The organism is Georgenia deserti (genome assembly GCF_042680605.1).
GTDB classification, from domain to species: domain Bacteria; phylum Actinomycetota; class Actinomycetes; order Actinomycetales; family Actinomycetaceae; genus Allobogoriella; species Allobogoriella deserti.
In genome coordinates this window covers 211822-269492 of the sequence record NZ_JBHUEE010000003.1, presented here as the reverse complement: position 1 = coordinate 269492, position 57671 = coordinate 211822, and the positions used below count along the sequence as shown (strand labels likewise).

The 57671-nt window shown below is 70.5% G+C and carries 46 protein-coding genes (2 of these 46 only partly in view); 28 read left to right on the top strand and 18 right to left on the bottom strand.

What is annotated here, in order from left to right:
- The 3 genes in view from ACFSE6_RS08015 to ACFSE6_RS08005 are tightly spaced (at most 35 nt apart) and all read right to left on the bottom strand, a layout consistent with a single transcriptional unit that may run on beyond the window.
- Nucleotides 1-692 carry the 5' portion of an ABC transporter permease gene (locus ACFSE6_RS08015; RefSeq protein ID WP_388004735.1) on the bottom strand. 22 nt of this gene lie to the left of the window's left edge, so the window shows 692 of its 714 coding nt (coding positions 1-692); the start codon lies at nt 690-692; the stop codon falls past the left edge of the window.
- Nucleotides 689-1411: an ABC transporter ATP-binding protein gene (locus tag ACFSE6_RS08010; protein ID WP_465254132.1), complete on the bottom strand. Its 723-nt coding sequence runs from the start codon at nt 1409-1411 to the stop codon at nt 689-691. Before ACFSE6_RS08010 ends, ACFSE6_RS08015 begins: the two co-directional genes overlap by 4 nt.
- A 35-nt stretch (nt 1412-1446) precedes the next feature.
- Nucleotides 1447-2052, bottom strand: a complete 606-nt coding sequence (locus ACFSE6_RS08005) for a TetR/AcrR family transcriptional regulator (protein WP_388004729.1) — start codon at nt 2050-2052, stop codon at nt 1447-1449.
- A 134-nt stretch (nt 2053-2186) separates the two neighbouring features.
- Here ACFSE6_RS08005 and map point away from each other — a divergent pair, with 134 nt between their 5' ends.
- Nucleotides 2187-2954, top strand: coding sequence for a type I methionyl aminopeptidase (gene map, locus ACFSE6_RS08000; RefSeq protein WP_388004726.1), 768 nt, complete (start codon nt 2187-2189; stop codon nt 2952-2954).
- Nucleotides 2955-3002: 48 nt separating this feature from the next.
- Here map and ACFSE6_RS07995 read toward each other — a convergent pair whose 3' ends face one another.
- The 5 genes from ACFSE6_RS07995 to ACFSE6_RS07975 all read right to left on the bottom strand — a co-directional run bounded on the left by ACFSE6_RS07995 (nt 3003) and on the right by ACFSE6_RS07975 (nt 6470).
- On the bottom strand, nt 3003-3404 hold the full coding sequence (locus ACFSE6_RS07995) for a four-helix bundle copper-binding protein (RefSeq protein ID WP_388004723.1): 402 nt from the start codon (nt 3402-3404) through the stop codon (nt 3003-3005).
- Between the two features lie 132 nt (nt 3405-3536).
- The gene (locus tag ACFSE6_RS07990) at nt 3537-4832 is read right to left on the bottom strand and encodes an MFS transporter (protein WP_388004720.1); all 1296 of its coding nucleotides are present in this window, start codon (nt 4830-4832) and stop codon (nt 3537-3539) included.
- A gap of 20 nt (nt 4833-4852) precedes the next feature.
- Nucleotides 4853-5212: a DUF202 domain-containing protein gene (locus tag ACFSE6_RS07985; RefSeq protein WP_388004717.1), complete on the bottom strand. Its 360-nt coding sequence runs from the start codon at nt 5210-5212 to the stop codon at nt 4853-4855.
- On the bottom strand, nt 5209-5577 hold the full coding sequence (locus tag ACFSE6_RS07980; protein ID WP_388004714.1) for a YidH family protein: 369 nt from the start codon (nt 5575-5577) through the stop codon (nt 5209-5211). The genes ACFSE6_RS07985 and ACFSE6_RS07980 overlap by 4 nt, the downstream gene beginning before the upstream one ends.
- Nucleotides 5574-6470, bottom strand: a complete 897-nt coding sequence (locus ACFSE6_RS07975; RefSeq protein WP_465254131.1) for a formylglycine-generating enzyme family protein — start codon at nt 6468-6470, stop codon at nt 5574-5576. The genes ACFSE6_RS07980 and ACFSE6_RS07975 overlap by 4 nt, the downstream gene beginning before the upstream one ends.
- 217 nt (nt 6471-6687) lie before the next feature.
- On the opposite strand from ACFSE6_RS07975, the gene ACFSE6_RS07970 reads away from it, so the two are divergent.
- From ACFSE6_RS07970 to ACFSE6_RS07955, 4 genes are all read left to right on the top strand, one after another.
- Entirely contained in the window at nt 6688-6957 is a 270-nt protein-coding gene (locus ACFSE6_RS07970) for a hypothetical protein (protein WP_388004708.1), read from the top strand.
- 104 nt (nt 6958-7061) lie between these two features.
- Nucleotides 7062-8159 carry a VIT1/CCC1 transporter family protein gene (locus tag ACFSE6_RS07965; RefSeq protein WP_388004705.1) on the top strand — a complete coding sequence of 366 codons (1098 nt, stop codon included), beginning with the start codon at nt 7062-7064 and terminating at the stop codon, nt 8157-8159.
- 79 nt (nt 8160-8238) lie between these two features.
- A complete protein-coding gene (locus ACFSE6_RS07960) occupies nt 8239-8814 on the top strand; it encodes a hypothetical protein (protein ID WP_388004702.1) in 576 nt (191 codons plus the stop codon).
- A gap of 10 nt (nt 8815-8824) precedes the next feature.
- Entirely contained in the window at nt 8825-9502 is a 678-nt protein-coding gene (locus tag ACFSE6_RS07955) for a PspA/IM30 family protein (protein WP_388004699.1), read from the top strand.
- Between the two features lie 9 nt (nt 9503-9511).
- Here ACFSE6_RS07955 and ACFSE6_RS07950 read toward each other — a convergent pair whose 3' ends face one another.
- The 3 genes from ACFSE6_RS07950 to ACFSE6_RS07940 form a co-directional block, all read right to left on the bottom strand.
- The gene (locus ACFSE6_RS07950; protein WP_388004696.1) at nt 9512-10222 is read right to left on the bottom strand and encodes an alpha/beta fold hydrolase; all 711 of its coding nucleotides are present in this window, start codon (nt 10220-10222) and stop codon (nt 9512-9514) included.
- Between the two features lie 95 nt (nt 10223-10317).
- Nucleotides 10318-11376, bottom strand: a complete 1059-nt coding sequence (locus ACFSE6_RS07945) for a glycerophosphodiester phosphodiesterase family protein (protein ID WP_388004693.1) — start codon at nt 11374-11376, stop codon at nt 10318-10320.
- Nucleotides 11377-11399: 23 nt separating this feature from the next.
- On the bottom strand, nt 11400-12335 hold the full coding sequence (locus ACFSE6_RS07940) for a PQQ-binding-like beta-propeller repeat protein (protein WP_388004690.1): 936 nt from the start codon (nt 12333-12335) through the stop codon (nt 11400-11402).
- Nucleotides 12336-12628: 293 nt separating this feature from the next.
- Between ACFSE6_RS07940 and ACFSE6_RS07935 the strand changes: the two genes are divergently transcribed.
- From ACFSE6_RS07935 to ACFSE6_RS07920, 4 genes are all read left to right on the top strand, one after another.
- A complete protein-coding gene (locus ACFSE6_RS07935; protein WP_388004687.1) occupies nt 12629-13987 on the top strand; it encodes an MFS transporter in 1359 nt (452 codons plus the stop codon).
- Between the two features lie 30 nt (nt 13988-14017).
- Nucleotides 14018-15631 (top strand): arylsulfatase, encoded by a 1614-nt coding sequence (locus ACFSE6_RS07930; RefSeq protein ID WP_388004684.1) that lies wholly within the window; start codon nt 14018-14020, stop codon nt 15629-15631.
- Between the two features lie 56 nt (nt 15632-15687).
- Nucleotides 15688-16464, top strand: coding sequence for an IclR family transcriptional regulator (locus ACFSE6_RS07925; RefSeq protein ID WP_388004681.1), 777 nt, complete (start codon nt 15688-15690; stop codon nt 16462-16464).
- Between the two features lie 126 nt (nt 16465-16590).
- A complete protein-coding gene (locus ACFSE6_RS07920; RefSeq protein ID WP_388004678.1) occupies nt 16591-17097 on the top strand; it encodes an OsmC family protein in 507 nt (168 codons plus the stop codon).
- Between the two features lie 7 nt (nt 17098-17104).
- Here ACFSE6_RS07920 and ACFSE6_RS07915 read toward each other — a convergent pair whose 3' ends face one another.
- Together ACFSE6_RS07915 and ACFSE6_RS07910 are read right to left on the bottom strand one after the other, a co-directional pair.
- Nucleotides 17105-19147 carry a glycosyl hydrolase gene (locus ACFSE6_RS07915; RefSeq protein ID WP_388004675.1) on the bottom strand — a complete coding sequence of 681 codons (2043 nt, stop codon included), beginning with the start codon at nt 19145-19147 and terminating at the stop codon, nt 17105-17107.
- An 85-nt stretch (nt 19148-19232) separates the two neighbouring features.
- Nucleotides 19233-20234: a LacI family DNA-binding transcriptional regulator gene (locus tag ACFSE6_RS07910; protein ID WP_388004672.1), complete on the bottom strand. Its 1002-nt coding sequence runs from the start codon at nt 20232-20234 to the stop codon at nt 19233-19235.
- Nucleotides 20235-20461: 227 nt separating this feature from the next.
- Here ACFSE6_RS07910 and ACFSE6_RS07905 point away from each other — a divergent pair, with 227 nt between their 5' ends.
- The 6 genes from ACFSE6_RS07905 to ACFSE6_RS07880 all read left to right on the top strand — a co-directional run bounded on the left by ACFSE6_RS07905 (nt 20462) and on the right by ACFSE6_RS07880 (nt 29213).
- Nucleotides 20462-22846 (top strand): beta-xylosidase/alpha-l-arabinosidase, encoded by a 2385-nt coding sequence (locus ACFSE6_RS07905; protein ID WP_388004669.1) that lies wholly within the window; start codon nt 20462-20464, stop codon nt 22844-22846.
- A gap of 285 nt (nt 22847-23131) precedes the next feature.
- On the top strand, nt 23132-24160 hold the full coding sequence (locus ACFSE6_RS07900; protein ID WP_388004666.1) for an ABC transporter permease: 1029 nt from the start codon (nt 23132-23134) through the stop codon (nt 24158-24160).
- Nucleotides 24161-24189: 29 nt separating this feature from the next.
- Nucleotides 24190-25110 (top strand): carbohydrate ABC transporter permease, encoded by a 921-nt coding sequence (locus ACFSE6_RS07895; RefSeq protein ID WP_465254130.1) that lies wholly within the window; start codon nt 24190-24192, stop codon nt 25108-25110.
- Between the two features lie 45 nt (nt 25111-25155).
- On the top strand, nt 25156-26838 hold the full coding sequence (locus tag ACFSE6_RS07890) for an ABC transporter substrate-binding protein (RefSeq protein WP_388004663.1): 1683 nt from the start codon (nt 25156-25158) through the stop codon (nt 26836-26838).
- 108 nt (nt 26839-26946) lie between these two features.
- Nucleotides 26947-28515, top strand: a complete 1569-nt coding sequence (locus ACFSE6_RS07885; protein WP_388004660.1) for a GH39 family glycosyl hydrolase — start codon at nt 26947-26949, stop codon at nt 28513-28515.
- The gene (locus ACFSE6_RS07880; protein WP_388004657.1) at nt 28512-29213 is read left to right on the top strand and encodes a glycosyltransferase; all 702 of its coding nucleotides are present in this window, start codon (nt 28512-28514) and stop codon (nt 29211-29213) included. Before ACFSE6_RS07885 ends, ACFSE6_RS07880 begins: the two co-directional genes overlap by 4 nt.
- Here the strand turns inward: ACFSE6_RS07880 and ACFSE6_RS07875 are convergent.
- Nucleotides 29203-30141: a LysR family transcriptional regulator gene (locus ACFSE6_RS07875; protein WP_388004654.1), complete on the bottom strand. Its 939-nt coding sequence runs from the start codon at nt 30139-30141 to the stop codon at nt 29203-29205. The genes ACFSE6_RS07880 and ACFSE6_RS07875 overlap by 11 nt on opposite strands.
- Nucleotides 30142-30262: 121 nt before the next feature.
- Here ACFSE6_RS07875 and ACFSE6_RS07870 point away from each other — a divergent pair, with 121 nt between their 5' ends.
- On the top strand, nt 30263-31102 hold the full coding sequence (locus tag ACFSE6_RS07870) for an SDR family NAD(P)-dependent oxidoreductase (RefSeq protein ID WP_388004651.1): 840 nt from the start codon (nt 30263-30265) through the stop codon (nt 31100-31102).
- 87 nt (nt 31103-31189) lie between these two features.
- Here the strand turns inward: ACFSE6_RS07870 and ACFSE6_RS07865 are convergent, their stop codons facing one another.
- Both ACFSE6_RS07865 and ACFSE6_RS07860 read right to left on the bottom strand, forming a co-directional pair.
- Nucleotides 31190-31666 (bottom strand): hypothetical protein, encoded by a 477-nt coding sequence (locus tag ACFSE6_RS07865; RefSeq protein WP_388004648.1) that lies wholly within the window; start codon nt 31664-31666, stop codon nt 31190-31192.
- Nucleotides 31667-31942: 276 nt separating this feature from the next.
- Nucleotides 31943-33973 carry an alpha-glucuronidase gene (locus ACFSE6_RS07860; protein WP_388004645.1) on the bottom strand — a complete coding sequence of 677 codons (2031 nt, stop codon included), beginning with the start codon at nt 33971-33973 and terminating at the stop codon, nt 31943-31945.
- 105 nt (nt 33974-34078) lie between these two features.
- Between ACFSE6_RS07860 and ACFSE6_RS07855 the strand changes: the two genes are divergently transcribed.
- Nucleotides 34079-35125, top strand: coding sequence for an FAD-dependent monooxygenase (locus ACFSE6_RS07855; protein WP_388004642.1), 1047 nt, complete (start codon nt 34079-34081; stop codon nt 35123-35125).
- Here ACFSE6_RS07855 and ACFSE6_RS07850 read toward each other — a convergent pair whose 3' ends face one another.
- Nucleotides 35126-36220: a LacI family DNA-binding transcriptional regulator gene (locus ACFSE6_RS07850; RefSeq protein WP_388004638.1), complete on the bottom strand. Its 1095-nt coding sequence runs from the start codon at nt 36218-36220 to the stop codon at nt 35126-35128.
- A 423-nt stretch (nt 36221-36643) separates the two neighbouring features.
- On the opposite strand from ACFSE6_RS07850, the gene ACFSE6_RS07845 reads away from it, so the two are divergent.
- The 7 genes from ACFSE6_RS07845 (at nt 36644) to recD (ending at nt 51063) form a co-directional block, all read left to right on the top strand.
- Nucleotides 36644-38707: an alpha/beta hydrolase-fold protein gene (locus tag ACFSE6_RS07845; RefSeq protein ID WP_388004635.1), complete on the top strand. Its 2064-nt coding sequence runs from the start codon at nt 36644-36646 to the stop codon at nt 38705-38707.
- A gap of 166 nt (nt 38708-38873) precedes the next feature.
- Nucleotides 38874-39773 (top strand): carbohydrate ABC transporter permease, encoded by a 900-nt coding sequence (locus ACFSE6_RS07840; RefSeq protein WP_388004632.1) that lies wholly within the window; start codon nt 38874-38876, stop codon nt 39771-39773.
- On the top strand, nt 39770-40633 hold the full coding sequence (locus tag ACFSE6_RS07835; RefSeq protein ID WP_388004629.1) for a carbohydrate ABC transporter permease: 864 nt from the start codon (nt 39770-39772) through the stop codon (nt 40631-40633). The genes ACFSE6_RS07840 and ACFSE6_RS07835 overlap by 4 nt, the downstream gene beginning before the upstream one ends.
- A gap of 30 nt (nt 40634-40663) precedes the next feature.
- The gene (locus tag ACFSE6_RS07830; RefSeq protein ID WP_388004626.1) at nt 40664-41992 is read left to right on the top strand and encodes an ABC transporter substrate-binding protein; all 1329 of its coding nucleotides are present in this window, start codon (nt 40664-40666) and stop codon (nt 41990-41992) included.
- A 112-nt stretch (nt 41993-42104) separates the two neighbouring features.
- Complete coding sequence (gene recC / locus ACFSE6_RS07825) at nt 42105-45566, top strand: exodeoxyribonuclease V subunit gamma (RefSeq protein ID WP_388004623.1); 3462 nt, start codon at nt 42105-42107, stop codon at nt 45564-45566.
- Entirely contained in the window at nt 45563-48997 is a 3435-nt protein-coding gene (locus ACFSE6_RS07820) for a UvrD-helicase domain-containing protein (RefSeq protein ID WP_388004620.1), read from the top strand. Before recC ends, ACFSE6_RS07820 begins: the two co-directional genes overlap by 4 nt.
- A complete protein-coding gene (gene recD / locus ACFSE6_RS07815) occupies nt 48994-51063 on the top strand; it encodes an exodeoxyribonuclease V subunit alpha (RefSeq protein WP_388004617.1) in 2070 nt (689 codons plus the stop codon). The genes ACFSE6_RS07820 and recD overlap by 4 nt, the downstream gene beginning before the upstream one ends.
- Nucleotides 51064-51132: 69 nt before the next feature.
- On the opposite strand, the gene ACFSE6_RS07810 is transcribed toward recD, so the two are convergent.
- Nucleotides 51133-52215 carry a LacI family DNA-binding transcriptional regulator gene (locus ACFSE6_RS07810; protein WP_388004614.1) on the bottom strand — a complete coding sequence of 361 codons (1083 nt, stop codon included), beginning with the start codon at nt 52213-52215 and terminating at the stop codon, nt 51133-51135.
- Nucleotides 52216-52436: 221 nt separating this feature from the next.
- On the opposite strand from ACFSE6_RS07810, the gene ACFSE6_RS07805 reads away from it, so the two are divergent.
- The 4 genes from ACFSE6_RS07805 to ACFSE6_RS07790 all read left to right on the top strand — a co-directional run.
- Nucleotides 52437-53750, top strand: coding sequence for an extracellular solute-binding protein (locus ACFSE6_RS07805; RefSeq protein WP_388004610.1), 1314 nt, complete (start codon nt 52437-52439; stop codon nt 53748-53750).
- A gap of 1 nt (nt 53751) precedes the next feature.
- On the top strand, nt 53752-54714 hold the full coding sequence (locus ACFSE6_RS07800) for a carbohydrate ABC transporter permease (protein WP_388004607.1): 963 nt from the start codon (nt 53752-53754) through the stop codon (nt 54712-54714).
- On the top strand, nt 54714-55535 hold the full coding sequence (locus ACFSE6_RS07795) for a carbohydrate ABC transporter permease (protein WP_388004604.1): 822 nt from the start codon (nt 54714-54716) through the stop codon (nt 55533-55535). Before ACFSE6_RS07800 ends, ACFSE6_RS07795 begins: the two co-directional genes overlap by 1 nt.
- Before the next feature lie 85 nt (nt 55536-55620).
- Nucleotides 55621-57671, top strand: partial view of a beta-xylosidase/alpha-l-arabinosidase gene (locus tag ACFSE6_RS07790; RefSeq protein ID WP_388004601.1) — the 5' portion only. Its footprint extends 283 nt past the window's final position; the window shows 2051 of its 2334 coding nt (coding positions 1-2051); the start codon lies at nt 55621-55623; its stop codon lies beyond the right edge, outside the window.

The following is a 57671-nucleotide window of genomic DNA, read 5'->3' as shown; positions in this document are numbered from 1 at the left end:
GTGGCCGCGCCGAGCAGGAGCAGGCCGATGACGAAGCCGCCGAGCACGGTGACCTCGAGCGTCAGGTCGGGGGTGGACTCGCTCGCGATCGCGCTCATCGCATCCGCGGCGTAGGACAGCGGCAGCACGTCCGAGAGGTACTCGAGCAGCCGCGGGAGCTCGTCACGGGGAACCAGCAGCCCGCACAGCAGGAGCTGCGGCAGGATCAGGGCGGGCATGAACTGCACCGCCTGGAACTCCGTCCGGGCGAACGCCGAGACGAACAACCCCAGGGCGACCGCGAGTAGCCCGTCGAGGACGGCGACGAGGATCAGCAACGCCGCCGACCCCTCGGTCTCCAGCCCGAGCGGGCCCAGCATCAGCACGGAGGCGAGCACGGCCTGCACCACGGCGACCGTACCGAAGGCCAATGCGTAGCCGAGCAGGAGCTGCACCTTGCTCAGGGGCAGCGTCATCAGCCGTTCCAGCGTGCCTGACCGGCGTTCGCGCAGCGTGGTGATCGAGGTGACCAGGAACATGATCATCACGGGGAAGATGGCCAACAAGGTGGGCCCGATCTGCGCGAAGACGGGGGAGTCCTCGTAGATCCACCACAGCAACGACAGCAGGAGCAACGGCACGAGCAGGATCATCGCGATCGTGCGCGGATCGTGACGCAGTTGGGTCAAGACGCGGGCAGCGGTGGCGATCATGCGCGGTCTCCGATCAGCGAGAGAAAGGCGGACTCCGCATCCTCGGTCGCGGTGCGCTCGAGCAACTCGTCCGGCGTGGCGCGCGCCAGCACCCGACCCTGGCGCAGCAGGACGAGCAGATCGCAGCGGGACGCCTCGTCCATGACGTGCGAGGAGACGATCACTGTGGTGCCCTGCTCGGCGATGCCGCGGAACGTCTGCCACAACGACGCGCGGAGCACCGGATCGAGGCCGACCGTGGGTTCGTCGAGGACGAGCAGTTCCGGCGAGCCGAGGAGCGCTGTGGCGAGCGAGACGCGGGAGAGCTGACCGCCGGACAGAGTGCGCGCGAGCTGGCTCCCCGCCTCGGTCAGCCCGACGGTCGCGAGCACGCGCTCGACGCCGGCGCCGGAGGTGTCCCCGCGGCTGCGCAATAGCCGGGCGAAGTACCGCAGGTTCTCCGCGACCGTGAGGTCCTCGTACACGCTCGGGCTCTGGGTGACGTAGCCGACCCGACGGCGCAGCTCCGGACTGCCCGCCGGCCTGCCGAGGACCTCGACCTCGCCGGAGTCGACGATCTGCACGCCGACGATCGCGCGCAGCAAGGACGTCTTGCCGGACCCGGACGGGCCGAGAAGGCCGGTCACCTGACCGGCGGGGATGTCGAGGTCGACGTCATCGACCGCTCTCGTGCGGCCCCGCACCACGCGGAGCGAGCGGATCCGGACCCCAGAATTCATCATGCAATGAATTCTGGGGCGGTCCCGTCCTCCCGTCAACCGTTGCGGCGCAGATGCTGCTGGATCACGGGCGCGAGTTCACCCGCCAGTTCCTCGCGCGAGGCGGACGCGAGCGGCTCGACACGGACGACGTGCCGCAGGAACATCGCGCCGAGCAGCTGGGCGACGGCCAGCTGGATCGTGGTGTCGGCGCGTGCCGGTTCGTCGGTCGGTCCCAGGATCGGCCGGAGCGCCGGCAGCATCACGGCCTCCAGAGCCTGTCGAATGTTCGCGGCGGCCTCAGCGTCGGAGGTCGCCGAGCGCAGGAGCGCCACGAACGGCGCGCGGGACGCGGCGTCCTCCCAGACGTCGAGGACGACGGTCACCAGGACCTTCCCGACGTCATCCGGGTCGGCCTGCCGGAGAGGGCCGAGCAGCACCTCAGGCTCGAGCGGTAGATCGAGTGCCGCCATGAAGAGGTCGCGTTTGGTCCCGAAGTAGTGGTGGATCAGGGCCGGATCCACACCCGCCCGCGACGCCACCGACCGGACCGTGGTGGCAGCGAACGAACGCTCGGCGAACTCCTGCCGGGCGGCGTCGAGGATCTGGTGGCGGGTGTCGGGGCCGCCGGGCCGGCGACCACGGGCGCGAGTCCGGGACATGAGGGGCACCCTAACGACGGCGACGGCCGCCGGTTCGGCCGTGGAAGCCCGACCGGGCGTTGTTGCGCCAGGCCCGAGCGTGGTTGCGAAGGGCGGGGCGGCGCGCACCGGTCCGGCGCGCTTAACCTTGTCCGGTGATCGAGCTGAAGACCCGCACCGAGATCGAAGCCATGCGCCCGGCGGGCGCGTTCGTCGCCGAGGTGCTCACCGCGCTGCAGGACTACGCCGCGGTCGGCGTCAACCTGCTTGAACTCGACGAGTTCGCGCACGAGCGCATCCGGCGGCGGGGCGCGACCTCGTGCTACATCGACTACCACCCGTCCTTCGGTGCCATGCCGTTCGGTCACGTGCTGTGCACCTCGGTCAACGACGGCGTGCTGCACGGCCTGCCTCATGACTACACCCTGCGCGACGGCGATCTGCTCTCCGTCGACTTCGCGGTGAGCGTCGACGGCTGGGTCGCCGACTCGGCGATCAGCTTCGTCGTCGGCACCCCGCGCGAGGACGATCTGCGTCTCATCCGGGCCACCGAGGAAGCACTCGCCGCCGCCATCGACACGGCCACCGTCGGCAACCGGATCGGCGACATCTCCGCGGCCATCGGCGCGGTCGCCCGCGAGCACGGCTACCGCGTCAACACCCAGTTCGGCGGGCACGGCGTGGGCCGCGAGATGCACGGCGACCCGCACATCGCCAACGACGGCCGGCCCGGCCGCGGCCTGCCACTGCGTGAGGGACTGGTCATCGCCATCGAGCCCTGGTTCATGGCCGGGACCGACGAGATCTACACCGACGACGACGGCTGGACCCTGCGCAGCAAGGACGGCTCCCGCGGCGCTCACTCCGAGCACACGATCGCGATCACGGGTGACGGCCCGCTCGTCCTCACCAGCCGGGCATAGCGGCCGTACCGCCCGGACGTGCCGGGCAGCACGCGCTGCCACGGACCATCAGGCGAGCGTCGCCAGCAACGCGGAACAGGCCTCCTCGCAGGACCGGCACTGCTGCGCGCAGACCCGGCAGTGCTCGTGGTGGTCGGCGTGCCGCTCGCACTCCTCGGCGCAACTGCGGCACGCCTGGACGCAGGCCTGCAGCAGGGCGCGCACCGTCGTCGGGTCTCCTGCGGTGTGCCGCGAGAACACTCGTGCGGTCGCCCCGCAGATGTCTGCGCAATCGAGGTTGAGACGGATACACGCACGCAGGTCGGCCGGCTGCTGCTCAGCGAGGCACGCGTCCGCGCAGGCGGTGCAGGTCTGGGCACAGGCGATCAGCGCGTCGAGCGCGGACGACAGGCGCTGGTGGTCGGCCTCGACCTCGCCCGGATAGGTCTCGATCATGGCGGCGCTCGTCATGGCACTCCTTCCGTCGTGACGCCGGAGGCGTGGTGCCGGCGCCGTGGTCGGCCGGACGGTGTGACCGTACCGAGGGTGGGGGGCCGGCGCATGCCGGACGAGCGAGGCCGCGGCCGGTGGACGCGGCAGTACTCACGCGGCGCGCGCGCCGACCTCCGGGAGCCGGACCGCGCACACGGCCCCGGTCAGGCCGAGCACCGCCAGCAACGCCAGCGATGCCTCCGGCCCGGCCAGGGCCAACAGGCCGGTGATCGCACCGGCACCGAGCAGCAGCACCCCCATCGCCGAGTTCGCGACCGCGACGTACTCGGTGCGCCGGTCACCCTCGGCCATGTCCACCACGTACGTCTTCCGGCCCACGCGGGCTCCGGTGTGGGCGAGGGCCAGCAACAGGTAGCAGGCCGGGTACACCCAGGTCCACGGCCCGCCCCCCTGCGAGGCGAGGCCGAGGAGCGCGAGGATCACCGTCGAGGCGCCGGCCGCCATGGCGGCCATGAGTGTCCGACTGGACCGGTCGGCCCACCGCCCGAACACCCGTCCTCCGATGAGGGCGGCGAGGCCCGAGGCGATGACGAACGCGCCGAGGCCGCTGATGTCCTGCCCGTTCCGGGCCGCGAGGGTCACCACGAACGGTGGGCTCAACGCCGAGACCAGCAGCAGGGCACGAACGGTGACGAATCGTCGCAGCGCCTGGTCCGCGCGCAGCAGGTCGGCCATGTGCCGTAGCCGGCCCGGTCCCTGTGGTGCCGGCTCGGGGTCCGCATCCGGTTCGCGGATCCGTGCGTAGACGACCGCAGCCGCCACCCACGCCAGTGTGGCCGCGGCGAGCAGCCCGGCCAGCAGGGGCGCCTCCTCGCCGCCGATCAGGCGCACCCCGACGCCCACGGTGATGGCGGCCAGTCCGGCGAGCACCGTCGCGACCCCGTTGATCTGACCACGCTGACCGGCCGGGATCGTCCGGCCGAGCACATCCTTCCCCGCGAGTGAGGTCAGTGAGCGCGAGAGCGCGAAGGCCACCAGGGCGAGCAGGACCACGACGCCCGCCGCCGTCCCGGACGTCGTGGCCGCCGCCGCTGCGATGGCCGCCGTGGCCAGCCCTTGGCCGGCTGCGCCGGTGACCCACACCCAGCGGCGCCGTCGCCTGGCCTGGACCCAGGGGAGCAGCGCCGCCTGCGGCACCAGCGAGCCGGCCTCCCGGATCGGCACCAGCAGCCCGACCAGTCCGCCCGGCACACCGAGGGCGGAGAACAGCCACGGGAGCACCGTCCTGGGGTTGACCACCTGGTCACCGGTCGCCTGCAGCGCTTCGGCAGCGATCTGCCGCAGCCCGTTGCCGGGTACGTGGCGGGCCGCGGTGGGCGCGAGCCCGGCCGACCCGTTCTCGCCCGGTCGGACGAGCCTGGCGTAGAGCGCTGCTGCGGCGGACATGGCCGGTCCCGGTCGCCTGCTCAGGCGCGCCCGAGGGCGGTGAGCACGATGAAGGCCAGGGAGACGAGAGCGATGAGCACGGTCATGACGGTGAGCGCGAAGAGCATCGAGCCGCCGGGCATCACGGGCTCGTCCGGGCTGACGCCTTCACCGGCGGCGCGCAGGTCGTCGTTCAGGCCCCGGAAGCGCACGGTTCCCGCGTACAGCAGGGCGAACCCGCCGACCAGGGCCAGGAGCGGCAGGGCGAGGCTGAGCACCGGGTCGCTGGCTCCGAGATAGCGTGCGGCGACGGCGGTACCGGCGGTGACGGCCAGGACGGTGCGCCGCCAGGACAGCTCGGTGCGTTCCGGTTGCAGCCCCGCGTCCCAGGGCCGGGTCACGACGGCCCCAGGACCAGCGCGATCGCGACCAGGACCGCCACGACGCCGACGCCGATCGCGGCCGGCAGCGCGGACAGCGGTGAGGGCAGTGGTTCGTGCCGGCGCAGCGCGCGTTCGGTGCGCATCCACCCGAACCAGGCCTGGAAGACCAGCGACAGGCCGGTCGCGACGAGGATGAGGGACGCGATCAGCCGTAGCGTCGGGTCGAGCGGGGTCGCCAGGGCCTCCAGCGCGACGGCGCCGGCGATGAAGGCCAGCGAGGTCCGGATCCAGGCGAGGAACGTGCGCTCGTTGGCGAGGGAGAACCGCACGTCCGGCTCCTGGCCGGTGCCGTAGACGCTGCGCGGCAGCCGGGTCCCGCTCACGCCGTCTCGCTCCTGTCGAGATCGGCTACGACCCGGAACCCGGTGTTGCCCGAGGAGGAGTCCCCGGTGTTACGGGTGCGGGCGGCGACCCGGTAGCGGTTGCAGTACGAGGCGTGGCACAGGTACGACCCGCCGCGCACTACCCACGTGTCGTAGGAGCTGACCTCGTCGTCCCAGGGAGAGGAGGTCCACTCCCACACGTTGCCCGCCACGTTGTAGAGGCCGTAACCGTTCGGCTCGAACGACGTCACCGGCGCCGTCCCGACGAAACCGTCCTCGGCCGTGTTGACCTGGGGGAAGAGGCCCTGCCAGATGTTGCACATGTGCTTCCCGCCCGGGGTCAGCTCATCACCCCAGGCGTACCGCTTGGACTCCAGGCCGCCGCGGGCGGCGTACTCCCACTCCGTCTCGGTGGGCAGCCGGGTCCCCGACCAGGCGCAGTACGCCTCGGCGTCCGCGTGCGAGACGTGCACCACCGGGTGGTCACGCCGGTTCCACAACGACGAACGCGGCCCGTCCGGGTGCCGCCAGTCGGCACCGTCGACGGCGATCCACCATGGCGTGCCGTCGGCGCTGCCGCGGATCTTGGACTGCTCGACCTCGCGGGCGAAGAGGTGGAAGACGTAGGACCAGCCGAACTCCTCGGCCTGGGTCCGGTAGCCCGTCGCCTTGACGAACCGGTCGAACTCCGCGTTGGTCACCGCCGTCGTGGCCACTCGGAAACCGGCCACCTCCACCGGACGGACCGGACCCTCGCCGTCGCCCGGATTGACGTCCTCATCCTCACTGCCCATCGCGAACACCCCGCCCGGCAGCTCGACCATCCGCGCCCGCACCCGCCTGGCCGCCTGCGCACTGCGCTCGGGGAGCCGGCGCGCCGACGGCGAGGACAACCGGAGCGGGGTGCTGCTCGCCGCGGCGTGGTCGGACGTCTCGCTCTGGTCGGTCACGCTGGTCCTGTCCCCGTCCTGTCGGTCTCGTCGGTGCCGCGGTCGCCGTCGTGGCCGCCGCCGGATGCGGTGGGCCGATTCCACGATAGCCGCCGTCGCAGGCAGGATCGGCCAGACGTCGTTACGCTCACCACACGCACCCGAACGCACGGAGGATCGCATGGGCAAGCTGTCATTCATCGTCGGCGCAGGCGTCGGATACGTCCTCGGCGCACGCGCGGGCCGGGAGCGGTACGAGGCGATCAAGCGCGGAAGCAACAAGCTCTGGCAGAGCCCGACCGTGAAGAAGGGCGTCCACAAGGTCGAGGGCAAGGTCTCCGACGTCGCCCGGGAACGCGGCAGCGTGGTCACCGACAAGGTCGCCTCCGCCGTCAAGGCCAAGCTGGGCGAGAACCAGACGCCTCCGCCGACCCCGCCGCAGCCCCGCTGACGGGCCCGTCTCCGCGCGACCAGGGGTCTCGTGCGCCGCACGCCTGTGCTGCGTCCGTCACAGCCCCCTGCCGCGGCACGGTCGCGTGCTGACATCATGACGGCGTGATCGCGACCGCCCGCCGCCGAGACGAGCACACCGGACCGAACCGCGAGCAGGTCCGCCGCTGGCGCCGCTACCTGGCCGACGAACGCGCCGAGGGCGCGGTCTACCGGCACTTGGCGGCGCGCCGAACCGGTGAGGAGCGCGAGATCCTTCTCGGGCTCGCCGAGGCCGAACGGCGTCACGAGCAGCACTGGCGTGACCTGCTAGGCGCCCGCGCGGCCGACCCGGGCCGGGGTGCCCTGCGCACCCGGATCCTCGGGTGGCTCGCGCGCACCTTCGGTGGCGTCTTCGTGCTCGCCCTGGCACAGCACGCCGAGAGCCGCGCCACCTACGAGAGCGACGTCGACGCCACGGACGCGATGGCGGCCGACGAACGCATCCATGGCGAGGTGGTCCGCGCGCTCGCGGCACGGGGACGGGCCCGCATGTCGGGGACGTTCCGGGCCGCCGTGTTCGGCGCCAACGACGGCCTCGTCTCCAACCTCGCGCTGGTCCTCGGCGTCGGTGCGACCGGCGTGGGGGCCGGCACCGTCCTGGTCACCGGTGTGGCCGGGCTGCTCGCCGGTGCACTGTCGATGGGGGCCGGCGAGTACGTCTCGGTGCGCTCCCAGCGCGAACTGCTCGAGGCGTCCACCCCCGACCCGGAGGCACGCAAGCACCTCCCGGCCCTCGACGTCGACGCCAACGAACTCGCCCTCGTCTACCGCGCCCGCGGGATGTCCCACGAGGAGGCTGAGGCGCATGCCGCCGAGGTCATCGCCCGGGTCACGGCCGGCGAACCGCACCCGGCACCGGAGCACGCCCGCTCCTACGAGGAGGTCGGCAGCGCCTGGGGTGCCGCCCTGTCCAGCTTCTGCTTCTTCGCCTCCGGCGCGGTGATCCCCATCGTGCCGTGGATCGTCGGACTCGACGGGAGCGCCGCCGTCGTCCTCGCGGCCGGGCTCGTCGGCGTCGCGCTGCTCATCACCGGCGCGATCGTCGGTGTCCTGTCCGGGGCACCGGCGGTGCGTCGCGCCCTGCGCCAGCTCGCGATCGGCTACGGCGCCGCCGCCGTCACGTACGCGCTGGGGCTGCTGTTCGGCACCACGGTGGTCTGAGACCGGACGGGTCCGACGGCGCCCCGTTCCGCCTCGTTTCGTCGTACCGTGGGACCACCGCGAGGTGGAGGAGGCCGCGATGGACACGTTCGCCGATGTGCTCGGCACGATCCTGCTGGCCGGACTCGGCGTCGTCGCGGTCGGCACCCTCCTCGCGCTCGGAGTGACCTGGTACGTCGTGCGGCGGATCCGCCGCTCGCGCCAGCTCGCCCGCACCCTCAGCCGCTCTCGCCTCACGGTGCGCACCGTGGCCGCGGACGATGTCGGACGGCGCCTGGCCCGGCTGCGGCTGCGGGTCGCGCGTTCCTCGGAGGCCACCGAGAGCGCCCTCGCCGCGGCCGAGGCCCGCGGTGCCCCGGTCGGGCCGGTGACACCTGTGGTCACCGGGCTGCGCCGGACCGGGGAGCACCTGGACCAGGAGCTCCGGCACGCCGAGATCGAGCCCGACCGGGAACTTCGCGGCGTCTGGGCCGACCTCCTCGCCGACAAAGTCGCCGAGCACGAGCAGCTGTGCGCCGACCTGCGCCGCAGTCTCGTCGACGCCGCGGCGTCGGTGGCGCCGGCGCAGCTCGCCCGGACCGCGGACCAGGTCCTGCTCGAGATCGAGGCCCTCAACACCTGGAGCCGCACGTACCGTACGCGCGGCGCCGCCTGAGGACGCCGCCGTGTCGACAGTGGACCGGATCCGCCGGATCCTTCGGGCCCGGCGCTCGGCCAAGACCCGGTCCGCGGACCCCGTGACGGAACTCGAGCGGGCGCACGCCGCGCGGGCCGAGCGGCTCGACGGAGCCCGCCGTGCCGTCGCCGACCTGGCGGCCGGCCGGCGCCGGGTCGAGGTGCTCGCTGAGCGGACCCGTCGCGCGATCGAGCACCACGACACCCAGGCACAGGCCGCCGTGGCCGCCGGGGACGAGCGGGCTGCCCGCGAGTACCTGCGGCGCTCCGTCGAGACCGGCCGCCGGCTGGACGAGCTGACCGAGCAGCACCGGCGTCTCGACGACCAGCTCCAGGGACTCGAGCGCCGGCTGACCAGTCTCGAGGACGAGACCGAGGACTCGTTCGTCCGCTTTCAGTCCCTGCGCACCGACCACGACGCCGCCCGCGCCGCGCTCGGCCGTCGGGAGGACGCCGTCGCCCAAGGACAGGCCGATGCGCTCGGCGTCGAGCGGGAGGCCGAGCGGGAGATCCGGCAGCTGCGCGCCCGCACCGAGGCCTACGAGGAGATCGCCGGCACCGACCCGGGCTCCGACCCGGTCCGCGAGGCGTTCGACGAGCTCGGCACGGATGACGACGTCGGCCGGCGCCTGGACGAGATGCGCCGCCGGATCGACCCACCCGCGTGAGGATTCGCCCTAGCGGCGCGCGGCCAGCGCGATGGCGTGCGCCAGATCCTCACCCCGGCTGAACATCGGCCAGTGCCCGGTCGGCATGTCCAGAAGCATGAGATCCCGCCCGGCGAGCTCCTCGGTGAACGGTGCCCCGGCCGTGATCGCGTCCTGCACGGTGGCCGCCGGCATCGACGTGCAGACCATGGTCACCGGGATGTCCTTCCGGCGCGGGTTGCGCAGCCGCGCCGTCGACGTGAGCACGCCGGCCGGTTCGGCGGCCGCGAGGTCGCGGACGACCTCCCGTGTGTGCGCGTCCAGGCCGGTGGGACTCAGTCCCATCTGGGCCAGTTCGCTCCACGGCGGCAACGGCAGGCCCGGTGCGCGGCGCGGCACATCGACGGCGAACGTGCCGCCGTCGGGGAGTGGGGCGTCGTCGACGAACACCATTCCGGCGACCCGCTCGGGCTCGGTGTCGGCGTAGCCGTTGACGACAGTGACCCCGCCGGAGTGACCGACGAGCAGCACCTTCCCACCGGTGCCCGCGACGACCTCACGCACCGTGGCGATCTGGTGCTCCAGAGTCACCCGCGGAGTCGGGCCGTGCGGCTCCCGGCCGGGCAGCGTCACCGGGTGCGGCCGCAGGCGAAGCTGTTCGAGGAACGGCACTACCCCGTCCCACGCCCATCCACCGAGCCAGAAGCCGGGCACAAGGACGACGTCCACCGGTTCACTCATGCCAGGACTTTCCCACGGTCGGCGCCGTCGCCGCTATTCGGCTCGCACGGCGGAACCGTTGCGGGGCCCGGAGCCCTGGCCCCGGGCCCCGGTCGTCACAGGACGGAGCCGTGCGGTGCCCGGAGCGGCCGCGGCAGCCTCAGGTCGTACTCGGCCATCACCTCGCGCAGCCGGTCCGGCCGATCGGTGATGAGCCCGTCGATCCCGGTCTCGATGAGCGCCCGCATGGTGTCCGGGTCGTCCACCGTCCACGGGATCACCTCCAGGCCGGCCTGATGCGCGTCGGCGACCATCTGCTCGGTCACGTACGGCTCGTAGTCGGCGTCGGCGACCACACCGTCCTGCGGGAACCCGTGCACCGGCGAGATCGCGTCGACGCCGAGATGGTCGGCCATCGCCACGAGGTCGCCGTCGAAGTCGTCGGCGTCGAGCCCGCCGAGCCACGGGGAGGCGCCGGGCTGGCCGACCTCGAGGAAGTCGTGATTCGTCAACGCGATCCGGGGCAGGCGCGGGTTGAGCTCCTCGGCGAGGGTCAGGGCACCCCAGTCGAAGCTCTGGATCGTCACCTGGCGCTCCATCCGGTGCGCGGCGATCTCCTCCAGGACCGCCCGGACGAACTCCTCCCGTGGCGCCGTCTCCTCGGGCGCGCCTGCCTCCACCTTGGTCTCGATGTTCAGCATCACCTGGTTGGCGCGGTAGTGCCGGACGAGGTGGAAGACGTCACCGAGCTCGAGCATCGGGCCGGGGGCGGTCTGCTGGTCGGGATGCTGCGGGAGCGGCCGGTAGCCGCACTCGACCGTCTGGACCTGGGCGAGGGTGAGGTCGGTGATGTACTTCCCGACGTAGGGGTACTCGGGGTCGCCGGCGTGGGCGGGCGCGGTGTCGCGGCACTTGTCCGCACTGATCTGGCGGTCGTGCGTGACGACGACGGCGCCGTCCTCGGTGACCTGGGTGTCCAGCTCGAGGGTGGTCACGCCGAGCTCGAGTGCGTTCGCGAACGCCTCGCGGGTGCTCTCGGTGTACAGGCCGGTGCCTCCGCGATGGGCCTGGAGGTCGAACCGGTCCGCCGGTCGCTCGGCGGGCGCCGGCGCCGCCAGGGCGGCGGCGACGACGGCGGACAGCGCGGCGGTGAGCGCCACGGTTCGCTGCTTCATCGCTGTTCTCCTCTCGTCGGTGGTCATCGCACGAAGTCCTCGGGGCCGACCACGTCCCACCGCGGCTCGGGCGGGGCGGCGATCTGCTCGACCGGCACGGAGTACTCGCGGACCTCGTCGTTGTCCCGGCTGATCCCGAACATGGTGGGCTCGCCGGTCTCGGACCGGTCCCACGCGATGCCCTGGCCCTCGATGCCCTCGAGCGCGACCGTCCCGAGCCAGCTCAGCTCCGAGCCGGCCTCCGGCAGCGCCAGCACGTATGCCTCGGGCAGGTCGTGCCCGGTGATGTAGAGATTTCCGTCCGGGCCCCACGACCCGCCGGAGTTGGACATGTCCTCGAACCGGTCGAGGATCTCCTTCGGGATGGTCCACGACTGGAGTTCGCGGAACTCGTCGTCGAGCTGGACGACCTGCGTGTTGTAGGTCTCGCCGTAGGGCTCGTTGCGGGCGTCGTCGCGGCGCCGATCGTAGTTGGCGAACGTCGCCCACCAGAAGCCGTCGTTGCGGTCGATCCATGTCAGCGAGCCGCGGTGGATGCCGAAGCTGTGGGTGTCCACGTGCTCCATCGTCTCCGTGTCGAACACCTCGATCGAGCTCTCCATCGGCCATTCGGGATAGTTGGAGTGGGCGGCGTACAGCCGCGAGTCCACCACGACTCCGCTGTCCAGGTGTTCGACCGGGCCGTCCTCGTCGCCGACGAACTGCAGCTCCGGCTCGCCGGTCGCCCGGTCGATCCGAGTGATCTCGCTGTTGTCCACGGCGTAGATGTGCTCGCCGTCGACGGCGATGCCCTGGTCGGCGTCCCAGACGTCGTCGTAGACCCGCTCGACCGTCGCGGTGTGTTCGGCCGGTTCGGGCGTCGCACCGGTGTCGGCCGAGGCGGTGGCGCCGGTGAGGACGACGGCGGTGGCGAGCCCGGCTCCGGTGACGGCTACGGCGCTCCTGCGGTGGTGAGTCATCGATACCCCTGTCCGGTTCGGACCCGGACGGTCCGGGTCCGCCGTCCGAAGAGGCTGCCGGTCGGCAGTGACCACCATCGGACGATGGCATGACGAGGGGGCCAAACCCGGGTGAACTCTGCCGGAGATGGTCCCCGACATCCGACCGGGCCCTCCCGGGCCCTTCCACTGAGGCCCATCGCGCGGCCGAGGGCCCGAACGCGTGTTGACGCCCTCTCAGGGACGCTCTAAAGTCCACGACCAACACCGATGGGACAATGTCCCGTTTGACGGGACACACAAGGAGTTCGACGATGCACTCGACCAACGACTCGACAGACCCGGAACCGGGCGAGACCCGCGCTCACAACCGGAACACGATCCTCGCGAGCACATTCGGCTCGGTGGTCGAGTGGTACGACTTCTTCCTCTACGGGACGATGGCCGCACTCGTCTTCAACTCCCAGTTCTTCCCGGAGTTCGACCCGCTCATCGGCACCCTCGTCGCGTTCGGCACCTTCGCGGCGGGCTTCGTCACCCGCCCGATCGGCGGCGTGATCTTCGGCCACTTCGGGGACCGGATCGGTCGCAAGAAGATCCTCGTCATCACCATGCTGATCATGGGCGGCTCGACCTTCCTCATGGGCACGCTGCCGACCTACGAGTCGATCGGGATCGCAGCGCCGATCCTGCTGCTGCTGCTCCGCATGCTCCAGGGGATCGGCCTCGGCGGCGAGTGGGGCGGTGCGGCCATCCTCACCTTCGAGCACGCCCCGCACGGCAAGCGAGGCCTGTTCTCGTCCTGGCCGCAGACGGGCGTCCCGATCGGCCTGCTGTTGTCGACCGCGGCGGTGAACCTGGTGAGCCTGCCCGGCGACGAGGCCCTGCAGGAGTGGACGTGGCGCCTTCCCTTCCTGGCGAGCATCGTTCTCGTCATCGTGGGTCTCGTCGTCCGTCTGAGCGTCCGCGAGCCCCAGCAGTTTCGCGACATGGTCGAGACCGACAGCCGGGCCAAAGTGCCCATGGTGGAAGTCATCCGGGACTACCCGAAGCAGATCCTCCGTGGCATCGGCGCACGCTTCAGCGAGAGCATCACCTTCAACGTCTACAACGCGTTCGTCGTCACGTACACGACGACCGTGCTCGGTCTCGAGGCGAGCTACGCGCTCAACGCGCTCCTCATCGCGAGCGTCATCGGCTTCTTCGTCATCCCGACCGCGGGCCGGCTCTCCGACCGGTTCGGCCGGCGGCCGGTGTTCGGCCTGGGCGCCCTCGTCGCGCTGGTGACGGCGTTCCCGTGCTTCATGCTCATCGACAGCGGCGCGCAACAGATGATCTGGGTCGCCGTTGTGGTGGGCTGGTCGCTCGGCGCATGCACGATGTTCGGCGCCGAGGCGGCGACGTTCGCCGAGCTCTTCCCCGCCCGCGTCCGCTACAGCGGGATGTCGATCGTCTACCAGTTGGGCGTGCTCCCGTCCGGGGCCGTCGCTCCGGCGCTGTCCGTTTGGCTCGTCTCGGTCACTGACGGCTCGTGGGCGGTTGCGGTCTACCTCATGGGCGCCGCGGCCATCGCCCTCGTGTCGCTTTACCTCATGCGGGAGACGGCGCACGACGAGATCGATGCCGACCTCCGGGCGCAGGCCGCGAGCCTCGGCCACGACGCGAACCGCTGACATCCCCCTCACGAACGGACCAGAGAACACATGACACAAGCCCGTCGCCCCAACGTCGTCCTCATCCTCGCCGACGACATGGGCTTCTCCGACATCGGGTGCTTCGGGGGAGAGATCCACACCCCGAACATCGACTCACTCGCGGCCGGCGGCGTCTCGCTGACCCAGTTCTACAACACCGCCAGGTGCAGCCCGTCCCGTGCCTCGCTGTTGACGGGACTGCATCCCCACCAGACCGGGATCGGGATCCTGAACTACGACGATTCGCCAGAGGGTTACCCGGGCGACCTGAACACCAACTGCCTCACGATTGCCGAGGCCCTGAAACCGGCCGGCTACCGCAGTTACATCTCCGGCAAGTGGCACGTCGCCAGCAGCATCCACGAACCGTCCGACTCGTGGCCGACGCGCCGCGGGTTCGACGACTTCTACGGGACCCTCGAAGGGGCGGGAAGCTTCTTCATGCCCCGCACCCTCACGCGCGGGGAGACGAATGTCGAACACGAGGCCGCCGAGGACCCGGACTTCTACTACACCGACGCGATCAGCGAGAACGCCGCGGCCTTCGTCCGACAGCACCGCGGCGAGCACGCGGCGGACCCGTTCTTTCTCTATGTCGGCTACACGGCACCGCACTGGCCGCTGCATGCGCTCGAGGAAGACGTGCGGAAGTATCTTGGCCGCTTCGACGCGGGCTGGGACACGCTGCGCGCCGAGCGGCTCGAGCGGCTCATCGAGTCGGGGATCATCTCCGAGAACTGGCCGTTGACCGACCGTGACGCGCGGGTACCGGAGTGGGAGAGCGTCTCCGACAAGGAGTGGGAAGCGATTCGGATGGCCGTGTACGCGGCCATGATCGACCGGATGGACCAGGGCATCGGGCGCATCGTCGCCGAGCTCAAGTCACAGGGGATCTACGACGACACCCTCGTCATGTTCCTCTCCGACAACGGCGGTTGCGCGGAGGAGATGCCGCTCGAGACGGCCCGCGAGTTTGTCACCACGTACGTGACGTTCGATTCGACCACGCGCGATGGCCGCGACGTCCGTCCCGGCAACGACCCGAGCATCGTCCCCGGCGGGGAGGACACCTACACCACATATGGACGGGCATGGGCGAACGTGTCCAACGCCCCGTTCCGGGAGTACAAACACTGGATTCACGAAGGCGGTATCGCCACTCCGTTCATCGCGAGCTGGCCGCGCGTCCTCCCGGTCGACGTCAAGCGCGAGCAGCCCCACCAGCTCGTGGACGTCATGGCCACGCTGCTCGACATCGCGGGTGCCGAGTACCCGTCCTCCTACCCCGGGCGTACGCCACTGCCCCTGGAGGGCGTCAGTATGGTGCCGACCCTGCGCGACGGCACGAGTGACGATCAGCGCCTCCTGTACTGGGAGCACGAGGGCAACTGCGGAGTCCGCCGCGGGACGTGGAAGCTGGTGCGCAAGCACGCGCAGGACTGGGAGCTCTACGACATGGTCCGCGACCGGACCGAGCTCCACGACCTCGCGGCGGAGCATCCCGGCGTGGTGGCGGAGCTGTCGGCGGCGTACGAGGCGTGGGCGGCACGCTGTGGGGTTATCCCGCGGGAGAAGGTGCTGGAACTGTACGCCGCCCGGGGTGGCGGCTTGCCGTCCGAGTAGTGCCGCGCCGGTACCGGCGTGCGGCGGCACCGCTCTCTGTCGATAATCTGACGGCTATGGAGGCAGGCCCGGACAACGCACTTACCAAGGCAGTGCGGGTCCTTACCGCCCTGCGTACCCTCTCGCACGGTGGTAGTGCCCGCGAGCTCGCGACCACCACCGGAGTCTCGCGCAGCACGGTCCAGCGCATCCTGACGACTCTCGAGGCCACCGGCATGGTGATCCAGGACGGCCTGACCCAGCGCTACCGCGTCGGACCGCAGGCGCTGCTCATCGGCCTGGGGTACAACGGAGCTGCCAACCTGTTGAACGAGGCGCGGCCGCACATGGTCGCCCTGCGCGACCAGACTGGGGAGACGGTCGGACTCTCGGTGGCTGCCGGGAATGCCCGCGTCTTCATCGACGAGGTCCAGAGTCCGCACCCGCTCCGATTCGCCTCCGAGCTGGGGCAGATGTACCCGCTGTGGTCGGGGGCGAACGGACGGATTCTCCTCAGCGCGATGAATGACGAGGAGATCGAGCACGTGCTCGCAAGCCACGAGCACGACCAGGCCGTCCATCGTCCGCTATCGGCGGAGGAGACCCGCCGCCGGATCCGCGAGATTCGGCGAGCCGGCCACGCCATGGCTGCGGATGAGGCGATCGATGGGGTGAGCTCACTGGCGGTGCCGATCCATGACGGCGCGCACCGCGTGATCGCCGCCCTATCCGTGTCCGGACCGTCGGAGCGCCTTACTCGAGACCGGATGGAGGCCACCCTCTCACCGCTGCGCACGGCAGGGCGTGCGATCTCGGCTCGGCTCGGTGCGAGCGACATACCCGCGGAGGGCTGATGTCCGCGTGAGACTCCGGTTGCGCGACGCCAGGGTGTGGCACCACGGGGACCCTCATGGCCCCAGCGCCGTCGTCTTCGGCGGTAGGCCGGCCGGCCGCGACCTCAGCGATGCGAGACTGGCCGGGTGGACGCGACAGAACTCAGGGCCGCCCAGGCCCCGCTGAAGGAGAAGTACCGCACTGAGCCCGACTCGGCGCTCGTGCCCGTCCGGGCGAGCGCGAGCTTCGCCGACGGCGGACTGACCGCCACCGTCGAGGGGTTCGCCGGGCCGGTACGCGCTGGTCTGCACCCCGCGGCCGGCGGCTCGGAGGAGGATGCCTGCTCCGGTGACCTGCTGCTCGAGGCGCTCCTGGGGTGCGCCGGCGTCACCCTGCGGACCGTGGCCACCGCCATGGGGGTCGAGATCCGATCGGCCCACCTCGAGGCCACCGGCACGTTCGACATCCGCGGCACTCTCGGCGTCGACCGCACCGTGCCGGTCGGTGTCACCGGGATCGAGGTCACGGCCGAGGTCGACACGGACGCCGACGAAGCCACGCTGGAGAAGCTGGCTCGCTCCACCGAGCGCTACTGCGTGGTGGCGCAGTCGCTGGCCGAGAAGCCGACGTTCGTGATCCGGCGCGCCGGCTGAGCCGGACTCATCGGGCACGCACGTCGTCCAGGTGGATCGTTCCGTTCGCGGGCTGCTGGTCGCCGCCACGGAAGACGAAGATCGTCATCGCCGTGACGGTGCCCAGGCGATCCGCGTCGAGCGCGGCGTCGGCGTGCTCAGACTCGCCCGGCGCCGGGCTGAACCCGGCGAAGGGCAGCACGACGTCGGAGCCGGTGGTGTCCGCGAGTGAGAATTCCTGCTCGAAGGCGACGCCGCCCGCGATGAGCTGCACGGTCCCGGTGTTCTGCGAGCCGTCCCCCGCCAGCCACATGCACAGCTCCGAGAATCCGCGCCAGTCCGCGTCCAGCCGGCGGGACACCCCGGTGAACGACAACGCGTCGAACCGGTAGGTGTAAGCCAGGCCGAATTCACCGCCCGAGCGCCGGTCGGTACTCAGTGCCAGCGTGTTCGGGTCGCCCTGGTGACCGAAGGCCTCGGCGAGCATGCCGTCGTCGCCCGCATAGGACTCGAAGTCGTCCACCGTCCCGGGTGCCGGCGGCTCGGCGTCGGCGACCAGGACGTGGGCGGTGTCGGTGAGCTCCGAGCCGCCGACCTCGGCCGTGATCGTGAGCGTCACGAGCCGGTCGGCTCGCAGCTCGTCCTCGATCTCCCAGGTGCCGGTCCACAGCCCGTTCTCGGCACGGCTGAGCGGCTGCGGCGGTCCGTCGTCGACGCGGTAGACGACCGCGGACGCCTCGCGGGCGCTCACCCGGACGGTGGTCTCGGCCGTGCTCACGCGTGCCCGATCGGTCGGGGTGACGAGGTGGACCACTGGTTCGTGCGGGGCCGCGCGGGTCCGGGCGTCGGCGGCGCCTGTCAGCTCGGCGGCGAAGACCGAGCGCGGGTCGTCGTGGAAGGCGCGGAAGTCTGCGAGAAGGGGGTGCGCGGCGCGTGAGTCGACCGCCGGGTGGGGGACGTAGACGCGGCCGGCGCCGCCGAAGTTCGCCCAGGTGAGCATGTACGTGGTGCGCCGGGCGAGCGGGTCGGAGTCGATGGCGGACAGTAGCCGGGTGAACCACGCCGGGTCGGCCAGGTCGTCGACCGCCGGGCCGAACTCGGTCAGGGCCGGGATCTTGCCGCGCTCGTCGGCGAGTTCGGCGACCATGGCCAGGTCCTGGACCACCGTCCGGCGCCACTCGCCGGACGCGGCCCCGTCGTCGTAGGCGTCGTAGCCGAGGACGTCGACGAACTCATCGCCCGGGTAGGTCGCCAGGTAGGCCTCCCGATCACCGCCGACGGTGTTCGGCGAGTAGGCGTACAGCAGGTTGTGCACGTCACGGACATCCCGCAGGTACTCCACGGTGAACCGGAAGATCTCGACGAACTCACCGGCCGAGGTATGCCCTGCGCCCCACCAGAACCAGCCTCCGTTGTTCTCGTGGAACGGGCGGAAGACCACCGGGATCGCGGTGCCGTCCGCGCGTGTGGCCCCGCCGACGGCGTCCGCGACGCGGTCGAGGATCGCGGTGTACTCGGCATGACGGTCGCCACCCGGCAGGATCCGGCGGACCACGTCACCGGAGGTGTCGTAGAAGTCGCCGCCGGTGACGATGTTGGGCAGGTGCGCGGACAGGGTGTTGAGGCCGCCGCGGGCGTCGGCCTGCTCGATCGCCCAGGTCAGTGCCTCGACGTTCTGCTGGGGCGAGTTCTCCGGAGATCCGGGCCGCTCCTGCCCGTCGAGGATGAGGGTGTCCCAGCCGAAGACCGCCGGGTAATCCCCGACTGCGGCGAGGGTGTCGGAGTTCGTTCCGGTCACCTCGGTGAAGGTGAAGCCGTGGGTGAGGTCGTGCTGGTGGCCGAAGAGGACGCCCCGGCCTTGCTGGCGCTCGAGACGGTGGAACAGGGCACGGGTCGCGGCCGTCGCGTCGGCGTCGACGAGGTCGACCACCGGAGCGTCCGGCGTGGCCGTGGTCCGGCCGGGGCTCTGCGAGGGTGCGGTGGTGAGCAGCGCCATCGTCGTCGCGACGACGGTGAGGCTGAGGAACCCGATCACCAGGGCGGTACGGCGGGAGAGGGTCCGTGCGGGCATCCGGGCCTCCGGGGTCAGGCCGCGAGCGGTGCCTCGAATCTAGCCCAGCCCGGGCCACCGCGTTCCATCATCGCGTCGTGACTCCTCAGCGGGGAATGGGTGCGGTCGACTCCCGCACGACGAGTTCGGTGGCCAGGTCGATCCTCGGCATGGTCAGGTCCTTGCCGGCGGCGAGCTGGACCACCATCGACGTCGCCGTGTGCGCCATGTCCACCAGCGGCTGGCGCACCGTGGTCAGCCGCGGCGTGGTCCACGTCGCGACCTGCAGGTCGTCGTAGCCCACGATGGACAGGTCCGCCGGCACGCTGAGCCCACGATCCCGGGCGGCGCGCAGCAGGCCCATGGCCTCGAGGTCGTTCCCCGCGAAGATCGCCGTCGGCCGCTCCTCGCGGTCCAGCAGCTCCAGCCCGCGCTCATAGCCGCTCTCGGCGGTGAAGCGGCCGTTGCGCACCAGGTCGGGGTCGAAGGCCACCCCGCCCTCGTCCAGCGCCGCACGGTAGCCGTCCACGCGCTGGCGGCTGCACATGACATCCGGGGGGCCCGCGATCACGCCGATGCGCCGGTGCCCGAGTTCGAGCAGGTGGCGGGTCGCCACCAGGCCGCCGTTCCAGTTCGCCGAGCCGACGGCGGGCACGCCGGCGGGCAACTCGCCGAGTGTGTCGACCACGACGAACGGAATGTTCCGTGTCTCGAGCTGGCGGCGCTGGCTGGTGTCGAGGTCCGAGAGGACCAGGATGACCCCGAGCGGGCGCCGCGCGATGACGCTGTCCAGCCATGCCTGGCGCGGCCTGTGCGCACCGGCGAGATGGGAGAGCACCACGTTGAGGCCGTTCTCGTGGGCTGCCCGTTCGACTCCGCGCATGATCTCCACGGCCCAAGCGGAGTCCAGCTCGTGGAAGACGAGGTCGATGAGCCGCGAACCTGATGAGCGCGAGGTGTTCCGGCGCCGGTAGCGGTGCTGTTCGAGCACCTGCTCGACGCGTTCCCGGGTGGCCCGGGCGACGTCGGGCCGCCCGTTGAGCACCTTGGAGACCGTCGGGACCGAGACCCCTGCTTCCTTCGCGATCGTCGCGATCGTGGTGCTCATCGTCGTGCGATTCCTCGATCCGTCCTCGACAGCCCGGTCACCGAAATACTTTCGAATCCTACGCGGGTATCGGCGGCCCGGTCGAGAGCATAATTGCGCACCATATCGCCCCGCGGGCGCAGTTGACGCCGTGACGCGCCACATCTACTGTCCAGGGAGCGCCAGCAGTTTCGACAATGATGCCGATAGTTTCGACCCATGCTGTGGTGGGTCCGGAGGGTGAATCGATGACCGAAGAGCACGCGCCCACCCTGACGGCTCAGCCGTGGCAGGACCCGGAGCGCAGCCACGACGAGCGGGTCGCCTATCTCGTGGAGCGGATGACCCTCGCAGAGAAGGCCTCCCAGCTCGTGGGGCTCTGGGTCGGTGCCGACGCCGGCAACGGCGACGTCGCCCCGTACCAGTCGGACCTCTCGAGCGATCCGCCGCAGTGGACCGAGGTGATCGCCGACGGCCTGGGCCAGCTCACCCGACCGTTCGGGACGGCACCGGTCGAGCCGGCCGTCGGCGCACTCGGGCTGGCGCGCTCGCAGCGGGAGATCGTGGCCGCGAACCGGTGGCGGATTCCTGCGCTGGTGCACGAGGAGTGCCTTGCCGGGTTCGCGGCCTGGAAGGCCACGGCGTACCCGATTCCGCTGTCCTGGGGTGCGAGCTTCGACCCAAAACTCGTCACCGAGATGGCCCGTCGGATCGGAGCCTCGATGCGGTCCGTCGGCGTCCACCAAGGCCTTGCTCCCGTCCTCGACGTCACCCGGGACTACCGCTGGGGCCGGACCGAGGAGACCATCGGCGAGGACCCGTACCTGGTCGGCACGATCGGCGCCGCGTACGTGCGCGGGCTCCAGGAGGCGGGCGTGATCGCCACGCTCAAGCACTTCGCCGGCTACTCGGCCTCGCGGGCCGGGCGCAACCACGCGCCGGTCTCGATGGGCCGCAGTGAGCTCGCCGACGTCGTCCTGGCGCCGTTCGAGATGGCGGTACGCGAGGGGCGGCCCGGTTCGGTGATGGCCGCCTACACCGAGATCGACGGCATGCCCTCGCACGCCGACCCCGATCTGCTCACCCGCCTGCTCCGCGAGACCTGGGGCTTCGACGGCACCGTCGTGGCCGATTACTTCGGCGTGCACTTCCTACGCATGCTGCACGGGGTCGCCGGCAGCGAGGCCGAGGCGGCCGGCCTGGCCCTGACCGCCGGCGTCGACGTCGAGCTCCCCACCGTCCACTGCTACGGGACGCCGCTCATCGACGCGGTCGAACGGGGGGAGATCGACGAGGAACTCCTCGACACCGCCGTGCGCCGGGTACTCGCCCAGAAGGCAGCACTCGGCCTGCTCGACGCCGACTACGACCCCGAGCCTGCGCCGTCGGAGCAGGCTCTGGACGACGAGACCGGCCGGGACATCGCGCTGCGGCTGGCCCGTGAGGCGGTCGTGCTGATCGACAACGACGGCGTCCTGCCACTGGCCGGTCACGGCAGCATGGCCGTGCTCGGGCCGCTGGCCGACGAGGCCATGGCGATGCTCGGCTGCTACTCCTTCCCGGCTCACGTCGGCGTGCACCACCCCGAGTCCGAGGTCGGCATCGAGATCCCGACCGTGCTCGGCGCCCTGCGTGAGCTCAGCCCGGACGCGGAGATCACCCACGTGCCGGGGTGCGCGGTCACCGGGGACGACACGAGCGGGTTCGCCGCGGCCGTCGAGGCAGCTGCGGCGTCCGACGTCGCGATCGTCACCGTCGGCGACCGGGCCGGGTTGTTCGGACGCGGCACCTCCGGTGAGGGATGTGACGCCACCGATCTGCGTCTGCCGGGCGTCCAGACCGAGCTCGTCGACGCGGTGCTCGAGACCGGCACGCCGGTCGTCCTCGTGCTGCTGACCGGCCGGCCGTACGCCGTCGGGGCGTTGTCACGGCGCGCCGCCGCGACGATCCAGGCCTTCTTCCCGGGACAGCTCGGCGGACGGGCCGTCGCCGAGGTCCTCCTCGGCGACGTCAATCCCTCCGGCCGCCTGCCGGTCAGCATCCCTCGCCACGAAGGCGCACAGCCCGGCACGTACCTCACCCAGCGGCTCGGCACCCGGACGGACGTGTCGAACGTCGACCCGACGCCGCTGTACGCCTTCGGCCACGGCCGCAGCTACACCAGCTTCGGCTGGGACAGCGCGAGCGTCGTCGTCGGCGGGCGCCCCGTGTCCGGCGACGGCGAGGCGGGCGCTGAGTGCGAGGTGCCGGTGGACGGGGAGGCCGTCGTCGAGGTGACGATCCGCAACACCGGCGACCGGGCCGGCACCGAGGTTGTCCAGCTCTACCTGCACGATCCGGTCGCCACCGTCACTCGCCCCGTGGTCCGCCTGCTCGCGTACGCGCGCGTCCCCCTGGAGGCCGGTCGCTCCCGGTCGGTGCGCTTCACCGTGCCGGCCGACGCCGCTTCCTTCACCCGGCGTGACGGGCGGCGCGTCGTCGAACCGGGCGATCTCGAACTGCGTCTGAGCAGGTCGGCCGACGACGTGCAGGCGGTGCTGCCCGTCCGGCTCGTCGGTGACCTGCGCACGGTGGACCACACCCGTCGCCTCACCGTGCCGGTCGAGATCGGGTCCGACGCGGGGCGGCCGTGACTGGGTGGGCCGACGGGCGTGGTGCTCGACCGATGCCCGAAAGTTTCCGCCGTGTCCGCTGGCGCGCCGGCGGACCTCCGGCCTGCGCATTCGGGCACTTCTCGGCGTCTCGGGCCCAGCGTCACGGTGCGGACGCGATCTCCTTCGATCGCTTGACGCGCTCTCATCCGCCCTCTAATCTCCGAAACCACGCAATGCCGCTACCGATACTTTCGAGCTGTCGATCACGACGAGGTGAGACGAGGTGACGCGTCGCATGGACACCCAGCTCCCGGCGCCGGCCGCATGAGCCTGCCGCAGAGCGGGTCCGCGTTCACGGCACCGCCGGCCGCGCCCGCTGACGGCCGGCTCGGGGACCAGACGCCGGTCGGCCCGTCCGGTCGCGGGCCGGTGGCGTGGACCCGCCGCCACCGCAGCGAGTGGGCGCTCGCACTGCGCAAGGACTGGCGCCTGTACACCCTGGTGGCGCTCCCGCTGCTGTACTTCCTGATCTTCCGCTACATCCCGATGCTGGGAAACGTCATCGCCTTCCGGCGCTACCGCCCGGGCGGGACGATCTTCGGCGACGAGTGGGTCGGGTTGTACTACGTCGAGCGGATCGTCAACGACGGCGCGTTCTGGAACGCGTTCCAGAACACCCTCATCCTCGGCACGCTCAGCCTCGTCATCATCTTCCCGCTGCCGATCATCCTCGCGCTGATGCTCAACGAGCTGCGCTCGCGGCTCTTCAAGCGGGCGGTGCAGACCATCTCCTACCTGCCGCACTTCATGTCGATCGTCGTCGTGGCCGCGATGGTGCTGCAGATCGTCTCCATCCGCGGCACGATCAACCAGGTCATCACCGCACTCGGCGGCGACGCGATCTCGTTCATGCAGCAGGCCGAGTGGTTCCGCACCATCTACGTCACCTCCGAGATCTGGCAGACGGTCGGCTGGGGCACGATCCTCTATCTCGCCGCACTGACCACCATCGATCCGCAGCTCTACGAGGCGGCCCGCGTCGACGGGGCCAACCGCTGGCGGCAGACGTGGCACGTCACACTGCCCGGCATCCGGCCGACCATGATCGTGCTGCTCATCCTCAACATCGGCACGTTCATGTCGGTCGGGTTCGAGAAGGTGCTGCTGCTCTACAACCCGCTGCTGTACCCGACGGCCGACGTGATCGCCACGTATCTCTACCGCATCGGCCTCGAACTCGGGAACTACTCGTACGCGGCGGCGATCGGCTTCTTCGAAGCCCTCATCGGCCTGGTGCTCATCGTGGGTGCGAACCAGGTCTCACGACGACTCGTGGGAGAGAGCCTGTGGTGACCACTGACACGACCCGCTCCGACGAGGCGCTGGACCAGACCCGTCCCGAGTCGGTCACGGACAAGATCGCGTCGTCCCGGCCGACGACGGTCAAGGACACCCGCGGCTACACCGTCTTCCGGGTCTTCAACGCCGTCGCGCTGGTCATCATCTGCTGCCTGACGCTCTACCCGTTCATCAACGTCATCGCCCAGGCGTTCTCGGCGGAGGTCTACATCACCCGCGGCGAGGTCAACCTCGTCCCGCGCGGGTTCAACCTGACCACCTTCGAAGCCGTGATGAGCGACCGGATGTTCTGGCGGAACTACCAGAACACCCTCGTCTACACCACGGTGGCCACCGCCATCTCGATGGTGCTCACGACGACGTTCGCCTACGCCATCAGTAAGAAGAACCTCAAGGGCCGGACGTTCTTCATCGGCGTCGCCCTGTTCACGATGATCTTCAACGGCGGCATCATCCCCAACTACCTCCTGGTGGACAGTCTGGGGATGCGCAACACCCTGTGGGCGATCGTGCTGCCGAACGCCATCAGCGCGTTCAACCTGCTCATCATGAAGTCCTTCTTCGAGAATTTCCCGGAGGACCTCGAAGAGGCCGCCACCATCGACGGACTGACGACCTACGGCGTCTTCCTGCGCATCGTCCTGCCGCTGAGCAAGGCCGTCATCGCGACGATGATTCTCTTCTACGCGGTCTTCTTCTGGAACCAGTGGTTCCCGGCCTTCCTGTACATGGACCGGGCGGAGCTCTACCCGGTGACGATGTATCTGCGGAATCTCATGGCCGCGGCGACCTCGACCGAGGCGCTGGGGAGCGACAGCGCGCAGATCAACGCCAACGTCCAGGCCGTCGCCATGGTGCTGACCATGCTGCCGATCATCTGTCTCTACCCCTTCATCCAGAAGTACTTCGTCTCCGGCGTCATGCTCGGCGCCGTCAAGCAGTAACCCCGGCCGTCAGTGAAGACGACGTCCACCACCCGGAGGAAAACAATGACAACCACCCATCGACGGGCATTCGGCGGCGTCACGGCCGCGGCCCTGGCCATCACCTTGGCCGCCTGCTCCACCAGCGGCGGCAACGGCGCAGGCGGGTCAGGGGGCGGGGACGGTGTCGACCCCGCCGACCTCGAGGACAACATGGTCGGCGCCATGGAGGACTACGACGTCGGCACCACGTTCGAGGCCACCGAGCCGATCGAACTGCCGTTGCTCTACCGCGACCATCCCAACTACCCGCTCCAGGAGGACTGGATGTTCTTCCAGGAGCTGGAGGAGAACCAGAACGTCACCTTCGACATCACCTCGGTCCCGCTGTCCGACTGGACGCAGCGTCGCTCGGTGCTGGTCGGCGCGGGCGACGCACCGGACATCATGCCGATCACGTACGCGGGCGACGAGACGCAGTTCGTGGCCTCCGGCACGATCCTGCCGATCTCCGACTACGTCGAGTACATGCCCAACTTCCAGCAGAAGGTCGAGGAGTGGGGTCTGCAGGAGGAGATCGACCAGAACCGGCAGGCGGACGGGAAGTACTACATGATCCCGGGTCTGCACGAGCAGCCGAAGCCGCAGTACTCGATCGTGATCCGGCAGGACCTCTTCGAGGAGGCCGGGATCACCGAGGACCCGGAGACCTGGGACGAGTTCGCCGAGCAGCTCCAGACCGTCATGGACGCCCACCCCGAGCTCGACTACGGCTTCTCGGACCGGTGGAACCTCAACGGCCCGATGGAGGCCACGCTGCAGGCCGCCGCGCCGAACTTCGGCACCAACGCCGGCTGGGGTTACGGCGACGGTCTCACCTGGCAGCCGGAGAGCGAGGAGTTCGTCTACACCGGCGCGATGGACGAGTACCGCTCGTTGCTCGAGTACTTCCACGGGCTCGTCGAGTCCGGAGTCATGGACCCGGAGTCCGTCTCGCAGGAGGACGACCCCGCGATCGCCAAGTTCACCAACGGACAGTCGGCGGCCATCGGCGGCAACGACCAGGAGATCCTCACCTACCGTCAGAACTTCGAGGACGCCGGCGTGGACGCCGAGCTCAGGCTCATCACGGTTCCCGCGGGGCCGGCCGGCAACATCAGCGGTACGACCCGCACCGAGTCCGGTCTGATGTTCGCCAGCAGCGCCGCCGAGTCGGAGAACTTCGTGGCGATGCTCCAGTTCGTCGACTGGCTCTACTACTCCGACGAAGGGCTGGAGTTCGCCAAGTGGGGTGTCGAGGGCGAGACCTACAACGTCGGCGACGACGGCACCCGCACCCTCGTGGAGAACATCGACATCAACGGCCTCAACCCCGGAGCGCCGGAGGCCCTCAACACCGACTACGGCTTCCACAACGGCGTGTTCATGCCGGCCCACGGCTCCACCGTCGACCTCGTGGAATCCATGCTGCGGCCCGAGGTGATCGAGTTCATCGACGCGATGAACCAGAAGGAGCCGGCCGTGATCCCGCCACCCATCCCGTTCGAGGAGATGGAGCGGGAGGAGGCGTCGCTGCACCAGCAGTCGCTGCAGGACCACGTCATGCAGAACACAGCGCAATTCATCCTGGGCCAGCGCTCCTTCGACGAGTGGGACCAGTACGTCACCGAGCTCGAGGGCCAGAACATGCAGCAGTACGTCGACATGGCGAACGAGGCGTACCAACGCGGGTTCTCCGAGGAGGAGTGACGCCGAAGGAGTGAACCTCTGCGGAGGACCCGTGCGGCGGGGGGCGGCGACCAGCCGACCCCGCCGCACGGGTCCTGCGACGTCGGTGCCGAGCCCGGAAGGAGACGAATGCGCATCGAGGTGCCCGACCACGCGGTCGCGACGCTTCCGGACGCCTGGCGCGCCTGCGTGGGGACCGGCCGGTTCGATCTCGCGCTCCGGCAGGATTATCAGGACTCGCTCGCTCTCGTGCAGCAGGAGATCGGCTTCCGCCACATCCGGGGCCACGGCCTGCTCAGTGACGGCGTCGGCGTGCACCGTCGGTACGAGGACGGCGGCGAACGCCGGACGCTGCACGCGTTCACCTATGTCGACCAGGTGGTCGACGCCTACCTCGATCTCGGCATCAAGCCGTTCGTCGAACTCGGGTTCATGCCCGCCGCCCTCGCCTCCGGTGACCAGACCGTGTTCTGGTGGCACGGCAACGTCACGCCGCCGGCCGACCACGGTGAGTGGGCGGATCTGGTGCGGGCCGTCGTCGGGCATCTTGTGGCGCGGTACGGAACCGACGAGGTTCGCACATGGCCGATCGAGGTGTGGAATGAACCGAACCTCACGAACTTCTGGGCTGGCGCCGACCAGGGCGCCTACCACCGGCTGTTCGAGGTGAGCGCGCACGCGGTCAAGGACGTCGACGCCGACCTGCAGGTCGGCGGGCCTGCACTGTCACCGGGCGCCGACGTGTGGTGGGCGCCGTTCGCCGACTACGTGACCGACCGGGACGTCCCGGTCGATTTCGTCTCCCGGCACGCGTACACGAGCGGACCGGCCCAGCACGTGCCGTTCGGGACGTACCAGACCCTGCGTCCGCCGTCGGCACTGCTCGAGCAGTTCGCGGCGCCGCGGCGCCATCTCGAGGGCACCTCCCTCGCCGGGAAGCCGGTGCACATCACCGAGTTCAACACCTCCTACCGCCCCGACAACCCGGTCCACGACACGGCGTACAACGCCGCCTACCTCGCCCCCGTCCTTGCCCGAGGTGGTGACGAGGTGTCCTCGATGTCCTACTGGACCTTTTCGGACACCTTCGAGGAGGAGGGCGTCCCGACCGCCCTGTTCCACGGCGGCTTCGGCATGCTCACCCACCGGCAGATCAGGAAGCCCACGTTCCACCTGTACGCGTTCTTCGCCCGGCTCGGACGAGAGGTGCTCGCCCGGGGCGAGGATCACCTCGTCACCCGGCACCCGGACGGCCGGATCGCCGTCCTGGCCTGGCAGCCGGTCGGCGGCAGCGACGACGCCGAGGAGCCGGAGCGGCACGAGGTGCGGCTGTCCGTCCCGATCGCCGAGGCCCGTCCGGCCGGTTCAGGTGGCGGCGCCGGGGGAACCGCATTCGTGCTCCGCCGCAGCGTCAACGAGACCGAGGGCAATGCGTGGGCCGCCTGGTGCGAGCTGGGCCGGCCGCGCTTCCCTACCCGTCGGCAGCTCGACCTGCTGCGCGAGAGCGCCGAGCCGGTACGCCGGCACGGCTCGTTGCCCGTCAGCGGAGGGCGAGTCGCGCTCGATCTCACCCTTGGGCGGCACGAGGTCAGCCTCGTCGAGATCGATCCGGTCGTCGACGAGACGCCGGCCTGGATCGAGGACGCACGCATCCTCGGCCGGGTCGCGTCCGTGGGATCGTCGGCGGTGGGCGAGTGACCGAGGTGGGTGAGGGTGTGCGGGCAGACGGTGACGGGGCGCAACGCGTGGGCGTGCTCGGTCGGTTCACCAGCGGCGTCTACTGGTTCCTCATCGTCGGTCTGCTGCTGGTGGCGACCACGTTGCCGGGCAGCGTGCCGCTGATGCTGCTCGACCGTTCGGCCGGGAACATCCCCCTGGTCGCGCTATGCCTCGTCCCGCTCGGGCCGGCGCTGGCCGCCGCGCTCTTCGCCCTGCGCGACCGTACTCGTGCGGAGGCGCTCACGCCCGGGCGCTCGTTCGTCCGTGGGTACCGCCTCAACGCCACGGACGTGCTCAAGCTGTGGGTGCCGGCGCTCGCGGTCGAGACCATGATCGGCATCAGTCTCGCCAACCTCGGTCTCGCCGGCGTCCCGACCGGGTACGGCGCCGTACTCGTCGTCATCGGGGTGCTCGTCGCGGTGTGGTCGCTGCAGGCCGTGGTGATCGCCTCGCTCTTCGCCCTGCGCACCCGGGACGTGGCTCGCCTCGCCGTCTACTACATGGGGCGCACGCCCCTGGTGGCGCTCGGCGTGCTCGGCACGCTCGTCGTCACGTTCGCGCTCGTGTACCTGACCTTCGACGCCATGCTCGCCCTGGCCGGCCCCCTGCTCGTGCACATGCTCCTGCGGACCTGCGACGCCATGGTCCGGCACGTGGAGTCCACCTTCATCGCGTGATCCGGCCGTCCGTCGCCCCGGCGGTGTCCTCGCGGAGGTCGGCGGCGACGCGGCGTAGCCGGGCCGTCACGGCGTCGACGGACGCCGGTCGCTCGGGGCGGGTGGCGACGACGGTGACCCGTCCGAGCCAGCTCGGGTCCTCCACCTGGACCGGCACGATGTTTCGGGGCAGGAGCGGCGCGGCGATCCCGGGAATCGTCGTGACGCCCAGCCCGGCCGCCACCAGGCCGAGACGGGTATGCCAGTCGCGGGCGGTGTGCATCACGCGCGGGTCCGCCAGCGTGGGCCACGGACCGAACTGCGGCTCCCCCTTCAGCCCGGAGCCGGCGATCCATGGCTCGCCGGACAGGTCAGAGACGGGAACGTGCTCACGCGCCGCCAACCGGTGGCCGGCGGCGACGGCCACGAGCAGCGGGTTCTCCGGAAGTCGCTCCGTCCGCAGACCGTCGAGGTCGTACTCGGGCAGGCCGGAGCCGAGCGCCACGACGGCGACGTCGATGCGCCCCGCACGCAGTTGACGCAGCAGTGTCGGGGTGGACGCGTCCCGCAGTTCGACGTTGAGCGCGGGGTGATCCTCGCGCAGTGCCGCCAGGGTGCGGGGCACGAGGGCCCACGTGGCGGTGGGGAAGGCCCCGACCACGACGCGCCCGGCGAGTCGGTCGGAGAGACCGGCCAGGTCGCGTGAGACGGCGTCGAGCTCGGTGAGGACGGCCGCCGCGCGGTGGGCGACGATCTCACCGGCACGGGTCGTGGTCACGCCACGTGCGCCACGGACGAACAGCGCCGCGCCGGCCGCGGCCTCGGCGGCTGCCACCTGCCGGGAGATGGCCGACTGGGTGTACCCGAGGAGATCGGCCGCGGCGGTGAACGAGCCGGTGCCCGCGACGGCATGGACCACCCGCAGCCCGGTGTGCGTGAACTCAGCCACGCCAACCAGCGTGAGGTATGAGCCTGCCGCATGTCTAGTGTGCTGAATACTCGCTGGTGGAATATCTCGGCGCGGCGGACCATGGAGACGTCACACCACTGCGAGACGAGGGAACACGACTGTGAGCACCGACAAGACGTGGTTCATCACCGGCACGTCCCGCGGCTTCGGCCGGCTGTGGGCGGAAGCGGCCCTGGAACGCGGAGACCGGGTCGCCGCCACCGCCCGTGAGACCGCTGCACTCGACCCGCTCGCCGAGCGTTACGGCGACGCGTTGCTGCCGCTGACTCTCGACGTGACCGACCGCGGGGCCGTCGGCGAGGCCGTGGCACGCACGCGTGACCGGTTCGGCCGCCTCGACGTCGTCGTCAACAACGCGGGTTACGGGCAGTTCGGCATGGTGGAGGAGGTGACCGAGCCCGAGCTGCGGGCACAGCTCGAGACGAACTTCTTCGGGACCGTCTGGGTGACCCAGGCGGTGCTGCCGGTGTTCCGGCGGCAAGGCGGCGGGCACCTCATTCAGGTCACCAGCGAGGGCGGAGTCCGTGCGTATCCGGGCATCGGCGCCTACCACGCCTCGAAGTGGGCGGTGGAAGGGCTGTCCGAGTCGCTTGCCCAGGAGGTCAGCGGCTTCGGCATCCACGTGACGAGCCTCGAGCCGGGCCCGTACGCCACGGACTTCGCCGGCGCCACCAGCCTGCGCGTGAGCACCCCGCTCGCCGACTATGACGAAGTCCGGGAGGCGACCACGCCGGACTGGGTGATCGGCGACCCGCGCGCCACCTCCGAGGCGGTCCTGGCGATCGTCGACGCCGAGAACCCGCCCCGGCGGGTCGTCCTCGGCAGGACCCTTCCCGAGATCGAGGAGATCTACGCCGAGCGTCTGCGCGTCTGGCGCGAGTGGAGTGAACTCGGGGAGCGGGCGTTCGGCGAGCAGGTGACGCCGGACCGTGCCGCCTGACCGTTCGGCCCGTGAGTAGCACGGGCGAGTTCGCGGCCACTGCGCCGGGGGCACCCGGCAGGCCAGCGGGCGGGTGAGGTGGAGCGTTCACTGGCCGAGGACCGTTCTGGCCGCCTCGCGCAACAGCCCGGGTGCGAGGCGTCGGTGCACGAGGGACACGACGGTCCAGGTCACGCGGCCCCGGCGTCGGTGGTAGTCCATGACCGTCGCGAGGCTGGCGCCGTCCACGGAGACCTGGATCACGAGGTGGGTGGTCAGGAGAGGGGAGTGCGCCATGAGCCGGATCGACTCGGGTGCCCGGTCGGTGATCACGAAGCCGGCGACCGTGTCTCGTGAGGGGCCGGGGGCGAGCCGGAGCCGCAACAGAGTCCGGAAGATGAACCGTTCGGCGGCGTCCGGGGTGTCGCCGAACATCGCCCGGGCCCAGGCCTCCGCCGTCGCGCTCGCTGCACCTGGCAGGTCGAGGGTGAACTCGTCGGCGTAGCCGGGATTGGCGACGGGGGTCAGCGCCAGCGTCGTGGCGGGGACGTCATCCACCCCGACGGCGGCGCTCACCCGGCTCATTCCCTCAGCCTAGGAGCCGTTGAGGCGCGGTCGTGCCCTGAAAGATGGCGCCGCACGTTCGCGTGGATACATGGCCGACAGGCTCTGACGACGTTGCCGGCCCACCGCATCCCGGGCACGGTTGATGTCCGACGCCGTCCGTAGCATCCGGACGGTGACCGTCACGGCTTGTCGGATGCCCGGTCGGCAGGCGGGGGCCACTAGATCTCTGCTAGGGGCCGCCCCGGGAAACCCGCGTGCGGCTGAGCACCCCTGCGGCCTGGCAGCCGCACCGCCTCAGTAGATCGTCCGGCCGCGGTTGTCCGGGATGCCGGACTTACGGAAGAAGTAGGTGTTGACCTGGTCCCGCCATTCGATCGCGGACCGGCGCTGCTCCTCGAGGCGCTCGCGGACCCGGTCGGCCAGCGGTCGGGGCGCCTGTTCGCGAACCCGTTCCCACGTGGCCAGCATTTCCTCCACGCGCTCGACGCCGGCGAAATGGGTGTCGTAGATGTGCTGGATGACGGTCTTCCCGCTGTGTAGCCGGTGGGTGTACGGCACGTGGTGGAAGAAGAGCAGCAGCTCGTCCGGCGTCGTCTCCGAGAGTTCGAACCGCGAGGCCCAGGGCTCGGGGTACTGGCCGGCGTAGCCGGTGCCGGTGGCGCGCGTCCGGTCCACGCCGACGCCGTCGCGATCGGCGAAGTGGTACGTGCCCCAGGGCGTGTACTCGTACCCGTCCACGTCCGGGCCGTAGTGGTGTCCCGGCCGGACCATGAACCCGACACCGAGCGGGGCGGTGTACTGCTCGTATGTCTCCCACGACCCCGTCATGATCGAGCGCGCCGCGTCCCGGACGCTCTCGTCGGCGAAGGTCGCGGCGAGCCACTCGTCCAGGATCGACTCGGCCGGCAGCTGCGGGTCCCAGGCGAGCCGGCCGAGCGCGTAGAGGTTCGCCTGTGCGAACGGATGGCCCGTCCAGTGCTCATCGGCGCCGACGTTGGAGACAGCCACGATCCCGCCCGAGGGCGCCGTCGCCCGGCCCGAGGCGACGTCACTGACGGTGGGTGCGTCGTCCTCGCCGAAGGGAAAGTGCAGCACCTGGGACCACATCGGGGCGAGGTAGCAGACGTGCCGCTGCTGCCCGGTGTACTCCTGGGTGACCTGGAGCTCGAGGGCCAGGCGCGTGCGGGGCATCGCGCCGATGACCGGGGACACCGGTTCGCGGACCTGGAAGTCCATCGGGCCGTGCTTGACCTGGAGGACGACGTTGTCGTCGAACTGTCCGTCTAGCGGGGTGAAGTGGTCGTAGGCGGCACGCGCTCGATCGGTGGACCGGTCCCGCCAGTCCTGGCGGTGGTTGTAGACGAAGGCACGCCAGAACACCTCACCGCCGTGCGGGGCGAGAGCGCGCGCGAGCATGTTCGCGCCGTCGGCATGGGTGCGGCCGTACCCGAAGGGGCCCGGTTGCCCCTCGGAGTCGGCCTTGACGACGAAGCCGCCGAAGTCCGGGATGGCGTCGTAGATCCGGCGCACGGCCGAGGCCCACCAGGACCGCACCGCCTCGTCCGCCGGGTCCGCCGTGGGCAGGCCCCCGAGCGTCATCGGCGAGGAGAAGTTGACCGAGAGATAGACGGCGACGCCCTGCGGGCGGAACACCTCGGCCAGTCGGACGACGTCGTCCAGCCGTTCCGTCAGCAAGGTCGCCTCGAGGCGATGGACGTTGACGTTGTTGAGGCTGACCCGGTTGATCCCGACGGAGGCCAGCAGGCGTGCATAGTGCCGTACGCGGTCGAGGTTCGGCCGGAGGCGACCGTCGTGGTAGAAGAGCGAGCCGTCGGCGTACCCACGCTCGACCTGCCCCATGACGGGGTGGACGGCGACGTTGTCCCAGTGGTCGAGCATCCGGACCGGATGGGTGGGCGCGTGGATCTCGGTCCCGTCTGACCCGTGGCCGAGTGGGTCCTGGAGCCGGCGCATGTGGTGGAAGCCGTACAGCAGCCCGCGGTCCGAACCGCCGACGACCGCGAGACGGCCGTGACCGCGGACGACGGCGAAGGCCTCCGGTCCGAGGTCGGCGACGGCCCGGTCGGGCTCGCCCAGCCCCGCGGCGGCCAGGACGCCGCGGGCCCGGTCCGCCGTCGTGAGGACGACGGTGGCCTCGTCGGTCGGGGCCAGGCGGCCGCCGTGCCACGTGGTGAGGTCCGCGACCTCGGCACCGACCGTCTCGACGAGCGGGCCGGAGGCGTCGACGGCAAGGATCTGGCGGCCGAGTGCCGGTGCGTCCGGACGTAACCAGGCGTGATCTGCCGTCGGGGCAAGAGGGGACATCGTCATCTCCAACGATTTGTTCGCCCGTTGAACTTATGGGCGCGGGTCAGGAGAGTCAATCGGATCCCATGCCCGCCCGTGCGGCGCGTCCCCTAGGCTCGCCGTGTGCGCATCTCGGTGGTCGGCGGTGGGATCGCCGGCCTGGCCCTCGCCGCCCGGCTCGATCCCGAGCGGTTCGACGTCACCGTGCACGAGCGCAACAGCGAGTTGCCCACCGCGGGCACCGTCCTCGGAATGTGGCCGGCGGCGCAGCGGGCGCTCGACAGACTCGGCGTTCTCGAGGCGGCACACCAGGTCAGTACTCCGCTCGAGACGCTCGCGGTCCGCGACGGTCACGGCCGTGTCCTGGCCAAACCGACCGTGCGCGGAACCGTCGGCATCGCGCGGGCGGAGCTGCTGCGGCTGCTTGCGGAGGCGGTCCCGGCGTCGGTGTCCCGGCAGACGACCAAGGTTGCCGATCCCGAGGCGTTGCCCGGTGACCTCGTGGTTGGCGCCGACGGTGCCCACAGCGTCGTCCGCGCCGACGTCTGGGGCGCACGGTCGGCCGCTCGGCCGGCACGGGCCATCGCGGTGCGCGGGGTTGTCGCCGACGAGCTGTGGCGCGAGGACGCGGGCGAGTACTGGCTCGGAGGGGCACTGTTCGGCGTCACCAGACACCGGGACGGCACGAACTGGTTCGCGGCGTTCGCGTCGGGCCTGGGGTCGCGGGACATCGACGTCGAGGCGGCCGTGGCCGAGGTGCGTGACCGGTGTGGCGGTCGGGCCGACGGCGTGGACCGGGTGCTGCGGGCGGTGGTGCCGGAGGGGACGATCGCGCAGCGCATCTGGGTCGTGCCGCCGCTGCGGTCCTATGTCCGCCGCCCGCCGGTTGCCCGACGGCCGGTGGTGCTGGTCGGTGACGCCGCGCACGCGATGACACCCAATCTCGGCCGTGGCGCGTGCGAGGCACTCATCGATGCCGTCACCCTCGCCGACAAGCTCAACACACTGCCGACTGCCGACGCGCTCGCGGCGTACGACCGCGCCCGCGTGGGCCGGACCCAGGCCCTTCGGGCGGCGTCTGCAGGCGTCCTCCGGGTCGCCCTTGCCGATCGTGCTGCTCCGGTGCGCGACAGGCTGATTCGCGTCGCCGGGCGCCTGGCGCCCGCCTGATCAGGTTGCAGAATCCGTCGAAAAATCGACAGATTCTGCAACCTCGTTCCGGACGGTGCGGTCGGTGGCGGCGCCCCCGACCGTGGACTCCCGTTCGACGATGTGGAACCGGGCCTTGTGCAGGCGGGGCGGTCTCGGTGATCGTGGCCCCCATTCGATGCGCTCGATGAGCATGCCGATGGCCCTTTCAGCGATCTCGTCACGTCCCGGATCCACGGTGGACAGCGACGGCAGGGTGAATCGCCCGTCGGTGATGTTGTCGAACCCGATGAGTGCGACATCGTCCGGGATGCGGCGGCCCGACTTCCCGAGTGACCGCAGCGCTCCGAGTGCGAGGGTGTCGTTCAGTGCGAAGAGCGCGTCGAACTCGACGCCCGAGTCGATGAGCTCGTCCATGGCGCGCGCACCGTCCTCCTGGTGCCACGGCGCGACCATTCGCTCGAGATCCGGGTCATGGGGTAGTCCGGCGATCTCGAGCGCCTCGCGGTAACCACGCACGCGAAGGTCGGAGGCGCGCAGCTGGTTCTCGCGCCGATCGGGATGCGCGCCGAGCACCGCGATCCGTCTGCGCCCCTGCGCGAGGAGATGCTCGACGGCCGCCCGCGAGGCCGAGACGTTGTGCATCGTGACGTGATCGGCGGGACCGCCGAAGATCCGCTCACCGAGGAGCACGAGGGGGTAGTCGACCACGTCCAGGAGTTCGACGTCCTCGGTCCCCAGGCGTTCCGGGCTGAAGAGCAGTCCGTCGGTCTGCCGCAGGCCGTTGGCGAGGACGTTGATCTCGTGCTGGCGGTCGCGTCCGGCCTGGCCGACGATGACGCTGAGGTTCTGCCGCTCCGCCGCGAGGATCACCGCATCGGCGAGTTCGGCGAAGTAGTTCTGGCGCAGCTCCGGCACGGCGAGTCCGATGACGCCGGTGCGTCCCGAGCGCAGTCCGCGTGCGGAGAGATTGGGTCGGTACCCGAGCTCGGCGATGGCCTGCTCCACCCGCGAGCGGGTCACGGGGTGAACGTGCGGGTGGTTGTTGACCACGTTGGAGACCGTCTTGACCGAGACGCGTGCCAGCACGGCGACGTCCCGCATCGTCACGCTCACCTGGGCATCCTCGCGATCTCCTCCGACAACCGGAGCCTAACTCGGCACACCGTCGTGCTCCCTCTCCGTCTCGGCCACCGCGCGGCGATGAATTCTCATCTGACAATCGCGGCCTTGACATGCTCAGCCCCTGCACAGCAAAATGACTGCTCGAGCATACTACGTTGTAAATACGCAGGTCACAAGCGTACATCGTGGTACACGAAAAGTTTTCGTCGACCTGCGGCACAAGGTGAATGGGTCGCACCTTTCGAGAATTCCGGGTGCGACATCCCAACGAGGGGAGTCACGGTGAGTGATGTTCGGCAGGGCCACCGGCGCGGACAGTGGCGGCGACGCGCGACAGCCATGGTGGCCGGCACCGGCGTGGCGTTCGCCGGCCTCGCAGGAACGGCGAGCTCGGCCACGGCTGAGGAGCCATGGGTGAGGATCGACGAGGACGGTTTCGCGTCGTTCACCATTCCCGTCGACGACGTCGAGGCGGAGGTCGGGACCGACGTCAGCCAGATCGTGGCGGAAGGGAACTTCGGTCCGTCCGACAACTGGGCCGAGTTCGGGCTCACGATGAGCGGCGACGTCGCGACCGGCGTACTCGGCCCCCTCGAGCCGGGCCAGTACTACTACCAGATCACCGCCGACGACCACCTGACGGTCAAGGACCCCACGAACGACACGAGCGTGCAGTCCGAACCGGAGTGGAGCACCTTCTTCGTCGACGGGGACGGCGCCGAGCTGCTGGCCGACGCACCGGAGGAGAACCGGGGCGAGCTCCAGGAGTTCACCTACCGCAGCTCCGTCGCGCACGAGGAACGGGCCGCGCTCGCCTGGACACCGCCGGACTACGACGAGCGTCGCCGTGAGCCGTACCCGGTGTTGTACCTCCAGCACGGCGGCGGTCAGAGCTACCGCGACTGGGTGGAAGTCGGCCGCGCGGCGCAGATCTTCGACAACCTGTATGCGCAAGGAAAGATCCAGCCGATGGTCGTGGTCATGGCCGACGGCAACGTGGACGACTTCACGGCGGAACTCCACCGGCACATCACCAAGGCCGCCCGACGCCACCTCAACATCAGCCGCGACCCCGAGCAACGCGCGCTCGCCGGGCTCTCGATGGGCGGCGGTCAGACGTTCGACGTGCTCGCCGAGCGCCCCGGGGACTTCAGCCACGTCGGCACCTTCGGTGCGGGCCGGTTCAACCACCTCGACGACCTGCCGGTCCGGGCGATCAACGCCGGCACCGACCTGTTCCGGCTCTACGTCGGCAACCCGACCGACATCGCCTACAACGACGTCCACGGCGCCATGGCCGCTCTCGACGAGGCGGGCGTCGAGTACGAGTTCGACGGTGCCAACCCCGACGCGGGTCACAACTGGGACGCCTGGCAGGAGAACCTCATCGACTTCGCGCAGCGCCTGTTCCAGGAGCCGCCGTTCGAGGGGATGAGCCCTGGGCATCTGCCGATCGACGAACCGTTCGAGACCCCGCCGAGCGGGACGACGCCGACGCCGTGGGTGGACGAGAACGGGTACGTCACCTTCGAGACCACGACCGACTTCGCCGACGCCGAGCACGTCACGGTCTGGGCCAACTGGGGGCCGAGCCACCTGTGGACCAGGGTGGAACTGAGCAAGGCCGGCGACCGATGGCGCGGCACCGTGGGCCCGTTGGAGCCCGGCTGGTACCACTACCGCTTCATCGTGGACATGGAGTCGACGAAGGACACCGGCAACCCGACGTCGGTCACCAGTGAGCCGACCTGGAGCCAGTTCCTCGTGCCTGGCGAGAGCGCGCGCATGGTCATGCCCGTCCCGGACGGGCAGGGCGGCGACGTCCAGGAGATGACCTACACCAGCGAGGTCGCCGATGAGCGGCGCACGGCCCTGGTGTGGACCCCACCCGGGTTCGACCCGGACCGAGCGGAGCCCTACCCGGTCTTCTACCTCCAGCACGGCGGTGGTCAGAGCTACACCGACTGGACGGAGATGGGGCAGGCGAAGAACATCCTCGACAACCACTTCCTGGACGGGAACCTCGAGCCGATGGTCGTGGTGATGGGTAACGGCAACGTCGGTGACTTCACCACCGAGCTGCTCGAGAACATCGCCCCGGCTGCCGAGGAACAGTTCAACGTCAGCAGCGAGCCCGAACGGCGAGCTCTGGCCGGACTGTCGATGGGAGGTGGACAGACGATGCAGGTGCTGACTGGCAGGCCGGGCGAGTTCGGCTATGTGGGGACCTTCTCCGCCGGCTACTCCGGTGATCCGGAGGCCCTCGACGTCGAGGCGATCAACGACGGGACGATTCTGCTGCGGATGTACAACGGCAACGTCACGGACTTCACCTACGACTCCGTGGTCTCCACCATGGAGACCTTCGACAGCGTGGGCGTCGACTACGAGTTCGACGGCTTCTTCGAAGGGCCGCACGGCTGGGACACCTGGCAGTACGACCTCATCGACTTCGCGCCGCGACTGTTCCGGTCGTGAACCAGCGGGCCCGGCCGGAGATCGCCCGTCCGTCCGGCCGGGCCCGGCCGGTCCGGGAGCTTCGAGGCCGCACGCTGCGCGCCGTCGGCGCGGCGTGGCTGCCGACCGCCGCCGGCAGGCCCTGCTCGGAGAGCCCTCCTCTTCGTCACGGAAGGTGTCACACCAAGTGAAGAAACTGCTGTACTCGCAGCGACTGGCGCCGTACCTGTTCATCGCGCCGTTCCTCATCACGCTCGCCGCGTTCTGGGCCATCCCGTTGGGGCGCGCGTTCATCATGAGCACCCAGGAGGTGCTGTACGGCGAGGCCACGTTCATCGGCCTGGCGAACTACGAACGCCTGTGGAACGACAACGTGTTCTGGCGCGCCATGTACAACAGCGTGCGCTACATGGTGCTCACGCTGATACTGCTCATCCCGATCCCCATGGCCCTGGCGGCACTGATCAACACCCGGCTCGGCAGCGAGCGGATCAAGTCCTTCTTCAAGGCGTCGATGTTCGTGCCCGCCCTGACCTCCGTCGTGGTCGCCGGCATCATCTTCCGGCTGATGTTCTCGGAGACGGAGTCCGGACTGATCAACCAGGTCATCGGCATCGTCGACCTCGGACCGGTGCGCTGGCTGCGTGAGGACATCCCGGGCCTGATCGCGCTGCTGGCGCTCGCGATGTGGCGGTACACGGGCGTCAACATCATGTACTTCATCGCGGGTATGCAGTCGATCCCCTCGGAGTACTACGAGGCTGCCTCGATCGACGGCGCGAGCAAGATCCAGCAGTTCTTCCGCATCACGATTCCGAACCTGAAACCGACGATCGTGTACGTCACGACGATCAGCATCTACGGCGGGCTCGCCATGTTCCTGGAGAGCTTCATGCTGTATGCCGGCAACAGTTCCCCGAACAACCAGGGCCTCACCCTCATCGGGTATCTGTACCGGAAGGGGATCGAGGAGAACGACCTCGGATTCGCCTCCGCCGTCGGCGTCGTGATCCTCGTCGTCATCATGACGATCAACATCACGAATCTGTCCTTCTCGGGAACGTTCCGGAAGGAGTCTGCGCGATGAGCCGGCGCACCGACCGAGAGAAGTACGCGCTTCCACGAGGCGTTTTCGCGTTGATCCAGGGAGTGTTCCTGGTCAGCCTCACGATCATCATTCTCGTTCCGCTCGTCGCGATCTTCATCGGGACGTTCCAGGACGGTAACGCGGTCATTCGCAACGGCATCACGTTCGACATCAACTGGAGTGAGCTCTCGCTCGACAACTACGTCATGTTGTTCACCGACTCCGGGCCGTACTTCCGGTGGTTCTTCAACTCGCTGGTCCTCACGGTGGTGCAGGTGGCCGGCACGCTGCTGGTCAGCTCGTTCGTGGCGTACGGGTTCGCGATGTACGACTTCCCGGGGAAGAACGCCGCCTTCATCTCGGTGCTGCTGCTCATGACCGTGCCGTTCGAGATGATGATGTTGCCGCTGTATGTCCTCGTGAACGATTTCGGACTGGCCGACACCTACGCGGTGATCGTGATCCCGTTCCTCGCCGCGGCGGTGACGATCTTCTTCTTCCGGCAGTACTTCCTGGGGATCCCCAAGGAGCTGCTGGAAGCCGGACGGGTCGACGGCGTGACCGAGTTCGGCATCTTCTTCAAACTGGTCCTGCCGATCTCGAAGCCCGCGATCGCGGCGATGGCGATCCTCAACGGGATGATCATCTGGAACAACTTCCTGTGGCCGCTGCTGGTGCTGCGCTCCCCGGAGAAGTTCACCCTCCCGATCGGCCTGAACACCTTACTGACACCGCACGAGAACAATTACGAGCTGTTGATCATCGGGGCGTTCTTCTCGGTGATCCCGATCTTGGCCCTCTATCTGGCATTCCAGCGCTTCTTCGTCTCCGGAATGACGGCGGGCGCGCTCAAGGGTTGATCGTTCGACCGAACCGATTGGAGAAACATCATGGCAGGACTCCGCAGGGGCCGAACGGCAGTCGGGCTGGTTGCCGCATCGGCGGTGCTGGCCGCGTGCAGCGGAGGAGGTGGCGACGAGGGCGGACCCGGCGAGGACGGCCGGGTCACGCTCGACATGTGGGTCTTCGCCGAACTGCACGGCCGCTACTACGAGCAGATGGCCGAGCGGTGGAACGAGGAGAACCCGGATCGGCAGATCAACCTCGATGTGACGGTCTACCCGTACGACGAGATGCACAACAACCTGCAGCTCGGGGTGAACTCCGGGTCCGGACTGCCGGACGTCGTCGACATCGAGGTGAACCAGTTCTCCAACTTCGTCCAGGGATCGAATCCTCCGCTCGCCGACCTGACGGAGGCGGCCGAGCCGTACCGGGACGAGGTGGTCGAGGCACGGCTCGACCTGTACAGCCGCGAAGGAACGATCTACGGGTATCCGACCCATGTCGGTGCCTTCGTGGCGTTCTACAACACCCCGCTGCTGGAAGAGGCCGGGATCGACTACACGACGATCGAGACCTGGCAGGACTTCCAGGACGCCGGTCAGCAGTACAACGAGGAGACCGGGGAGGCGTTCAGTGTCGCCAGCACCGAGGTGAACTTCATCCAGCCGCTGCTGGTCACCCAGCTGGGCGGCCGCATGTTCGACGACGCCGGCAACGTGGCCGTCAACAGCCCGGAGGCGGTCGAAGCGCTCGAGATCCAGCAGGAGATGTTCGAGGCGGGCGCGCTCTCGACCATCCCGGGTGGGAGCCCGGACGTCGAGGAGGCCTACGGCGCGATCAACAACGGCGGCTACGCCGCAATCGTCTACCCGGCTTGGTACACGTCCCGGTACGTCGACTACATGCCGGACCTGGAGGGAGACATCGCGATCGCACCGGCACCCGTCGTCGAAGGCGGAGAGGTGGCGACGATCGGTGGTGGCGGTACCGGCACGGCGGTGCTGAACTCCTCACCGGACGCCGAGATCGCGGCCGACTGGCTCGCCTTCGCCAAGCTGTCTCCTGAGGCGAACGTGGCCGTCTGGGAGGTCCTCGGCTTCGACCCGGTGAACATGGAGGTGTGGGCCGACGAAGAGGTGACCCACAGCGAGGACAACGAGTACAACCAGTACTTCCAGACGAACCTCTTCGACGTGCTCAATGAGGTGCAGGGAGACATCGGGCACTTCGATGGGTTCACCAACCCCGCGTGGCCGACCGTGGACACCCAGTTCACCACGTCGACCTTGGTCGACGTCTTCGAGAACGGTGTCCCCGCCCAGGACGCCCTGGACTCGGCGCAGCAGGCCCTGCAGAACGAGCTCGGGCAGTGAGCCCGCGGCTGCGGACGTCGTCGACCGACGGCGTCCGCAGCCGGCCCGACCGTCTCCGGCACGTGGGTGACTCGCCGTAGTCTGACCCCGGTCACCGGAGGGAGGCGAGCACGTGCTGCACCTGCACCGCTCGGAGCGCGCCGACGCGCTCGTGGCGCCGTTGGCCGCGGTGCTGTCCGAACCACCGGACGACCCGTTCGCTCCGGACGTGGTCGCCGTTCCCACGCGCGGCGTGGAGCGCTGGGTGGCGCAGCGCCTGTCCCACGAGCTCGGCGCCGTCGAGCTCGGCCGCGGCACCACCGCGGAGGCGGGGGACGGCGGTGAACCGGGGGTGTGCGCGAACGTCATCTTCGGCTCCCCCGCACGACTGGCCAGGGAGGCTCGTGCCGCGGCGATCGGGCTCGATCCCGAGCAGGACCCGTGGCGCACCGACCGGCTCCTCTGGCCGCTCCTGGAGGTTCTCGACGCCACGATCGGGGAGCCGTGGGCGGCGCCGCTGGCCCGGTACCTCGGCGACGACGAGCCCGAGCGAGGGACGAGCGGAGGGCGAGGAGGCGACGACGAGCGGCAGTACCGCCGTGGTCGGCGTCTCGGCCTCGCCCGCCACCTCGCCCGGCTCGTCACCTCCTACGCCTCGCAGCGGCCGGACCTCCTCGCCGGCTGGGCTTCCGGAGGCACGGACGACGGCGCCGGAGCGCCCGTACCCGAGGACCTCGCGTGGCAGGTCGAGCTCTGGCGCCGGCTCCGGGACCGCGTCGGCACGCCGAGCCCGGGGGAGTACCTCGCCGACGCCGTCGAGACGCTGCGTCGCGACCCCGCGGTCGTCGATCTGCCCGAGCGGCTGTCCGTCTTCGGCCCGACCCGCCTGCCCGAGGACCAGCTCCGAGTGCTGACCGCGCTCGCCGAGCACCGGGACGTCCACCTCTGGTTGCCACACCCCTCGCCCGTGCTGTGGAACCGGGTCTCGAGCGCTGCCGCCACCTCGCGCCGGCGGCGCGATCAACCCGCGACCGCCGAGCATCCGCTGCTCGCGTCCATGGCCCGGGACGCGACCGAGTTGCAGCGCCGCCTGTCCGAGGCAGCGGCCGACGCCACCCATCACCCGGCGCCGCCGTTGCCGGAGACCGTCCTCGGCGCGCTTCAGCAACGCCTGCGCGAGGACGACCCGGACCCGGCCGGAGCCCGCGTCCACGTCGCGGCCGAGACCGACACCACCGTCCAGGTGCACGCCTGCCACGGACTCAGCCGTCAGGTGGAGGTGTTGCGCGAGGTGCTCGCCGGCCTCTTCGCCGACGATCCGACGCTCGAGCCGCGCGACGTCATCGTCATGTGCCCGAATATCGAAGCGGTGGCCCCGCTGATCACCGCCACCTTCGGGCTCGCCGTCGAGCAGGGCCCACGCGGCGCGCACAGCCCGGACGTCCACCCCGGCCACCTGCTCCGGGTCCGTCTCGCCGACCGATCACCCGGCATGACCAATCCCGCGCTGGGCCTGCTCGCGGACCTGCTCGATCTGGCCGACGGGCGGGTCACCGCCTCCGAGATCCTCGACCTTGCCGCCGGCGCCCCCGTGCGGACCCGCTTCCGGTTCAGCGACGACGATCTCGAGCGCATCCGCGAGTGGTCCGTCGCCGCCGGGGTCCACTGGGGCGAGGACCTCGAGCGCCGCGCCCGCTTCGGTCTGCCCGACCTGCGGCAGGGCACCTGGGACGTGGCGCTGGACCGGATCCTGCTCGGCGCGGCCATGGCGGAGGAGGACCACCGGTTCGTCGGGCCGGCCCTGCCGATGGACGACGTCGACTCCACCGACATCGATCTGGCCGGTCGCCTGGCAGAGTTCATCGACCGCCTCACCCATGTGCTCGACACGCTCGACGGTGCGAGACCGCTGGAGGAGTGGCTGACCGCCCTCGACCACGCCCTGACGCTGCTCGCGGACGCCCCGCAGACCGAGTCCTGGCAGCTGGTCCAGGCCCGCCGCATCCTCGCCGACGTCCGGACCTCGGCGTCCACCCACGAGGCCCTCCCGCTCCGCCTACCGGACGCCCGCGCCCTCCTGGCCGGCCGGCTCGAAGGCCGTCCCACCCGCTCCGGGTTTCGCACCGGCGCCCTGACCATCTGCTCCATGGAACCGATGCGGGCGGTGCCACACCGCGCCGTCGTGCTGCTCGGTGTCGACGACGGCGTCTTCCCCCGCTCCACGCCTTCCGACGGCGACGACATCCTGCTGCGCGAGCCGTGCCTCGGCGAGCGCGACCGCCGCAGCGAGGACCGGCAGCTCTTCCTCGACGCCGTCACGGCCGCCGAGGAGCACCTCGTCGTCCTCTATTCCGGCGCCGACGAACGTACGGGCGCCGCCCGGCCCCCGGCCGTCCCGGTGGGCGAACTCCTCGACGCCCTCGACGTCGCCGCCACAGCCGCCGACGGCGCGAGCATCCGCGAACGGGTCCTCGTCCGTCACCCCCTCCAGGTGGTCGACGAACGCAACTTCACCGCCGGCGCGCTCGGTCGTCCGGGACCGTTCTCGTTCGACGCCGACGCCCACCGGGCGGCGCTCGCCGGCCGCGGGGAACGCGCCGGCCGCCGACCGTTCCTCACCGAGCCGCTCCCCGCCGAGGACCAGGGCCACGCCGCCGCCGTGACCGTCGACCTGGACGATCTGGTCACCATGCTCGAGCACCCGGTGAAGTGGTTCCTGCGCCGACGGCTCCAGCTCTCCCTCGCCGGGGAGGTCGACGACGTCGAGGACCGGCTTCCGCTCACCCTGGATCCCCTCACCACGTGGGGCATCGGTGACCGCCTGCTCGCCGCCCGGTTCGACGGCGTCGACCAGCGCCAGGCGATCAACTCCGAATGGCGGCGCGGAGAGGTCCCGCCCCGCGAGCTCGGACGGACGGCCCTGATGGACGTGGACCGGCGCGTGGGCCCGATCGCCGCCGCGGCAGGTCGCTATGCCGGCGACGGGCCGGCCGCCGCCGTCGACGTCACCGTCAGCCTGCCCGGCGGGGTCTCGTTGACCGGGACGGTGCCGGGGGTCCAGGAGGACACGGTGCTGCGCGCCGTCTTCTCCCGCCTCGGACCCAAGCACCGGATCCGCGCCTGGGTCCAGCTGCTCGCCCTGGCCGCCGCCCATCCGGCGCGCGACTGGTCCGCCGCCACGGTCGGCCGCCCGCCGCACCAGCGGCCGGGCGCCGTCGTCTCTCATCTCCGCCCGCCGAGCCAGGCCGAGGCACAGGCCTACCTCGGCGAGCTCGTCCGGCTGCGCGACCTCGCCGCGCGCGAGCCGCTGCCGGCGCCGGTGGGCGTGGCGCACGTCTACGCCAAGAGCCGCTTTGGCGGGGACTCGGAGCCGATGGCCGTGCAGAACGCGACGTACGAGTGGAACGGCGGGTTCGAGCGGAAGGACGACTACCACGTCCTGTGCTGGGGCGAGAACGCCGAACTCGGCGCGCTGCTGGGCAGTCCGACGCCGGAGGAACAGCAGTGGTGGCCCGAGGACCGGACCCGGTTGGGATGCCTCGCCCGCCGTATCTGGCACCCGCTTCTCAGCCACGAGTCCACGGAGCTGACATGACCCTCTTCGAGGACTGGATCGCCGACGAACTCGGCGACGGCGAGACCTCCGCCGGACCGCCGGCGGGCACCGATCTGGGAGACGGCGCAGCCGTCTTCGACGTCTGCGGCGAGCTCCCCACGGGCACCACGGTCCTCGAAGCCAGCGCCGGCACCGGCAAGACGTTCACGATCGCCGCGCTCGCCACCCGCTACGTCGCCGAAGGGGTCGCGGACCTCTCCGAACTCATGCTCGTCACCTTCGGCCGGGCCGCCACCTCCGAGCTGCGGGACCGCGTCCGCGAACGGCTCGTTCACACCGAGCGCGCACTGCGTTCACCGCTCGCCCGCTCCAGCGACGACGCCGTCATCGCTCACCTCGCCGACGTGGACGACGCCGAGCTCGGCCGTCGGCGCCGCCGCCTCACCCGGGCCCTGTCCCAGTTCGACGCCGCGACGATCACCACCACCCACGGGTTCTGCCAGCAGATGCTCAGCGCCCTGGGGATCGCCGCGGACACCGACCCGGATGCCGTCTTCGTCCCCGACATCGCCGACCTCGTCGACGAGGTGGTGGACGATCTCTACCTGCAGCGGTACGCCGACGTCCCGGAACCACCACTGACACCGGCAGCGGCACGCGAGGTCGCCCGGGCCGCCGTCAGCGACCACCAGGCCGTCCTCGAACCCGCTGCCGCCGAGCCCGACAGCCTGCCCGGGCACCGCTACGCCATGGCCCGTGACGCGCGCGCCGAGGTGCTGCGCCGCAAACGCGAACGCCACCTCATGGACTACGACGACCTCCTCGTGCTGCTGCGCGAGGCGCTGTGCCATCCGGTGCACGGCCCGGCGGCCGCCGCCCGGGTTCGTGCCCGCTACCGCATCGTGCTCGTGGACGAGTTCCAGGACACCGACCCGATCCAGTGGGAGATCCTGCACACCGCTTTCCACGGACACCGCACCCTCGTGCTCATCGGTGACCCGAAACAGGCGATCTACGCCTTCCGTGGCGGTGACGTCGTCACCTACCTGGGGGCGCGCGAGGTCGCCACGTCCACCGCCACGCTCGGCCGCAACTGGCGTTCGGACGAACCCGTCCTGACCGGTCTCGAGGCGGTGCTGCGCGGCGCCGCCCTCGGTGACGAGGCGATCGTCGTCCGCCGGGTCGAGGCACAGCACACCGGGCGGCGGCTCGACGGCGGCCCACCGGTCCGGCTGCGCCACGTCACGCGTGAGCCGTTCCGCCTCACCGGCACCAAGAACCCCCGCATCGGCCCGGTCCGCGAGCTCATCGCGCAGGACGTGGCCTCCGACATCGTGCGGCAACTCGGCACCACGCGCCTGCGTGACGGCGAGGGGTGGCGCGCGTTGGCCCCCGGTGACGTCGCCGTCCTCACGCGCCGCAACGCGGACGCGACCATGGTCCGGGACGCGCTCGTGGAGGCCGGCGTCCCCGCCGTCGTCTCGGGTCTGTCCAGCGTCTTCGGGACCTCAGCCGCCGATCTCTGGCTCACCCTGCTGACCGCGCTCGAACAGCCCGGGCACCCCGGGCGCACCGCGGCGCTGGCGCTGACCCCCTTCGTCGGCTGGAGCGCCACCGACCTGGCCGGCGCCTCCGACGCCGAACGCGACGAGCTCTCCGACCGCGTGCGCACGTGGTCGCGGATCCTCGCCGAGCGTGGCGTGGCCGCGCTGGTGGAGGCGGTGACGGCCGCCGGCGTCGCCGAACGGCTCATGGCCACCACCGCCGGCGAACGCACCCTCACCGATGTGCGACACATCGGCCAGTCACTCCACCTCGCCGCCGTTCAGGACCGGCTCGGCACCTCGGCCCTCACCGACTGGTTGCGCCGCCGGATCTCCGAGGCCGGTGAGGACTACGCGGAGGAGCGCAGCCGACGGCTGGAGACCGACGCCGCCGCCGTGCAGGTGGTGACCATCCACGCCAGCAAGGGGCTCGAGTTCCCGGTGGTGTACGTGCCCTTCGGCTGGGACCGGTTCGAGGCCAGGACGCCGTCTATCCTGCATTACCACGCCGACGGCGAAGGCGGCGCATGGGGGCCGCGGACGGTGCACGTCGGCGGCCACGAGGACACCGGGTACGACGACGCACGCTCGCGGCACCTCGCCGAGGAACGCGGTGAGGACCTCCGGCTGCTCTACGTCGCCCTCACCCGGGCCGCCACCCAGGTGGTGCTGTACTGGGCGCCGTCCTCCAACTCCGCCGGTGGTGCGCTGACTCGCCTGCTGCTCAGCGACATCACGCCCGGAGAGCTCCCGCCGGACCGGGCGCGCTCGCTGAGCGACGAGAGGATCCACGCCGCGCTGGAGGCACGCTGCGCAGCCTCAGGCGCCGCGATGCAGCTCGAGACGGTCGCGGCACGGCCGGAGCCGCGCCGGTGGCACCCGCCCGCGCAGCACCGCCCCGCACTCGCCGTCGCGCGCTTCCGGCGGCGGCTCGACCACTCTTGGCGCCGAACCTCCTACAGCGGTCTGACCGCCGCCGCACACGCGGAGGGCGTGGTCTCCGAGCCCGAGACCACCGGCATCGAGGACGAGGCCGAGGTGGCGGTGCCGTTCGAGGAGATCGCAGGGGTGACCCGTGAACCCGGCCAGGACCTGCCCTCGCCCATGGCGGAGCTGCCGGCGGGGGCCGAGTTCGGGTCACTGGTGCACGAAGTGCTGGAGTACGTCGACACGACGGCGGCGGCCAGGTCCGGTGACCTCTCGGCCGAGCTGCTCGCGCGCTGCCGAGAGGCCGGAGGTGTCCCGGGCGCCGATCCCGCGCAGTTGGCGGCCGCGCTCGAGCCCGTGCTGGCCACCCCGCTCGGTCCCCTCGCCGGCGGTCTGACCTTGGCCGACATCGTCCCTGCCGACCGGCTGGCCGAGCTGGAGTTCGAGCTCCCGCTCGCCGGCGGCGACGCCGCCACGGCGTCCGGCGCCACTCTCGACGATCTTGCCGACCTGCTGCGCCGCCATCTGCCCGCCGACGACCCCTTCGCCGGCTACGCCGACGACCTCGGTGAGATCGGCGACGCCGAGCTGCGCGGCTATCTCACCGGCAGCATCGACGCTGTGCTACGGGTCCGTGGCGACGACGGCGAGCCGCGCTACCTCGTAGTCGACTACAAGACCAACCGGCTCGGCTCGTTCGAGGAGCCGTTGACCGCGTGGCACTACCGCCCGGATGCGATGGCCGAGGCGATGAGGCAGGCGCACTACCCGTTGCAGCTCCTGCTGTACTCGGCGGCCCTGCACCGCTACCTGCGGTGGCGCCAGCGCGGCTACGACCCCGCCCGGCACCTCGGTGGGGCGCTGTACCTGTTCGTGCGGGGCATGTGCGGCCCGCACACCCCGGCCGCGGACGGCACGCCCTACGGCGTCATGGCCTGGCGTCCTCCGGCTGGTCTCGTCGTCGATCTCTCGGCGTTGCTCAGCGGGAGGCGGCCATGAGCGTGCCGACGGAGCAGGGTCCTGCGCCGGGCGACATCGGCGCTGCGTCGGCGTCCGCGCCGGCACGTCTGGCCCTGAACGCACCGCCGCTGCTGGCCACGTTCAACAACGCCGGACTGCTGGCGGCCGCCGACGTACACGTCGCCCGGCGCCTCGGCCGGCTCACCGGCGAGCGCGACGAGCAGGTCCTGCTCGCCGTGGCACTGGCAGTGCGAGCGGTACGGGCCGGATCGGTGTGTGTGCGGCTCGAGGATCTCGACGCGCTCGCGGTGCCGGAGGCGGAGGAGCCGGGAGCCGAGGCGGTGGAGATCGATGCGCTGCCCTGGCCGGCGCCGGAGGCGTGGGTGCGCGCGATCCAGGAGAGCCCGCTGGTCGCCGTCGGGGTCGACGGCCCTGCCGACCGTCCGGTGCGCTGGGTCGACGGCCGGCTCTACCTCGACCGGTACTGGCGAGACGAGCTGCTCGTCCGCCGTGCCGTCGAGGCACGACTGTCCGGCGCCGGCCGACTCGCGGAACGGATCGACGATGAACAGGTAGCGCGCGCGGCCCGCCGGCTGTTCCCCGACGGTGCGGACGCGCGCCAGCGCCTCGCCGCAGCGGTGGCCGCCCGCAGCCGCCTGACCGTCCTGACGGGAGGGCCGGGAACAGGGAAGACGACGACGGTCGCGCGGCTGCTCGCGGTGCTGCAGGAGGTCGGTGGGCACGGCGACGGTGGTCCGCTGCGGGTCTCGCTCGCCGCCCCCACTGGGAAGGCGGCCGCCCGTCTGCAGGAGGCGGTGCACGAGGCGGTCGGCCGGCTGCCGCACGAGGACCGGGAACGGCTCGGGCAGCTGCCGGCGAGCACCGTGCACCGGATGCTCGGGTGGCGGCCGGGCAGTTCCACCCGGTTCAGGCACGACAGGAACCACCACCTCCCGGACGACGTCGTGGTCGTCGACGAGACGTCCATGGTGTCCCTGCCGCTCATGGCCCGGCTGCTGGAGGCGCTGCGGCCCGACGCCCGCCTGATCCTCGTCGGTGACCCTGACCAGCTCGCCTCGGTCGAGGCGGGTGCCGTCCTCGGCGACCTCGTCGCCCGCCCCGCCGCGACTCGTCACTCTTGTGCCGACTCGTCAATCCCGAACGGGGCCGAGACGGCCGGCCCCGGAGCAGGCACGCCCGGCGCTGCCGCTGCCACGGAGGGCGAGCACGTCGGCGGCGTCGTGGTGCCGGCGGACTTGGTCCCGGACGGTCTCGACGCCGGCGAACGGCAGCAGCTCTCCGCCGGCGTCGTCCGGTTGACCCGCGTCTACCGGCAGCAGGAGGACAGCCGGATCCTGCCGCTGGCCGCGGCGATCCGTGAGGGCGACGCCGATCGGGTCCTCGACGTGCTGCGGACCGGCGGGAGCGGCGTCGAGTTCGTCGAGGTGACCGGTGAGCGCCTCACCGACGCCGAGATCGAACCCGTCCGGGCCGACGCGGCGCAAGCCGGCATCGACCTCGTCACGGCCGCCCGCGCGGGGGACGCGGCCGGTGCGCTGGAGGCGCTGGAGGCGCACCGGCTCATGCTCGCGCACCGTCGCGGCCCCGCTGGCGTCGCGCACTGGGCGGGGGTGGTCGAGCACTGGGTGAACGACGCCGTCGGCGCAGGGAGCGCCGACGATACGCCGTGGTACGCCGGGCGCCCGGTCCTGGTGACCGCCAACGATCGTGAGACCGGCCTGTACAACGGCGACACCGGCGTCCTCGTGGCGTCCGGGGACGGCGCCGACTCCGAGGATCGCGACGTCGTCGCCGTCTTCGGTGATCCGCGGCGACCGGTCCGCATCCGCCCGCACCGCCTGCCCGCGGTCGAGACCGTCCATGCCATGACAGTCCACCGCGGCCAGGGCAGCCAGTTCGGAACCGTCTCGTTGATCCTTCCACCGGCCACCTCACCGCTGCTCACCCGCGAGCTGCTGTACACCGCCGTCACGCGCGCACGGCAGGCAGTTCGTGTGGTCGGCTCGGTCGACGCCGTCCGGGCCGCCGTGGAACGGCCGGTGCGCCGGGCGTCCGGCCTGCGCGAGCCGCTCGACGGCCAGTAGCTGCGGCTGCTGTCCTCGACGAGACCTCGTCCTGGGTAATCACCGCGATCTGGCGGAGCGGGGGAGCTTTCAGTCGGCCACGCGCTGCCGCGTGCCCTCCGCACGACCGTGCTCCGCGGAGCCCCGCGGCCGCGCGGTCGAGTCCCGCACCACCAGCGCCGTGGAAAGCTCGAGGTGGTGTGTCTCCGGTGCGAGGCCGCGCACGGACGCCAGGAGCTCACGCAGGGCGGCGCGACCCATCTCCCGAACCGGTTGGCGCACCGTGGTCAGTTGCGGGGAGGACCAGGAGGCGGCGAGGGAGTCGTCGAAACCCACGATGCTCAGGTCGTCCGGCAGTCGCAGGCCACGCAACCGCGAGGCCTCCATGACCCCGAGGGCGGAGATGTCACATCCCGCGACGATCGCCGTCGGCGGCTCGGGCAGGTCGAGCATGCGCCCGGCGGCATCGCGGCCGTCCTCGTAGGCGAAGCCGGCCAGCTCGATGAGCTCCGGCTCCGGCTCCAGGCCGGCGCGCTGCATGGCTGCGAGATAGCCGTGGAGCCGGTGCTCGGCCGGCCGAGAAGCCGGCAGTCCACCGACGAGGCCGATCCGACGGTGCCCGAGCTGCAGCAGGTGCTCGGTCGCCTGCATGCCACCGCTCCAGTTCGTCGCGCTGACCGAGAGCACCGACTCGTCCGCCTGCAGCCCGACCTCGACCGGGTCGATGACCACCAGTGGCAGCCCGGCGCGCCGGCATGCGGCCACCTCACCGCCGCTCAATGTGGTGGTCACCGTGATGAGGCCGATGTGTCCGAGGTCTGCGAGCTCGCCGAACCACGCCGGCGTCAGGGCGTTCGGCGGCCCCTCGGACTCGAGGCTGCTGGCGACGACGGAGATGCCGTGCTCCTGCGCCGCCCCGACGACGCCGGCCAGGACCTCGGAGGAGTACAGGGTCGCGAAGTCCTTGAACAGGACGGAGACGGTCGGCCGGGCCTCGGGCCGGCCCCGGTGCGTCGGCTCGTAGCCGAGGGATTCCAGCACGGTCTGGACGTGCGCGCGCGTCGAGTCGGCGACGTCGGGCCGGCGGTTGAGGACCTTCGAGACGGTCGCCTTGGACACCCCCGCCTGCTGAGCCACCTCCGTCAGGGTGACGCGGCCGGGCTTGGACTGCATCGTCTCCACCTCTCAGGTCGAAATGTTTCGGCAGCGACAGGGTAGCGGCATTCAGCCCGCGACCGTGAGCGGGATCTGTGCAGGTCACGGCGCGCCCTTTTCGCGCGCGTTGACGGTCTGTGGACCGGTTGCTACCGTCCATTCGGCTCGAAACGTTCCGATACAGTTCGACCGGTGGGAGGGCAGGCCTCCCACCTCCGCCTCAGCAAAGGACGACTGCGATGACGCACTCACGGCGTGGGTTCCTGGGAATCTCGGCAGCCTCGGCCATGGCGGTGGTGCTGTCCGCCTGTGGTGGCGGCACCCAGCCCGGGGAGAACCCCGACGGCAACGGCGGCGGTGGCGGCGACGCCAACGCCTGGATCCTCACCGGCGGGATGTGGCCCGTCATCCAGGACTCCATCGATCGCTGGAACGAGGTCAACCCGGACCAGGAGATCTCGGTCGAGGAGTTCGAGAACGACGCCTACAAGGAGCGGATCCGTACCGCCGTGGGCGCCGGTCGCGCCCCGACCCTCGTGCTGAGCTGGGGTGGTGGCACCCTCGTCGATTACGTCAACAACGACCACGTCGTCGACATCACCGACGCGACCAGCGACCTGCAGGACCGACTGCTGCCCTCCGTCGCCCAGAACGGCCAGGTCGACGGCGCCACGTACGCCGTCCCGGTCAACGACGTCCAGCCCGTGGTGCTCTTCTACAACCGCGATCTCTTCGACGAGCACGGCCTCGAGGTGCCCACCACCTACGACGAGCTGCTCGAGGTCAGCGCCGCCTTCCAGGAGGCCGACGTCCTGCCGATCGCCCTGGCCGGCGCCAGCGTCTGGCCCGAGCTGAAGTGGATCCAGTACCTCACCGACCGCGCCGGTGGCCCGGAGGCGTTCCAGGCGGTGCTCGACGGTGAGGCGGATGCCTGGTCCCACCCGGCGTTCCTGGACGCCACCACGAAGATCAAGGAGCTCGTCGACACCGGTGCGTTCGGCGACAACTACGGCTCCGTCGCGGCCGATCAGAACGCGGACATCGCGCTGGTCCACACCGGCCGCGCCGCCATGATCCTGTGGCTCAGCTCCGCCTACGCGACGTTCCGCACCGATGCGCCGGAATTCACCGAGAGCTCGCTCGGCTGGACGACCTTCCCGACGATCGACGGCGGGGAGGGCGACCCGGCGAACATCGTCGGCAACCCGGCCAACGTCTTCTCGGTCTCCGCCGCCGCGTCCGAGGGCGCTCAGGAGGCCGCACTCGGGTGGATCAGCGACCAGCTCTACGACGACGCCCAGATCGAGGACATGATCGCCGCCGGCGCGGTCCCGCCGGTGCAGGGCATCGAGGACCAGCTCGGCCAGAGCGAGAACGCGGACTTCCTCACCTATTCCTACGGACTCGCCCAGGAGGCCCCGCACTTCCAGCTCTCCTGGGACCAGGCCCTCCCGCCCGGGCAGGCCCAGGAACTGCTGAACAACCTCAGCCAGCTGTTCCTTGGCCAGATCACCCCGCAGCAGTTCGTCGACAACATGAATGCCACGCTCTGACATGTCGAGTTCGACCGAGGCGCCGCTGCCGCAGACGACGGTAGGCCGCGCACCGCAGCCGGGCACCAAGAACGGCGGTACCCGAACGGCTGGGCGTTCCGGCGGCCCGCCCTTCCTCATGGTCCTGCCGGCCCTGGTGTTCTTCGGGGCGTTCGCCCTGATCCCGCTCGCCGGCGTCGTCGTGCTGTCCTTCATGGAGTGGGACGGGCTCGGCGAGCCGGCCTGGGCGGGACTGAGCAAGTGGCAACAGACGTTCGCGGACCCGGTCACCCGGCAGGCCATGTGGTTGACGGCGCTGTTCGTCGTCGTCTCCTACGTATTCCAGGCGCCGGTGGCGCTGCTGCTCGGCGTGTTCATGGCGGGCCGGCAGCGCTACCGTGCCGTGCTCTCGGTGCTGTACTTCCTGCCGCTGCTGTTCTCCGCCGCCGCGATCGGTATCACCTTCCAATCGCTCCTCGACCCGAACTTCGGACTGGCGCGCGCCTTCGGCACCGAGCTGCTCAACCAGAACTGGCTCGGCAACCCAGACCTGGCGCTGTACGTCGTCGTCTTCGTCGTCGGCTGGTCCTTCGTGCCGCTCCACTCGCTGCTGTACCAGGCCGGTGTGCGGCAGATCCCCGCCTCGATGTACGAGGCAGCCACGCTGGACGGGGCCGGTCGGGTGCAGCAGTTCTTCCACATCACCATCCCGCAGCTGCGGTACACGATCGTGACGTCGTCGACGCTGATGCTGGTGGGGTCACTGACCTACTTCGACCTCATCTTCGTCCTCACCGGCGGCGGACCGGGCAACGCGACGCGGATCCTTCCGCTCGACATGTACCTCAACGGGTTCCGCAGCTACGACATGGGTCAGGCCAGCGCCGTCGCCGTCATCCTCGTGGCGGTCGGTCTCGGGCTCGGTCTGGCGCTCAACCGGATCTCCGGCGCCAGCCGGATGGAGAGCCAGCAGGCAGGTCTGTGATGGAAGACAAGCGTCCCAACATCCTCGGTGGGCTCGGCGGCTGGCTGTGGTTGATCGTCGTCATCGTCCCGATCTACTACATCATCGTCACCAGCCTGCGGCCGCAGGAGGACTACTACAACGAGAACCCGCTCTCGATCCCGTCGAACCCGTCGCTCGAGCCGTACCGGATCGTGCTCGAGAACGACTTCCTGCTCTACCTCGGCAACAGCCTGCTGGTGACGATCATCGCGGTCGTCGTCATCCTCGCCGTCTCCCTGATGGCCTCGTACTACCTCGTACGGTCGGGGACTCGGCTGGCCCGCCACACGCTGCAGCTCATCCTGCTGGGCATCGCGATCCCGCTGCAGGCGACGATCATCCCCGTCTACTACCTGATCGTCGAGCTCGGTGTGTACGACACCGTGTGGGGGCTGATCCTGCCGTACATCGCGTTCGGCATCCCGATCAGTGTGCTCATCACCGTCAACTTCGTCCGCGACATCCCCGGGGAGCTCTTCGAGTCCATGCGGGTCGACGGCGCAGGGGAGTGGCGGATGCTGGTCACCCTCGTGCTGCCGCTGTCCCGGCCGGCGTTGATGACCGTCGGGATCTACCAGGCGCTGCAGGTGTGGAACGGCTTCCTGTTCCCGCTCGTGCTCACGCAGAGCTCCGAGGTGCGCGTGCTGCCGCTCTCGCTCTGGTCCTATCAGGGTGAGTTCTCGACCAACGTGCCCGCCGTCCTGGCGGCCGTCACGCTCTCGGTGCTGCCGATCTTCGCGGCTTACATCGTGGGCCGGCGCCAGCTCGTCAGCGGCCTGACGGCAGGATTCGGCAAGTAGCGCGGGGGCGAGGAGCCGCATACCGCTCACCCGACCGAAGAACCGATTCGATGACGAAAACCGAACCCGACACCGGAGGCAATCGATGACCGACGACGGCGCCGCCACAACCACCGCGACCCGGGACTCCCAGGACGATCCCGGCACGAGCGTGGCCGACCGTGTCGAGGCCGTGCTCTCGGGCATGACGCTGGAGGAGAAGGCCGCCCAGCTCGGTAGCTTCTGGGCCCAGGACCCGCTCAACGGGGGCGACGTCGCGCCCATGCAGAACGCGATGACCAGCGCCGCCGTCACCTTCCCCGAGGCGATCGAGCACGGGCTCGGTCAACTCACCCGGTTCTACGGGTCCGGTCCGTTGACGGTGCCCGACGGCGTACCCGCCCTGCGGGAGATGCAGCGCCAGGTCGCGGAGGCCTCGCGGTTCAACATCGCGGCCGTGGTGCACGAGGAGTGCCTCGCCGGCTTCACCGCCCTCGGCGCCACCTGCTTCCCGGTGCCGCTGTCCTGGGGCGCCACCTTCGAGCCCGAGCTGATCGCCCGGATGGGGAACGCCATCGGGTCCGACATGCGCGCTGTCGGTGTCCACCAGGGTCTCGCACCGGTGCTGGACGTGGTCCGCGACTACCGCTGGGGGCGCGTGGAGGAGACCATCGGCGAGGATCCGTACCTCGTCGCCACCGTGGGCACCGCCTACGTGCGCGGCATGCAGGACGCCGGGATCATCGCCACGCTCAAGCACTTCGCCGGGTACTCGGCCTCGCGGGCGGCACGCAACCACGCGCCCGTGCCGATGGGTCCGCGCGAGTTCGCCGACGTCGTGCTGCCGCCGTTCGAGATGGCCGTCCGCGAGGGCGGCGTGCGGTCGGTGATGAACTCCTACGCCGACGTCGACGGCGAGGCGCCGGCCGCCTCCCGCCGGCTGCTCACCGAGCTGCTGCGCGAGCGGTGGGGCTTCGACGGCACGGTCGTCTCCGACTACTGGTCGGTGAACTTCCTCGAGCTCATGCACCAGGTGGCCGCGGATCTGACGGACGCCGCACGGCTCGCCCTGTCCGCCGGCCTGGACGTCGAGCTGCCGATGACCGGCGGCTTCCGGCACCTGCCGGACCTGGTGCGCGACGGCCGACTCGAGGAGAGCGTGCTCGATGTGGCCGTGCGCCGCGTCCTGACTCAGAAGGTCGAGCTCGGTCTGCTCGATGGTGCCTGGGAGCACGACGGCGACGAGAACCACGCCGAGCTCGACTCTCCGGCGAACCGCGCACTGGCCGCCGAGATCGCGGAGAAGTCCGTGATCCTGCTCGACAACGACGGCACGCTTCCGCTGGAGACGGCGGGGAAGAGCGTCGCCGTCATCGGTCCCTCGGCGATCGAGGCGCGCACCTTCCTCGGGTGCTACTCCTTCCCGAACCACATCATGGGGCGGATGGGCTCGGAGGAGAACGGCGTCGAGATCCCGACGCTGCTGGACTCGTTGCGGCGCGAATGGCCTCAGGCCGACGTCGAGCACCAGCTCGGCTGCCCCATCCTGGAGCCGGACCCCAGCGGCATCGAGGCCGCGGTCGACCTGGCCAGGCGCAGCGACGTCGCCGTCGTGACCGTGGGCGACCTGGCCTCGCTGTTCGGCCGCGGGACCTCCGGCGAAGGGTGCGACGTGGAGGATCTCACCCTGCCCGGCTCGCAGGCCGAGCTCGTCGAGGCCGTTCTGGGGACCGGGACGCCGGTGGTGCTCGTCGTGGTCTCGGGACGCCCCTACGCCCTTGGCGACTACGCCGACCGGTGCCGCGCCGTCGTCCAGGCCTTCTTCCCCGGTGAGGAGGGTGGCGCCGCGATCGCCGGCGTGCTCTCCGGCCGCATCAATCCCTCCGGACGGCTGCCCGTCGGCGTGCCCGCGCACGCGGGCGGGCAGCCGAGCACCTACCTGGCCCCGAAGCTGGGGCAGCGGTCCGACGGCGTCTCGAACCTCGACCCGACACCGCTGTACCCGTTCGGCCACGGGTTGAGCTACACCACGCTCGAGTACGGAGAGTTGAGCCTGTCCGCCACGGAGATCGCGACCGACGCCGCCGTGGAGGCCACTGTTGCGGTGACCAACACCGGCGAGCGCACCACCGACGAGGTGGTCCAGCTCTACCTCAG

Coding starts and splice junctions, on each gene's coding strand:
- ACFSE6_RS08010 (WP_465254132.1), bottom strand. CDS start 1,411: ATGAATTCTGGGGTCCGGATCCGCTCGCTCCGCGTGGTGCGGGGCCGC.
- ACFSE6_RS08005 (WP_388004729.1), bottom strand. CDS start 2,052: ATGTCCCGGACTCGCGCCCGTGGTCGCCGGCCCGGCGGCCCCGACACC.
- ACFSE6_RS07995 (WP_388004723.1), bottom strand. CDS start 3,404: ATGACGAGCGCCGCCATGATCGAGACCTATCCGGGCGAGGTCGAGGCC.
- ACFSE6_RS07990 (WP_388004720.1), bottom strand. CDS start 4,832: ATGTCCGCCGCAGCAGCGCTCTACGCCAGGCTCGTCCGACCGGGCGAG.
- ACFSE6_RS07970 (WP_388004708.1), top strand. CDS start 6,688: ATGGGCAAGCTGTCATTCATCGTCGGCGCAGGCGTCGGATACGTCCTC.
- ACFSE6_RS07960 (WP_388004702.1), top strand. CDS start 8,239: ATGGACACGTTCGCCGATGTGCTCGGCACGATCCTGCTGGCCGGACTC.
- ACFSE6_RS07950 (WP_388004696.1), bottom strand. CDS start 10,222: ATGAGTGAACCGGTGGACGTCGTCCTTGTGCCCGGCTTCTGGCTCGGT.
- ACFSE6_RS07945 (WP_388004693.1), bottom strand. CDS start 11,376: ATGAAGCAGCGAACCGTGGCGCTCACCGCCGCGCTGTCCGCCGTCGTC.
- ACFSE6_RS07940 (WP_388004690.1), bottom strand. CDS start 12,335: ATGACTCACCACCGCAGGAGCGCCGTAGCCGTCACCGGAGCCGGGCTC.
- ACFSE6_RS07935 (WP_388004687.1), top strand. CDS start 12,629: ATGCACTCGACCAACGACTCGACAGACCCGGAACCGGGCGAGACCCGC.
- ACFSE6_RS07930 (WP_388004684.1), top strand. CDS start 14,018: ATGACACAAGCCCGTCGCCCCAACGTCGTCCTCATCCTCGCCGACGAC.
- ACFSE6_RS07925 (WP_388004681.1), top strand. CDS start 15,688: ATGGAGGCAGGCCCGGACAACGCACTTACCAAGGCAGTGCGGGTCCTT.
- ACFSE6_RS07915 (WP_388004675.1), bottom strand. CDS start 19,147: ATGCCCGCACGGACCCTCTCCCGCCGTACCGCCCTGGTGATCGGGTTC.
- ACFSE6_RS07910 (WP_388004672.1), bottom strand. CDS start 20,234: ATGAGCACCACGATCGCGACGATCGCGAAGGAAGCAGGGGTCTCGGTC.
- ACFSE6_RS07905 (WP_388004669.1), top strand. CDS start 20,462: ATGACCGAAGAGCACGCGCCCACCCTGACGGCTCAGCCGTGGCAGGAC.
- ACFSE6_RS07900 (WP_388004666.1), top strand. CDS start 23,132: ATGAGCCTGCCGCAGAGCGGGTCCGCGTTCACGGCACCGCCGGCCGCG.
- ACFSE6_RS07890 (WP_388004663.1), top strand. CDS start 25,156: ATGACAACCACCCATCGACGGGCATTCGGCGGCGTCACGGCCGCGGCC.
- ACFSE6_RS07885 (WP_388004660.1), top strand. CDS start 26,947: ATGCGCATCGAGGTGCCCGACCACGCGGTCGCGACGCTTCCGGACGCC.
- ACFSE6_RS07865 (WP_388004648.1), bottom strand. CDS start 31,666: ATGAGCCGGGTGAGCGCCGCCGTCGGGGTGGATGACGTCCCCGCCACG.
- ACFSE6_RS07860 (WP_388004645.1), bottom strand. CDS start 33,973: ATGTCCCCTCTTGCCCCGACGGCAGATCACGCCTGGTTACGTCCGGAC.
- ACFSE6_RS07835 (WP_388004629.1), top strand. CDS start 39,770: ATGAGCCGGCGCACCGACCGAGAGAAGTACGCGCTTCCACGAGGCGTT.
- ACFSE6_RS07830 (WP_388004626.1), top strand. CDS start 40,664: ATGGCAGGACTCCGCAGGGGCCGAACGGCAGTCGGGCTGGTTGCCGCA.
- ACFSE6_RS07820 (WP_388004620.1), top strand. CDS start 45,563: ATGACCCTCTTCGAGGACTGGATCGCCGACGAACTCGGCGACGGCGAG.
- recD (WP_388004617.1), top strand. CDS start 48,994: ATGAGCGTGCCGACGGAGCAGGGTCCTGCGCCGGGCGACATCGGCGCT.
- ACFSE6_RS07810 (WP_388004614.1), bottom strand. CDS start 52,215: ATGCAGTCCAAGCCCGGCCGCGTCACCCTGACGGAGGTGGCTCAGCAG.
- ACFSE6_RS07805 (WP_388004610.1), top strand. CDS start 52,437: ATGACGCACTCACGGCGTGGGTTCCTGGGAATCTCGGCAGCCTCGGCC.
- ACFSE6_RS07800 (WP_388004607.1), top strand. CDS start 53,752: ATGTCGAGTTCGACCGAGGCGCCGCTGCCGCAGACGACGGTAGGCCGC.
- ACFSE6_RS07795 (WP_388004604.1), top strand. CDS start 54,714: ATGGAAGACAAGCGTCCCAACATCCTCGGTGGGCTCGGCGGCTGGCTG.